Source organism: Saccharolobus solfataricus, from assembly GCF_900079115.1.
Lineage (GTDB): Archaea > Thermoproteota > Thermoprotei_A > Sulfolobales > Sulfolobaceae > Saccharolobus > Saccharolobus solfataricus.
Window position 1 is genome coordinate 742,275 of sequence record NZ_LT549890.1, and the last position, 56,466, is coordinate 798,740.

At 35.3% G+C, this 56,466-nt stretch carries 63 protein-coding genes, 1 tRNA gene and 3 pseudogenes (2 of these 67 running past the window's edge); 39 read left to right on the forward strand and 28 right to left on the reverse strand.

Features of this window, described 5'->3' with window-relative positions; translation table 11 throughout:
• Window positions 1-1,082, forward strand: partial view of an RNA-guided endonuclease InsQ/TnpB family protein gene (locus tag SSOP1_RS04395; protein ID WP_010923129.1) — the 3' portion only. 301 nt of this gene lie to the left of the window's left edge; the window shows 1,082 of its 1,383 coding nt (coding positions 302-1,383); the start codon falls outside the window, past its left edge; it ends in the stop codon at window positions 1,080-1,082.
• Window positions 1,083-1,189: 107 nt separating this feature from the next.
• On the opposite strand, the pseudogene SSOP1_RS04400 reads toward SSOP1_RS04395, so the two are convergent.
• From SSOP1_RS04400 to SSOP1_RS04410, 4 genes and pseudogenes are all read right to left on the reverse strand, one after another.
• Window positions 1,190-2,051 (reverse strand): annotated as a pseudogene (locus SSOP1_RS04400) (IS110 family transposase).
• 199 nt (window positions 2,052-2,250) lie between these two features.
• Entirely contained in the window at window positions 2,251-2,481 is a 231-nt protein-coding gene (locus SSOP1_RS04405; RefSeq protein WP_010923132.1) for a hypothetical protein, read from the reverse strand.
• Between the two features lie 12 nt (window positions 2,482-2,493).
• Window positions 2,494-2,652 (reverse strand): type II toxin-antitoxin system VapC family toxin, encoded by a 159-nt coding sequence (locus tag SSOP1_RS17460; RefSeq protein WP_010923133.1) that lies wholly within the window; start codon window positions 2,650-2,652, stop codon window positions 2,494-2,496.
• A gap of 296 nt (window positions 2,653-2,948) precedes the next feature.
• Window positions 2,949-3,608, reverse strand: coding sequence for a 3'-5' exonuclease family protein (locus tag SSOP1_RS04410; RefSeq protein WP_048054201.1), 660 nt, complete (start codon window positions 3,606-3,608; stop codon window positions 2,949-2,951).
• A 737-nt stretch (window positions 3,609-4,345) separates the two neighbouring features.
• Here SSOP1_RS04410 and SSOP1_RS04415 point away from each other — a divergent pair.
• The 6 genes and pseudogenes from SSOP1_RS04415 to SSOP1_RS16210 all read left to right on the forward strand — a co-directional run.
• Window positions 4,346-4,927 (forward strand): hypothetical protein, encoded by a 582-nt coding sequence (locus SSOP1_RS04415; RefSeq protein ID WP_010923135.1) that lies wholly within the window; start codon window positions 4,346-4,348, stop codon window positions 4,925-4,927.
• Window positions 4,928-4,990: 63 nt separating this feature from the next.
• A complete protein-coding gene (locus SSOP1_RS04420) occupies window positions 4,991-5,359 on the forward strand; it encodes a helix-turn-helix domain-containing protein (RefSeq protein WP_010923136.1) in 369 nt (122 codons plus the stop codon).
• Window positions 5,356-5,904 carry a hypothetical protein gene (locus tag SSOP1_RS04425; protein ID WP_010923137.1) on the forward strand — a complete coding sequence of 183 codons (549 nt, stop codon included), beginning with the start codon at window positions 5,356-5,358 and terminating at the stop codon, window positions 5,902-5,904. The genes SSOP1_RS04420 and SSOP1_RS04425 overlap by 4 nt, the downstream gene beginning before the upstream one ends.
• A 226-nt stretch (window positions 5,905-6,130) precedes the next feature.
• Window positions 6,131-6,535 (forward strand): glycine zipper 2TM domain-containing protein, encoded by a 405-nt coding sequence (locus SSOP1_RS04430; RefSeq protein ID WP_010923138.1) that lies wholly within the window; start codon window positions 6,131-6,133, stop codon window positions 6,533-6,535.
• Between the two features lie 201 nt (window positions 6,536-6,736).
• On the forward strand, window positions 6,737-7,687 hold the full coding sequence (locus tag SSOP1_RS04435) for an IS110 family RNA-guided transposase (protein ID WP_010923139.1): 951 nt from the start codon (window positions 6,737-6,739) through the stop codon (window positions 7,685-7,687).
• 236 nt (window positions 7,688-7,923) lie between these two features.
• Window positions 7,924-8,075 (forward strand): annotated as a pseudogene (locus SSOP1_RS16210) (DUF4322 domain-containing protein); the annotation flags it as partial.
• A 200-nt stretch (window positions 8,076-8,275) separates the two neighbouring features.
• Here SSOP1_RS16210 and SSOP1_RS04440 read toward each other — a convergent pair.
• Window positions 8,276-9,199: an IS5-like element ISC1290 family transposase gene (locus tag SSOP1_RS04440; RefSeq protein ID WP_010923140.1), complete on the reverse strand. Its 924-nt coding sequence runs from the start codon at window positions 9,197-9,199 to the stop codon at window positions 8,276-8,278.
• Window positions 9,200-9,346: 147 nt separating this feature from the next.
• Between SSOP1_RS04440 and SSOP1_RS04445 the strand changes: the two genes are divergently transcribed.
• Both SSOP1_RS04445 and SSOP1_RS16215 read left to right on the forward strand, forming a co-directional pair.
• Window positions 9,347-9,781, forward strand: coding sequence for a nuclease (locus tag SSOP1_RS04445; RefSeq protein WP_052265482.1), 435 nt, complete (start codon window positions 9,347-9,349; stop codon window positions 9,779-9,781).
• Window positions 9,782-9,913: 132 nt separating this feature from the next.
• Window positions 9,914-10,075 (forward strand): annotated as a pseudogene (locus SSOP1_RS16215) (putative integrase); the annotation flags it as partial.
• Between the two features lie 28 nt (window positions 10,076-10,103).
• Here SSOP1_RS16215 and SSOP1_RS04450 read toward each other — a convergent pair.
• Window positions 10,104-10,178 (reverse strand) — tRNA-Arg (locus SSOP1_RS04450).
• 191 nt (window positions 10,179-10,369) lie between these two features.
• Complete coding sequence (locus tag SSOP1_RS04455) at window positions 10,370-12,247, reverse strand: arginine--tRNA ligase (RefSeq protein ID WP_010923143.1); 1,878 nt, start codon at window positions 12,245-12,247, stop codon at window positions 10,370-10,372.
• A gap of 54 nt (window positions 12,248-12,301) precedes the next feature.
• On the opposite strand from SSOP1_RS04455, the gene SSOP1_RS04460 reads away from it, so the two are divergent.
• Both SSOP1_RS04460 and SSOP1_RS17560 read left to right on the forward strand, forming a co-directional pair.
• Entirely contained in the window at window positions 12,302-12,505 is a 204-nt protein-coding gene (locus SSOP1_RS04460; RefSeq protein WP_010923144.1) for a hypothetical protein, read from the forward strand.
• Window positions 12,492-12,884 (forward strand): hypothetical protein, encoded by a 393-nt coding sequence (locus SSOP1_RS17560; RefSeq protein WP_009992280.1) that lies wholly within the window; start codon window positions 12,492-12,494, stop codon window positions 12,882-12,884. The genes SSOP1_RS04460 and SSOP1_RS17560 overlap by 14 nt, the downstream gene beginning before the upstream one ends.
• Here the strand turns inward: SSOP1_RS17560 and SSOP1_RS04465 are convergent.
• Window positions 12,870-13,175 (reverse strand): hypothetical protein, encoded by a 306-nt coding sequence (locus SSOP1_RS04465; RefSeq protein ID WP_009992281.1) that lies wholly within the window; start codon window positions 13,173-13,175, stop codon window positions 12,870-12,872. The two genes, SSOP1_RS17560 and SSOP1_RS04465, sit on opposite strands and share 15 nt — an antisense overlap.
• 253 nt (window positions 13,176-13,428) lie before the next feature.
• Between SSOP1_RS04465 and SSOP1_RS04470 the strand changes: the two genes are divergently transcribed.
• Window positions 13,429-13,800, forward strand: coding sequence for a hypothetical protein (locus tag SSOP1_RS04470; protein WP_009992282.1), 372 nt, complete (start codon window positions 13,429-13,431; stop codon window positions 13,798-13,800).
• Here SSOP1_RS04470 and thsA read toward each other — a convergent pair.
• Window positions 13,789-15,468 (reverse strand): thermosome subunit alpha, encoded by a 1,680-nt coding sequence (gene thsA / locus SSOP1_RS04475; RefSeq protein ID WP_009992283.1) that lies wholly within the window; start codon window positions 15,466-15,468, stop codon window positions 13,789-13,791. The genes SSOP1_RS04470 and thsA overlap by 12 nt on opposite strands.
• A gap of 112 nt (window positions 15,469-15,580) precedes the next feature.
• Here thsA and SSOP1_RS04480 point away from each other — a divergent pair, with 112 nt between their 5' ends.
• The gene (locus SSOP1_RS04480; RefSeq protein WP_009992284.1) at window positions 15,581-16,321 is read left to right on the forward strand and encodes a hypothetical protein; all 741 of its coding nucleotides are present in this window, start codon (window positions 15,581-15,583) and stop codon (window positions 16,319-16,321) included.
• Here SSOP1_RS04480 and SSOP1_RS04485 read toward each other — a convergent pair.
• The 5 genes from SSOP1_RS04485 to SSOP1_RS04505 form a co-directional block, all read right to left on the reverse strand.
• Entirely contained in the window at window positions 16,260-17,090 is an 831-nt protein-coding gene (locus SSOP1_RS04485; protein ID WP_009992285.1) for a hypothetical protein, read from the reverse strand. The two genes, SSOP1_RS04480 and SSOP1_RS04485, sit on opposite strands and share 62 nt — an antisense overlap.
• A 37-nt stretch (window positions 17,091-17,127) precedes the next feature.
• Window positions 17,128-17,454 carry a hypothetical protein gene (locus SSOP1_RS04490; RefSeq protein ID WP_009992286.1) on the reverse strand — a complete coding sequence of 109 codons (327 nt, stop codon included), beginning with the start codon at window positions 17,452-17,454 and terminating at the stop codon, window positions 17,128-17,130.
• 188 nt (window positions 17,455-17,642) lie between these two features.
• Window positions 17,643-18,383: a hypothetical protein gene (locus tag SSOP1_RS04495; protein ID WP_009992287.1), complete on the reverse strand. Its 741-nt coding sequence runs from the start codon at window positions 18,381-18,383 to the stop codon at window positions 17,643-17,645.
• 84 nt (window positions 18,384-18,467) lie between these two features.
• Window positions 18,468-19,538 carry an ATP-NAD kinase family protein gene (locus SSOP1_RS04500; protein ID WP_009992288.1) on the reverse strand — a complete coding sequence of 357 codons (1,071 nt, stop codon included), beginning with the start codon at window positions 19,536-19,538 and terminating at the stop codon, window positions 18,468-18,470.
• Complete coding sequence (locus SSOP1_RS04505; protein ID WP_009992289.1) at window positions 19,532-20,152, reverse strand: DUF4443 domain-containing protein; 621 nt, start codon at window positions 20,150-20,152, stop codon at window positions 19,532-19,534. Before SSOP1_RS04505 ends, SSOP1_RS04500 begins: the two co-directional genes overlap by 7 nt.
• Window positions 20,153-20,183: 31 nt before the next feature.
• Between SSOP1_RS04505 and argF the strand changes: the two genes are divergently transcribed.
• The gene (gene argF, locus SSOP1_RS04510) at window positions 20,184-21,107 is read left to right on the forward strand and encodes an ornithine carbamoyltransferase (protein ID WP_009992290.1); all 924 of its coding nucleotides are present in this window, start codon (window positions 20,184-20,186) and stop codon (window positions 21,105-21,107) included.
• Here the strand turns inward: argF and SSOP1_RS04515 are convergent.
• From SSOP1_RS04515 to thrC, 5 genes are read right to left on the reverse strand one after another with little or no spacing between them, the layout of a single operon-like run.
• Entirely contained in the window at window positions 21,100-22,326 is a 1,227-nt protein-coding gene (locus SSOP1_RS04515) for an Nre family DNA repair protein (protein WP_009992291.1), read from the reverse strand. The two genes, argF and SSOP1_RS04515, sit on opposite strands and share 8 nt — an antisense overlap.
• Window positions 22,289-22,948: a PHP-associated domain-containing protein gene (locus tag SSOP1_RS04520; RefSeq protein WP_009992292.1), complete on the reverse strand. Its 660-nt coding sequence runs from the start codon at window positions 22,946-22,948 to the stop codon at window positions 22,289-22,291. The genes SSOP1_RS04515 and SSOP1_RS04520 overlap by 38 nt, the downstream gene beginning before the upstream one ends.
• A complete protein-coding gene (gene asd / locus SSOP1_RS04525) occupies window positions 22,948-24,000 on the reverse strand; it encodes an aspartate-semialdehyde dehydrogenase (RefSeq protein ID WP_009992293.1) in 1,053 nt (350 codons plus the stop codon). The genes SSOP1_RS04520 and asd overlap by 1 nt, the downstream gene beginning before the upstream one ends.
• Window positions 23,993-25,333, reverse strand: a complete 1,341-nt coding sequence (locus SSOP1_RS04530) for an aspartate kinase (RefSeq protein WP_009992294.1) — start codon at window positions 25,331-25,333, stop codon at window positions 23,993-23,995. Before SSOP1_RS04530 ends, asd begins: the two co-directional genes overlap by 8 nt.
• Entirely contained in the window at window positions 25,317-26,507 is a 1,191-nt protein-coding gene (gene thrC, locus SSOP1_RS04535; protein WP_009992295.1) for a threonine synthase, read from the reverse strand. Before thrC ends, SSOP1_RS04530 begins: the two co-directional genes overlap by 17 nt.
• A 93-nt stretch (window positions 26,508-26,600) precedes the next feature.
• Here thrC and SSOP1_RS04540 point away from each other — a divergent pair, with 93 nt between their 5' ends.
• The gene (locus SSOP1_RS04540; RefSeq protein WP_009992296.1) at window positions 26,601-28,046 is read left to right on the forward strand and encodes a UbiD family decarboxylase; all 1,446 of its coding nucleotides are present in this window, start codon (window positions 26,601-26,603) and stop codon (window positions 28,044-28,046) included.
• Here the strand turns inward: SSOP1_RS04540 and SSOP1_RS04545 are convergent.
• Entirely contained in the window at window positions 28,021-28,302 is a 282-nt protein-coding gene (locus SSOP1_RS04545) for a hypothetical protein (protein WP_009992297.1), read from the reverse strand. The genes SSOP1_RS04540 and SSOP1_RS04545 overlap by 26 nt on opposite strands.
• A gap of 81 nt (window positions 28,303-28,383) precedes the next feature.
• Between SSOP1_RS04545 and cdvB1/B2 the strand changes: the two genes are divergently transcribed.
• Together cdvB1/B2 and ppsA are read left to right on the forward strand one after the other, a co-directional pair.
• Entirely contained in the window at window positions 28,384-29,049 is a 666-nt protein-coding gene (gene cdvB1/B2, locus SSOP1_RS04550) for a cell division protein CdvB1/B2 (protein WP_009992298.1), read from the forward strand.
• A gap of 74 nt (window positions 29,050-29,123) precedes the next feature.
• Window positions 29,124-31,523, forward strand: a complete 2,400-nt coding sequence (gene ppsA / locus SSOP1_RS04555) for a pyruvate, water dikinase (protein WP_009992299.1) — start codon at window positions 29,124-29,126, stop codon at window positions 31,521-31,523.
• 255 nt (window positions 31,524-31,778) lie between these two features.
• Here ppsA and SSOP1_RS04560 read toward each other — a convergent pair whose 3' ends face one another.
• Window positions 31,779-32,858 (reverse strand): inositol-3-phosphate synthase, encoded by a 1,080-nt coding sequence (locus tag SSOP1_RS04560; RefSeq protein ID WP_009992300.1) that lies wholly within the window; start codon window positions 32,856-32,858, stop codon window positions 31,779-31,781.
• A 92-nt stretch (window positions 32,859-32,950) separates the two neighbouring features.
• Here SSOP1_RS04560 and SSOP1_RS04565 point away from each other — a divergent pair, with 92 nt between their 5' ends.
• Genes SSOP1_RS04565 through SSOP1_RS04605 form a run of 9 tightly spaced genes read left to right on the forward strand, consistent with a single transcriptional unit; the run spans window position 32,951 to window position 40,715 of the window.
• Window positions 32,951-33,223, forward strand: coding sequence for an acylphosphatase (locus SSOP1_RS04565; RefSeq protein WP_009992301.1), 273 nt, complete (start codon window positions 32,951-32,953; stop codon window positions 33,221-33,223).
• 51 nt (window positions 33,224-33,274) lie between these two features.
• Entirely contained in the window at window positions 33,275-34,552 is a 1,278-nt protein-coding gene (locus tag SSOP1_RS04570; RefSeq protein ID WP_009992302.1) for a TrpB-like pyridoxal phosphate-dependent enzyme, read from the forward strand.
• The gene (gene trpA, locus SSOP1_RS04575; RefSeq protein WP_009992303.1) at window positions 34,545-35,276 is read left to right on the forward strand and encodes a tryptophan synthase subunit alpha; all 732 of its coding nucleotides are present in this window, start codon (window positions 34,545-34,547) and stop codon (window positions 35,274-35,276) included. Before SSOP1_RS04570 ends, trpA begins: the two co-directional genes overlap by 8 nt.
• Window positions 35,263-36,300: an anthranilate phosphoribosyltransferase gene (trpD, locus tag SSOP1_RS04580; protein WP_009992305.1), complete on the forward strand. Its 1,038-nt coding sequence runs from the start codon at window positions 35,263-35,265 to the stop codon at window positions 36,298-36,300. Before trpA ends, trpD begins: the two co-directional genes overlap by 14 nt.
• Window positions 36,293-36,907 (forward strand): phosphoribosylanthranilate isomerase, encoded by a 615-nt coding sequence (gene trpF, locus SSOP1_RS04585; RefSeq protein WP_009992306.1) that lies wholly within the window; start codon window positions 36,293-36,295, stop codon window positions 36,905-36,907. Before trpD ends, trpF begins: the two co-directional genes overlap by 8 nt.
• Window positions 36,885-38,150: an anthranilate synthase component I gene (locus SSOP1_RS04590; RefSeq protein ID WP_009992309.1), complete on the forward strand. Its 1,266-nt coding sequence runs from the start codon at window positions 36,885-36,887 to the stop codon at window positions 38,148-38,150. Before trpF ends, SSOP1_RS04590 begins: the two co-directional genes overlap by 23 nt.
• Window positions 38,151-38,738 (forward strand): anthranilate synthase component II, encoded by a 588-nt coding sequence (locus tag SSOP1_RS04595; RefSeq protein ID WP_009992310.1) that lies wholly within the window; start codon window positions 38,151-38,153, stop codon window positions 38,736-38,738.
• 3 nt (window positions 38,739-38,741) lie between these two features.
• Window positions 38,742-39,488 (forward strand): indole-3-glycerol phosphate synthase TrpC, encoded by a 747-nt coding sequence (gene trpC / locus SSOP1_RS04600; protein ID WP_009992313.1) that lies wholly within the window; start codon window positions 38,742-38,744, stop codon window positions 39,486-39,488.
• An 18-nt stretch (window positions 39,489-39,506) separates the two neighbouring features.
• Window positions 39,507-40,715 carry a pyridoxal phosphate-dependent aminotransferase gene (locus tag SSOP1_RS04605; protein WP_009992318.1) on the forward strand — a complete coding sequence of 403 codons (1,209 nt, stop codon included), beginning with the start codon at window positions 39,507-39,509 and terminating at the stop codon, window positions 40,713-40,715.
• A gap of 13 nt (window positions 40,716-40,728) precedes the next feature.
• Here the strand turns inward: SSOP1_RS04605 and SSOP1_RS04610 are convergent, their stop codons facing one another.
• Window positions 40,729-43,257, reverse strand: coding sequence for a valine--tRNA ligase (locus SSOP1_RS04610; RefSeq protein WP_009992319.1), 2,529 nt, complete (start codon window positions 43,255-43,257; stop codon window positions 40,729-40,731).
• Between SSOP1_RS04610 and SSOP1_RS04615 the strand changes: the two genes are divergently transcribed.
• From SSOP1_RS04615 to SSOP1_RS04625, 3 genes are read left to right on the forward strand one after another with little or no spacing between them, the layout of a single operon-like run.
• Window positions 43,245-44,240: an NAD(P)/FAD-dependent oxidoreductase gene (locus tag SSOP1_RS04615; RefSeq protein ID WP_009992321.1), complete on the forward strand. Its 996-nt coding sequence runs from the start codon at window positions 43,245-43,247 to the stop codon at window positions 44,238-44,240. The genes SSOP1_RS04610 and SSOP1_RS04615 overlap by 13 nt on opposite strands.
• On the forward strand, window positions 44,200-44,589 hold the full coding sequence (locus tag SSOP1_RS04620) for a hypothetical protein (protein WP_009992322.1): 390 nt from the start codon (window positions 44,200-44,202) through the stop codon (window positions 44,587-44,589). The genes SSOP1_RS04615 and SSOP1_RS04620 overlap by 41 nt, the downstream gene beginning before the upstream one ends.
• Before the next feature lie 5 nt (window positions 44,590-44,594).
• Window positions 44,595-44,909, forward strand: coding sequence for a hypothetical protein (locus SSOP1_RS04625; RefSeq protein WP_009992323.1), 315 nt, complete (start codon window positions 44,595-44,597; stop codon window positions 44,907-44,909).
• Here SSOP1_RS04625 and SSOP1_RS04630 read toward each other — a convergent pair.
• Window positions 44,870-45,184 carry a hypothetical protein gene (locus SSOP1_RS04630; protein WP_009992324.1) on the reverse strand — a complete coding sequence of 105 codons (315 nt, stop codon included), beginning with the start codon at window positions 45,182-45,184 and terminating at the stop codon, window positions 44,870-44,872. The genes SSOP1_RS04625 and SSOP1_RS04630 overlap by 40 nt on opposite strands.
• Window positions 45,181-45,399 (reverse strand): hypothetical protein, encoded by a 219-nt coding sequence (locus SSOP1_RS04635; protein WP_009992325.1) that lies wholly within the window; start codon window positions 45,397-45,399, stop codon window positions 45,181-45,183. Before SSOP1_RS04635 ends, SSOP1_RS04630 begins: the two co-directional genes overlap by 4 nt.
• Window positions 45,400-45,508: 109 nt before the next feature.
• Here SSOP1_RS04635 and SSOP1_RS04640 point away from each other — a divergent pair, with 109 nt between their 5' ends.
• The 6 genes from SSOP1_RS04640 (at window position 45,509) to SSOP1_RS04665 (ending at window position 51,177) form a co-directional block, all read left to right on the forward strand.
• Window positions 45,509-46,030, forward strand: coding sequence for a hypothetical protein (locus SSOP1_RS04640; RefSeq protein WP_009992327.1), 522 nt, complete (start codon window positions 45,509-45,511; stop codon window positions 46,028-46,030).
• The gene (locus SSOP1_RS04645) at window positions 45,972-46,595 is read left to right on the forward strand and encodes an N-glycosylase/DNA lyase (protein ID WP_009992328.1); all 624 of its coding nucleotides are present in this window, start codon (window positions 45,972-45,974) and stop codon (window positions 46,593-46,595) included. The genes SSOP1_RS04640 and SSOP1_RS04645 overlap by 59 nt, the downstream gene beginning before the upstream one ends.
• A 202-nt stretch (window positions 46,596-46,797) precedes the next feature.
• Window positions 46,798-47,769 (forward strand): D-2-hydroxyacid dehydrogenase, encoded by a 972-nt coding sequence (locus SSOP1_RS04650; RefSeq protein ID WP_009992329.1) that lies wholly within the window; start codon window positions 46,798-46,800, stop codon window positions 47,767-47,769.
• Entirely contained in the window at window positions 47,766-48,887 is a 1,122-nt protein-coding gene (locus SSOP1_RS04655; protein WP_009992330.1) for an aminotransferase class V-fold PLP-dependent enzyme, read from the forward strand. The genes SSOP1_RS04650 and SSOP1_RS04655 overlap by 4 nt, the downstream gene beginning before the upstream one ends.
• On the forward strand, window positions 48,878-49,165 hold the full coding sequence (locus SSOP1_RS04660; protein WP_009992332.1) for a DNA-directed RNA polymerase subunit K: 288 nt from the start codon (window positions 48,878-48,880) through the stop codon (window positions 49,163-49,165). The genes SSOP1_RS04655 and SSOP1_RS04660 overlap by 10 nt, the downstream gene beginning before the upstream one ends.
• Before the next feature lie 5 nt (window positions 49,166-49,170).
• Window positions 49,171-51,177, forward strand: a complete 2,007-nt coding sequence (locus SSOP1_RS04665; protein ID WP_009992334.1) for a DNA topoisomerase I — start codon at window positions 49,171-49,173, stop codon at window positions 51,175-51,177.
• Between the two features lie 53 nt (window positions 51,178-51,230).
• Here SSOP1_RS04665 and cdvC read toward each other — a convergent pair whose 3' ends face one another.
• From cdvC to cdvA, 3 genes are read right to left on the reverse strand one after another with little or no spacing between them, the layout of a single operon-like run.
• Entirely contained in the window at window positions 51,231-52,349 is a 1,119-nt protein-coding gene (gene cdvC / locus SSOP1_RS04670; protein ID WP_009992337.1) for a cell division protein CdvC, read from the reverse strand.
• Window positions 52,350-52,364: 15 nt separating this feature from the next.
• Window positions 52,365-53,144 (reverse strand): cell division protein CdvB, encoded by a 780-nt coding sequence (cdvB, locus tag SSOP1_RS04675; RefSeq protein WP_009992338.1) that lies wholly within the window; start codon window positions 53,142-53,144, stop codon window positions 52,365-52,367.
• An 18-nt stretch (window positions 53,145-53,162) separates the two neighbouring features.
• A complete protein-coding gene (gene cdvA, locus SSOP1_RS04680) occupies window positions 53,163-53,879 on the reverse strand; it encodes a cell division protein CdvA (protein WP_009992340.1) in 717 nt (238 codons plus the stop codon).
• Between the two features lie 177 nt (window positions 53,880-54,056).
• Here cdvA and SSOP1_RS04685 point away from each other — a divergent pair, with 177 nt between their 5' ends.
• Complete coding sequence (locus SSOP1_RS04685) at window positions 54,057-54,308, forward strand: hypothetical protein (RefSeq protein ID WP_009992341.1); 252 nt, start codon at window positions 54,057-54,059, stop codon at window positions 54,306-54,308.
• Here the strand turns inward: SSOP1_RS04685 and eno are convergent.
• Entirely contained in the window at window positions 54,305-55,564 is a 1,260-nt protein-coding gene (gene eno / locus SSOP1_RS04690; RefSeq protein ID WP_009992342.1) for a phosphopyruvate hydratase, read from the reverse strand. The genes SSOP1_RS04685 and eno overlap by 4 nt on opposite strands.
• A gap of 30 nt (window positions 55,565-55,594) precedes the next feature.
• On the opposite strand from eno, the gene SSOP1_RS17875 reads away from it, so the two are divergent.
• The 3 genes in view from SSOP1_RS17875 to SSOP1_RS04705 are tightly spaced (at most 5 nt apart) and all read left to right on the forward strand, a layout consistent with a single transcriptional unit that may run on beyond the window.
• Window positions 55,595-55,903 carry a hypothetical protein gene (locus SSOP1_RS17875; RefSeq protein ID WP_009992344.1) on the forward strand — a complete coding sequence of 103 codons (309 nt, stop codon included), beginning with the start codon at window positions 55,595-55,597 and terminating at the stop codon, window positions 55,901-55,903.
• 5 nt (window positions 55,904-55,908) lie between these two features.
• On the forward strand, window positions 55,909-56,238 hold the full coding sequence (locus tag SSOP1_RS04700) for an eL43 family ribosomal protein (protein ID WP_009992346.1): 330 nt from the start codon (window positions 55,909-55,911) through the stop codon (window positions 56,236-56,238).
• Window positions 56,219-56,466: the 5' portion of a signal peptidase I gene (locus SSOP1_RS04705; protein WP_009992347.1), read on the forward strand. Its footprint extends 178 nt past the window's final position; only the first 248 of its 426 coding nucleotides appear in the window; the start codon lies at window positions 56,219-56,221; its stop codon lies beyond the right edge, outside the window. The genes SSOP1_RS04700 and SSOP1_RS04705 overlap by 20 nt, the downstream gene beginning before the upstream one ends.

Consider the following 56,466-nt stretch of genomic DNA (forward strand, 5'->3'; position numbering starts at 1 on the left):
AAGCTGTTCTCAATAAGAATAATGAAGCGTGGTCATCCTTCTTCTCCTTGTTAAAACTGAAGAAGGAGGGAAAACTACCACCACACATGAACCACGTTTCTCCACCCGGATATTGGAAGGACAGAGAAGCAGGGAAAAGAAAGCAAATACTAGTTATTAGACAGGACCGTTACAAGGTAGATGCTGAAAACCACAAATTAATCCTCAAGGATTTCGACATGGAGATAGACTTCATTGGTAGACTAAAATGGTATGGTAAACAAGGTAGACTAGAAATAATTTTTGACGAAACCAGAAACGCTTGGTATGCGCACATACCAATTGAAGTAGGTGTTGAGGAAACAAAGGCTGGAAAGAAGAGTAAGCACGTCGTCAAGGGTGAGAGAAAGTCCATCCAGATTTCCAAACCAAAGGGAAACAAAGTAGCTTCAATCGATCTAGGCATCAACGTAATAGCTAGCGTAGTAGTTAACGATGGCACCTGGTTGTTGTATAAGGGTGTTAGAACAAAGGAGGACTACTTCTACTTCCAAAAGAGAATTGCAGAAGTGCAATCGTTAGCTGACAGAACCAGAAACATTGGTGAATATGATGCGTACCTAGAATTGTTGAGGGAAAAGAGGAGGTTGTTTAAGAAACTAACTAGGAGGCTCACTCATCTATATCGTAACTTAGCTTCCCACCTTATTGAAACACTCTACGAACTAGGAGTGTCAACAATTTATCTAGGTTACCCATTCAATATCGTGCAAGAAAAAGGCAATAAGTTTACAGTGAACATGTGGTCTTATCGTAAGTTAATGGAATCCATTGAATTGAAAGCACAAGAATATGGTATGAAGGTGTTTGAGGTTGTTGAGTATAATACGTCCAAGTACTGTGCTTATCATGATGTGGAAGTAAAGAGGAACCCAAGAGGTGTTATCAACTGTCCTTTAGGTCATAAACTTCACAGCGATTTGAATGGTGCGTTAAACATTCTAAAGAAGGCATTAGGAGTAATCGTTAACGCAGTGAAAAAACCATTATCCTTCATTGTGGATCATAACCGAGTAGCACCCATAAAGGGGTGTAACCCTTAAGACCTCGGGGAACCCTCGCCCTTTAGGCGAGGAGCTTCCGGTATAAAAACTTTTAGCCAAAAATTGAGCATAGTGCACACTACTTATGCAAACAAAAGCCCTCGTCATCACTCGTTAGCATTAAATGGCTTATTATAATACAGCAAGACCCAAGTAATAACAACCTAATACATGCAACAATCAACTTCTTACCCTTTAACCTACCCTTATGCCCCTCATAAAAACACTTAATCACCGGATTAACCTTGATAACAGTCAAAACTGCAAGATAGAAAACCCTCCTCAACCCTCCTTGAGACACCTCAAAATACAACACTCAACAGAATCAAGACCACAATAAGCCACAAACTTCCTCTTATCATCAAAACGCCTAACATCACCTACCCTCGCCAAAATTATCAAACCCAGCACCTTCCTAAAGATCAAACTATCCCTAGGAACAACATCCTCAAGCCTCTTCTCAACCTCCCTCTTCCTAGCCTCAAGCCTCTCCAACTCATCCAAAAGAAACTTAACCTCAGACAAGATAATATTATCCCCACCCTCCAATACTTCACTCAAATTCTTCCTAGACAAGCTATCACTATAACCCAAGAGGATTAAGTCCCCAACCTTTTCTTAACCCTAACAATGACGATAAAATCCCATTGACTCGTCAACTCCCTAGCATCACTTAACGTAAACTCACATATTAACAACTAGTTCAGCGAGTTTTTTAGCATCATTCTTGTCACTCTTCTTACCCCTAAAATCCTTGAACTTCTTGATTACCAAGGGATTAATAACCCTCACCTCATACTTGGCAAGGTTAACGTGGTAAACTCCGGTACTCTTAATACCTACTTTACAACCTCTCGGCATCACTTCTTCAAAACCTTGCTTATCGTTAGGAAACTCGTAGAATTTACCTTGAAAATATACTATTAGTTTATCTTTTGATATATTTATCCCTGCAACTGGGGTCTTCATGTATCCTTATGTTTTATTCGGGCTTTTTGTCCAACTTCCAGTCTGAATTTGGAGGTTGGCTAAGCTTTAAGTCGAGCTTTAAGCTCAAGGATGGACTACACTCCAGTCAGATCTGTATTACTCAGATCTGACCAATATGTTTTATATAAGGAAGTCAGCCAGAAAGCTTTCCTACAAAGTATAGATACAGTGGAGCAAGTTATGGAATGCAGTTAGCTGCTGCAGTTGAGGGAGGTTTAATGCCAATACTACTAGTCGGTCTACTAGGACTGCCTTCACAATATTTAGCAAATTCTTGGATAGTTATTACATTCTTAGCATTATGAGGAATAATATCAGCGTTGGCTACATTAGGTTTAAAGGAAACTAAGGGAACACAGTTAGCTGAAGAGAAAGCTACTAACAAGGTAATATCATAATTTATTAACAACTTTTTTCCTTTTTATCTCATTTTTTCTATCTTTAATCTCTCTTCGACTTTTTTAATTGATTCAAAATCATTATCGTTAGTCACTATTATCATGTCCCTGTTTAGGGCAATAGAAGATAAAATTATATCCACCGCATTAACTGGCTCTCCTATTTTTCTTAGTTTAACCATTATCTTTTATGGCAAGTTCGTAATCACTTCTTGTGGGATAAATTATTATCAATTTCTCCTTTAGATCTATTATTGGAGGGTATTCTATCACATTTAGTATGGACGTTGTTACGTAATTAGTCGTAGATAGGAGAGATTTATTCTTATGAATTTTAATTAAGGCGTTCGTATCGTAGATCTTTTCTTTAATTCTCTCTGAAATTCGTCCTCACCTTGAGGAGGTTCCACATTTATATCTTTTTCATCTACACCGAGTCGTTTAAGTCTCTCCATAAGTTCATTCCCTGTAGTTATGTCTAAGGTGTGGGTTTGAAAAGCCGAGGCCAGTTTAGATCTATTATGCGTGTAATCCTCAAGTCTGCTTCTAAATGCTTAATTATTTCATCATATTTCTTATTCTCGTATAAGCTCTTTACTTCTTCACCCTTGCCATATGGTTTAGGCACATTCACACCTTTTTCCCTGAGCATCTCTGCCAAATATTCAAGCTGCAGCCCCTTAAACCGCATGTTATTAAGGGGCAAGGCCATTTGGAGGTAGTCTCTGGTGAAAGTATTGTGCCATAGACTGTTCAGCTCTTCTAGACTTCCAACCCTGTGTTCTACCCCCTTCTGAATGAGGAGCGGTATGTCGAACCTAAGTATATTGAACCCTACAACCTCGATATACATCTCTTTACGTCTCCACTTCTCTATCAGCTCTTTTAGATACTTGTAGAATTGGGTAACAACACTATACTCGTCATGCTCCCACTCTTCACTACGCTCGTCACGCTTCCACTCTTTAAAGTATTTGAACTCCACCTTAGGAAGATCCCATATGTTTGAGGATTCAGGTTTATAATCCGTCTGATCAGCTATCAATCCTATGGCAATTACCTTCTCGTTTACAAATGCACTCTTAGGCCTATAGGTCTCTATATCGAGATAGAGCCTCATATCCCCTAGCAATCCCATCCTAATACTATGCATCGTTATATAAAATTTTACCGCTATTCAACCGAGTGTGTCCAACTATTTTTGTTTTTAGTAGGGCGGTGAGGTGATAATATAAGAGGATAATATGAGAAGTAAGTTGGAACGCCTCACCTTGCTTTAAACATTTCCCCTCGTATTAGGGATGAGGTTATAAGAGCGTTATCAGCTTGTTGAAGAGGGTCGAGGCATTATTTCACGTAGGCGTACTGTGGAGGAAGTTGGGCGATTACACTTCGCCCCTCACCCTAAGCTGTTGATGAGAATTAGGGTAGTCAATAACTCAGTTTATTGGTTTTGATGGATTTAATCACGGTAGTTGCGGTCTGAGACTAGGATTAGACGTTATACTTCTCTTTGATGGATTAAGTTTGAGGAGAATGGTAAAATACTTCACGACGTGGTATAATGTACTCTAGCTCTTGTGTAAAGCGTTAGACATTCGGTGAACTTGGTAACAAGTATTCAGAAGTCGTTAAGGCTAAACACTTCCCACACAACGCTTTAATAATGAGGTGGATTAAGCTTTCTTCACATTATACAACAAGGTGAATAAAATTGTTGGACACACTCTATAACTCAGTAGCAAATCTAATAAGTTTCTGAGTACTATTCATTAACGTGAGAAATTATAATCTGACCTCCTTATATATTACATAGAACATAACGTAAATTAGCCAACAATCTTATTTACTTAGTTCTGTTTAGAAATTTTTATATTGATTGATCTTTGTGTAGTAAAATGCGATGAAAATGAAGTTAAAAAGAAATCTAAGGAAATAGTTGAAGGTCTTAAGGAAATATATGATAATTTTAATGATTCACTCATAAAAGAGATTAGAGTTGAAGAATCAGTATTTGGTATAAGGGGATCTTACAACTATAATTCCAAGATATTAACATTATATTGTATTAATTGTGTAATATGTGTTGAAACTATTGTCCACGAAATAATTCATTCAAATAGCTATAAGCGGGCAAGAGATATGTATTTTGAAGGTTTAACCGAATTTCTTACATTGTATTATCTAAAGAAGAGAGTTAGAGCTTGCTTAGATCATAGATTTATTGATGAAATTTGTCGAATTAATAAAGAATACGAAATATATGCTACATTTTGGGGTAATCTAGCTTTGATTATAGGAATAAAAGAATTGTGGAAATATTATTCCAAAGGATATAATCATAATAATATAGATAATTTGGTAAAGAACGATATTTACAAAGCTTCTTTTGAGTTAGCAAAGAGATATAATACTAAGTTAATGGATTTAATTGATGTTATAGAGAAATTAGAATAGAATGCTATACTTTGCTAGAGTCTATTAGTAAAGCTTTTATTAGTATGTATAGTATAGTTATACATGAGTTTTGGTTTTTATTATGCTGGAATAATTACCAAGGCAGACGCTATAAGGATTATTGACTTATTAAATAAAAAGGGTCTTTCTAAGTCGGAGATAGCAAACAGGATAGGAATAACTAGGAGTTCTATTTATCAGTGGATTTGGGATATTGTGAAAGATATAGACTATGAAAATAAAGTAAAACTTCTTGATTTATTTTATGAAATAGATAAATTCGAAGCTATAAATTTTATAGAAGAAATACTAAAGGAGCATCTAAAAATTCTAGAAAAGGAAAAAGAGATAAATTTTAAGCCCACGATAAAAGTAGAAAAAATACTAGTTCCTGCTTCAACTACAGTTCAATTAGGAGTTGTAGATTATTGATCATAAAAAGCATAAGAATTTTGTTTAAGTTTTCCTATCCTTATACTTTAGACTTAAGGGACATGATTAGAATCCTCAAGGACTTAAGCTACGTTATCTCTAGTAATTTACCATTAACTCCTCCAGGGTCTATGATATTAGGAAGTGTAACTGCATTAAAAGATGATTTAATAGTAGAATTCAATAACATTACTGGTACTATAAGTTTCTTTATTCAATCCCTAGATAAAATAGACTTAGTTGAGGAAGACTTTAGCAGGATTGTTGGTAATTTAAACTTGGGCAAGATAGATTACATAGAATTATCATTAGAAATGATATTAAATGGAAAATTAAATTTAAATATAAACATGCTAGGAGGAGAAGTTGTAGGTCTGGAGGTATCGTCAGAGAGGAAGAACGTTAGAATCAACTCTTACATGGCAATGGCTAACTCCTATTCCGTGCTAATTACTTATAAATTAAACGAAATTAAAGATCTAGATAAAGTCACTGAAGAAATAAAAAGAGATATTCAAGAACTTGAGAATAAAGGATTAAGATAACTTATAAGATACTACGTCTACTCTTCCTAACGAGATAGTTTATCACAACTGAAGTAAGATCCATTACTTACTTCTTGCCCAAGTCTCGCAAATGACCCGACTGAGCTCTAAAAGAACTGTTACATTAAATCTCTTAGACGCTATACTCCCTGCTACTGCAGTTAAGCTCATAAGTTACTACTAAAAGTCGGCAAAGCTTATTAGCTAGCGATAGAAATCTATCTTTATGAATGAATATATTGCCAGATATGTTGTATCTAAGGATCATAGAATAATCGGGGTGATAAATACTAGGTACACGGCAAATAACGACGATGAGAGTATTAAAATTGCTAAATCCGTTTGTGAGAAGTTAGGTGAAGAAGACATTGAAGAACTAATAATAGGAAAGGTAATAGGTACAGTGAGCGTAGACGTAATAGGTAACTTATTAGGAAAGTCCGATGATGACAAATTGCTCGGAACCATAGCTGGTGCAATAGTAGGCACATTAGTTGGTCACGCTATAGATTCTACAATAACTAAAGTAATATACTCCAAAAAGTATCCTTGTATCAAGCCTAGGCCTTTTGAAGATATTGTTAATTATGTTGACCTCGAAAGATTAGAAGAGATAGTTAATGAACGTTGACGAGCTTATCAATTTATGTAATAGTTACAGTCTGACTTCCTTATATAAAACATATTAGTCAGATCTGAGTAATACAGATCTGACTGGGGTGTAGGCCGTTGACTCCCTTGAGCTTAAAGCTCGACTGGGAGCTTGGCCAACCTCCAAATTCGGACCGGAAGTTGGGCAAAAAGCCCGAATAAAACATAAGGGTGAATACACATGGAGGCCCCAGTTGCAGGGATAGATGTATCAAAAGATAAACTAATAGTATATTTTCAAGGTAAATTCTACGAATTTCCTAACGATAAGCAAGGTTTTGAGGAAGTGAAGAAAGTCCTGCCAAGAGGTTGTAAAGTAGGTATTGAGAGTACCGGAGTTTACCACGTTAACCTTGCCAAGTGCTTGATGAATGAGTATGAGGTGAGGGTTATTAATCCCTTGGTAATCAAGAAGTTCAAGGATTTTAGGGGTAAGAAGAGTGACAAGAATGATGCTAAAAAACTCGCTGAACTAGTTGTTAATATGGGTAGTGAGTTTACGTTAAGTGATGCTAGGGAGTTGACGAGTCAATGGGATTTTATCGTTAAGAGTATTGTTAGGGTTAAGAACAGGTTGAGGAGGGACTTAATCCTCTTGGGTTATAGTGATAGCTTGTCTAGGAAGAATTTGAGTGAAGTATTGGAGGGTGGGGATAATATTATCTTGTCTGAGGTTAAGTTTCTTTTGGATGAGTTGGAGAGGCTTGAGGCTAGGAAGAGGGAGGTTGAGAAGAGGCTTGAGGATGTTGTTCCTAGGGATAGTTTGATCTTTACTATACCGGGTATTGGGAAGACGCTGGGTTTGATAATTTTGGCGAGGGTAGGTGATGTTAGGCGTTTTGATGATAAGAGGAAGTTTGTGGCTTATTGTGGTCTTGATCCTGTTGTTGAGTCCAGTGGGGGGAGTGTTGTGTCGCGAGGTATCTCAAGGAGGGGTGATGCTGTTTTGAGGAGGGCTTTCTATCTTGCAGCTTTGACTGCTATCAAGGTTAATCCGGTGATCAAGCGTTTTTATGAGGAGCATAAGGGTAGGTTAAAGGGTAAGAAGTTGATTGTTGCATGTGCTAGGAAGTTAGCTGTTATTACTTGGGCTGTGCTGTATTATAATAAGCCCTTTGATGCTAGTGAGTAAAGCAGGTTTCATCACTTGCGTAAGTAGTGTGGACTATGCTCGATTTTTCATGGAAAGGTTTTTATACCGGAAGCTCCCCGCCCTAAACGGTAGACCCAAAATCATATTAGAAAAAATATTTCTGGTGGGATAATATCGATTCATGATAGATAAAGCAATTTATATGAGTATTAAGAATTCAGTTGAAGAAAGGTTTAAGGTGAGGGAGATGTGGTATTACCACGTGAGTAAGTGAGATGGTAACACCAGTACTCCCTCACCGAACATTCAACAAATAGGATATAAATTACTTTCCATGCTGAACTTCAAGGGAAAGAAAGGGGAAGAGGTGGCGAGAACCCTCATCTCAGCGTGTTTATGGAACGATTCGGTGGAAAGCAAGTCGAGAGAGTGTCCCAAGCGCAAATAATTGAATAAATATAGTATGATAGAAAAATAATTTTATAATTAATTAAGAATAAAATATAATTATATCTTTCAGTATAACGAGAGATTAAGCTTATATTGTAATGGAAAATAATCAAGTATAGAGAAAAACAGAATTTCCAACATAGTCCACACTACCTTGATCAACTCTCGCGGTACAAGTTAGTGGGCGAGTTGACTCTCCGGAACACGCGATAACACAGAAGTGTAGATGTAGGAGTTGTAAATCAACGCGATAACGTAGACAAAGAACTCGACCATACCCTTTTCAGTAGCGTAAGGCCTCCAATACCTCCTCAAGAAGATCCCAAAGAACTCCACATACCTCCTGAAACTAGAGAAACCTATCAACCAGGTCGAGGACTTCCCCACGAAGCCCCTATCCACTACCTTATAACCGCTGCGAGAGAAGCCAACCTTATTGTCCGGAAAATTGGCCAGTTCCACTTGAATCTCGTGAACTATCATTGTTGGCGACATGAGGTTGAAGACCTTGAAGCCGAAGTAACTCCTGTTCCTCTTCTTTGTAAACTCTCCCTTGAACCTCCTCCTCGCTTTGCACTTAATGTAAAAGAAGAGCGTGTTAGCCGCCTCCCTGTACTTCCTCTGCCTTAGGTCTAGCTCAAACTTCTTCTTCAATGTTTCCTTGTTCCTCTTCCCGAAGGGTACCTCGATTAGGAAGGAATCCACGATCCACAGCTTTCCAACCTTTCCGTATAACGCACTGCTAGGTAAGTAGTCGGCAAGTCTACTCATCTTCCCCTCCAACTCCTTGGCGTACTCCTTGAACAGAGTCTTTACCTCTCCCCTAAATTTCTTTGCCCTCCTATGGATCTCCGACTTAGACTTGTACTCGCCTAGGAACCACCTTACCACCACGTCTGACTCGTAGTAGCTCCGCACGTCCCTGTAGGAGCACGTCCACACAATCATTACTATTAACGCTCTCAATATGAAGAGGTCAGAGAGACGCGACAGCACTTCAGACGTGATCAGCATGTAGTTCATTTTCACAAGTGTTTTATGCCTTGCTGATAAATGTTCATAGGGAACCGGGCCGTTGTAGTATTCTATCCAATGCTTCATGTGAATCGGTACTACATCGTCCCGGTTCCCTTTAAGTATTACGCGACTTTTTGCTTCAAGCGAAAATTCAAAATTTCTCAGTAATTCACGATATCTTTTGAATTATTATCTATAAACCTTTACATAGATTTATTCAATTATTTGCACTTGGGACACTCTCTTGAAAGGACAGATAGAACCTGGGAGGGCGATCCATTCAAAAAGTTCGACTTCTATATTCCTAAATATAATTTATATTTAGACGTTACTGGTACATCATTCACCAAATCAGAGAGTATAAAAAGGGCGCATATGCTGCAATTGAGAGGAGCAATAATCGCTATTCTGGGCATAAAAGTTTCGGTGGCAGAAATACTTGCTGCGAAAGGCTATAGAACTGCTTTTGCTAATGTTGCAGAGAGAGAAGGTGAGATAAGGTTTATGCCATATTCTAGACTGAAGGTCTTAGAAAAGAATGGAAGGGCCATTATCGCCCAACCAGAAGAAATAGAGTTTGCGAAAGGCGAAAGAACGTATATACTCACAAGATGGACAGATTGGTTAAAACCAAATCAATTTTTGCGTTGGCTAAAGCTAAAGTAATACTGCTTTTTTAGTATTACTGATGAGGAATTTTTGCCGTCTTCTTTCAAATATACGCGTTTTGACGGCAAAATTTAACGAGTTGCCAAAGCTTTTAAACAAGTTTTGGCAATCATAATACGTGAGGGAAAAATGACAAAAGAAAAGACGCGTTATAAATACGGCGATATAATTATACGCGAAAGAAAAGGTCGGTATTATGTCTATAAGTTGGAAATGATAAACGGTAAGGTAAGGGAAACTTACGTCGGTCCTTTAATTGATGTTGTCGAATCGTTTATAAAGTTAAAAGAAATTGGGGGTGTGGGGATATCCCCCACAACGGACCCGCCGGGATTTGAACCCGGGACCACCGGCTCCGAAGGCCGGCGCTCCATCCTAGCTGAGCTACGGGTCCCCTTATGATACTCTCTACCATATTTAATTATTAAGATTTTAGAGTTAAATACCAGCCTTCATGGTATAACATATATACTCCATTTTAACTAGACTTCAAAATATTATCAGTGACAAAACTCTAGTGATGTCTATATTAATGATTAATATCTACCAGTTAGAAAAATATCCTCTGTATTTCATTTTAACTAATTACATCCTTTCTAAGCTCCTTATACCTAAGACGCTTAACCCGTTCTTTAATACAACTGACACTCCTTTTACTATATATAATCTTAACATTCTCTTCCTTGGATCTTGTTCTTGTAGTACTCTCTCTTTATCATACCAACTATTGAATATGTCAGATAATTCTCTCAGAAACGCTACTAAATCTTCTAACCTTAAGTTATCTACAGCATTCTTGAATACCTCGGGGAATTTAGCTATCAAGATTAATATGTTCCTCTTATCTCCAACTAAATCACTAAAGTCTACCTTATCCATAGATAAGTTTTCAGTAGATTTAGCTAATATGTTAGCAGCTCTAGCATAAGTATATTGTAAATAAGGTCCACTGTTCTGCTCAAAGCTGGTTATCCTGTTTAAATCAAATGATAAAGGCTTATTTGCAGAAACTGACAAAATTGCGTATCTAAGCGCTGCATTTGCTATATCATCAATATTTTCCATATTACCACCTTTCTCTTTCAGCTTATTTCTAACTATGTTATCTAGTTTTTCATATATCTCGTCAATGGTTATTATCTTTCCTAGTCTTCCACTCATTCTTAGTCCTTGGATGTTAACCATCCCATATGAATAATGCAATAAATTTTCCGCAAATCTCGAATATCCGAGTAACTCTAGAGCACCTCTTAATTGTATTTGCGGAATGTATTGTTCTTCTGCGATCACATTTATAACAAAATCTGCATTAAACTGATTAAATTTGAAAATTGTATACGCAATATCCCTAACGGTATACAATGTAGTTCCATCGGATCTCATCAACACTAAAGGAGGTATCTTGAGCCCTTTTGGAATTCTCAACTTAGATCTAGCTTCATCACCTAAGAAACTATCTAAGTCCAATGCTATTACTCCCTTATATGGTATTTTAGCCGAGGAAGACAATAAGGCCTTTAATACTTCATTAACCATATTCTCCCATAACAAGTCACTCTCATAGTCGAAATTGTCAAATCTTATATTAAGTTTGGATAACGTTTCACTAAAGCCTTCTAGCGCATAACTAATGTACTTTCTAATAATCCCCTTTAGTTCATCATTACCCTCTTCGTATTTCTTTATGATTTCTCCTATCTCCTTCTCCGGCTCCTCCTTAGCATTTATAGCGTCTGCTAACTTATCGAAAAGTACCTCATTTCTATTCCTTAGATCATTCGCTATTACTATTAGCTCATCTAGTTCTCTCACTTTCTCCCTATACTCTGACTCTGAAAGTTTCTTTAACTCCTCTCTCAACTTCCTAATTTCTAAAATTACATTAGTCATGGCATATATTATACCCAACCATAGATCCTTCTTTACATTTGGCTCTGGATCAGGAAAACCTAAAAGTTTTAGGCCGTAAATTAGAACTGCAACTTGCCTCCCAGTATCGTTAACGTAAAACCTAACATTAACTGAGTGACCTCTAGCTTTTAACGCTCTAGCAAGCGCATCTCCAAGTATCGTATTTCTCAAATGGCCTATATGTAACGGATGTATAGGATTAGCGCTCGTGTGTTCAACTACTATTCTTTTTGGCTTTTCGATTTTTTCCAGTCCATAACTATCGTCTAGTTTGCTAAAGATACTCACGAAAATATTTCTTAGATTAAGCCTCGCATTAAGATATATTCCGGCTACTTCTATCCTCTCTATTAACTCACCTTTATATTCTTGTAATAATTTCGCTTTCTCATTTATATTTCCCTTTATTAATGATGGTAACGCTAATGATAAGTCGCCAAGTTCTTCCCTAGGAGGATATGTAATATTTTTAAAGACTTCCTCCTCGCTTATACCTAATTGTGCAGCGACATATTCCGCCAATTCTTTCTTAGCTCTTCCTATTATATCCACATCACGTTTTATGCCTTATAACTTTTAATATTTACTCACTAGAATCATATAACCATGAAGAAAAGGGTGGAAATCCTAATAGTAGAGGATTATAGTGGAAATCCCAAAATTAATGAGCAAGAAATTAAAAAATCATTAAGTCATATAGGGGATGACATTGTAATAACTAGGTTACATTTGCCACAGTGGACTGAAAATAAAGATGAAAGTGATCTAGTTGGAGTACATGTAATTGTGAGAGAAGTTGCAGAAACATAACGTATGTCCCTATTACAAGAATGGCTACTGCACATCACCTGCATTAGATAAGCCTTCTGATATAGTAACTTCTAGTAATAGATGCTTCGGTCAATTTAAAACGTGCAGATATTTCTTAAACGACGGGAGTGACAGCAAAATAGGATTAGATAAATTCAATGAAGAAAAAACAATAGAACAAGAAATTAGATTTTACCCAAAAATAAACGAATTAGAAAATATTGTAGACAGTGGTTGTGAACATTATCGACTCATAAAAAGTGAAAAAGGGTTCATAGCATATTGTAATGCGATTAAAAGAGTTTTAGTAACAAGACAAACCCTATTATGTAATAAAGAGTTCCAAAGATGCCCTTATAGAACCTTACTCAGTGCCTAACTTAACATATCTACCGTCTTCTGATAAGTTAATTTTGCCTTTTTCAACTAGATCCGCTAATGCTCTTCTTATCTTGTCCTCGCTTGCAATTCCAGATAACATACTATGTAATTCCTTTAGGTTCATTGGTTTTTCATTTAATAAGTCAAGTAGTATTTGTTTTAATTCGTCCTCATTTGGCGCAGTCATTACTATGACATCTTTATCAGAGTAGACTACCTTTAGTTTGTTTTCCACGTTACCAGAATTGGAAGCAGATTTCTTACCTCTCTTCTTAGTCTCATTACTCATACTAATACACACTCACGTTCTTTTCTCATTTCTAACTTTTAAACATTATGCGAATTTTTAAAATCAATTTCACTCTTCATTATACTAACGCGTTATAGCATAGAGCAGTAAATATTTCTAATATTAAATAATTAATATCTCTTCACTACAAGGTAATATAAAGAACGAGAGCAAAAGCTTTTAAGGCGGAGAAGAGTCAGAGCATGAATGTATACTTATATTATTGTGTTCAGATTAACATTATTAGGCGACAATGTTGAATCAACCTGACTTCCTTAGACATATAGCCAGTAAGATCCTATCACCACTAACAATAGATTCGAAAAGATTAGACGAAGCAAGAAGAATTTTAGGAGAAGCAGAAGTTAAATACAACTTCTCCTCATATGGAGGAAATCCAAAAAAACTAATAGATTTCCTACTAAGCCCGGACTTCACAGAACTTAGCTTAATTTTAGGCCCAGATATGACAAAAAAACTATTAGAAGCTATAAAAGATAATTATACAGACGAAGACATAAAAAAAGTAGTAGATAAGATATTAGAGGAAATAAACGGATATACGGAAAACACTGAGGAGACAAACGTTAAAGTTTCGGTTAATAAAAAATATTTAGTCTCCTAAAGATGGAGTAGATCCTCCCTCTCCACCACTTTCTTCTTTACTTCCTTCTCCTCCTTTCTTCTCACTCTTTAGTGGGGCAGCCGCTATTAGATCATCAATCTTTAATATTGCTGTGGCTGCCTCTGTAGCACTCTTTAACACTTGAGACTTTACTCTAATAGGCTCGATAATGTTTAACGCATATACATCATCTACAATCTTCCCGCCTATGACATCTACACCAGTATTACTCAAGCCCTTAGCGTGCCTAGCTCTTAAGTCCATCAATGAAGATATAGCCTCTAGCCCTGCAGTTTCAGCTAAAATTAAAGGTATCTCCTCTAATGCGTCTGCAAATGCTTCTATAGCTAATTGCTCCTTACCTCCCACACTTCTAGCATACTCTCTTAATTTCATCGCTAACTCTAACTCGATAGCACCACCGCCTGGTAATATTACTGGCTCTAATAATATGTTCCTTAGAGCATGCAATGCATCATTTATACTCCTCTCAGCCTCATCTAATGCCATATCATTTGAACCTCTTAACAAGATATTCACAGCTTTCAAGTTCTTAGCACCCTCTATAAATACCATTTTATCGTTCCCAACTCTCCTTTCCTCAACTAATTCAGCATATCCTAAGTCTTCGGGAGTAGCATCTTTAATGCTACTTATTATTCTTGCACCTAATGCCTTCTCTAATTTTTCTATATCGCTCCTCTTAACTCTTCTTACAGCCAATATCCCTTTCTTGGCTAAGAAATGCTGTGCTATATCATCAATACCCTTCTGGCATATTACAACATTAGCACCTATTGATGCTAACTTATCAACCATATCCTTAAGGTATTTAGACTCCTCATCCAAGAAAGCCTTAATTTGCTCAGGTGATGTGATGCTTATCTTGGCTGAAATTTCAGGCTTCTCTACCTCTAATGCTGCATCCAAAACAGCTATCTTAGCCTTGGTGACTCTTCTAGGCATTCCAGGATGTACTACCTCCTTATCTAACACTAGTCCTTTAACTAGTACACTATCCTCTATACTTCCGCCTTTCTTCTTATCTATCTTTATTAAGTCTAAACTCACATTATATCCACCATTAGGTAAAGGTTCTGCTACATTAACTATTGCATCTATTACCATGTCAATTATTTTATTTAATTCAGCACCTTCTGCAATAAACTTACTTGCTAAAGTAGTAAATGCTATCTTTCTTAGAGTATCTCTAGCTACTGAAGAATTCAAATCCTTTATATCAATTCTAGTTCCTAACTGCGGAAGTAACTCTAAGGCCTTGTTGTATGCCTTCTTATACCCCTCAATAATTATTGTAGGATGTATATTTTGATCCAATAAACTTTCAGCCTTCTCTAATAGAGCACCAGCCAATACTACAGCACTTGTAGTACCATCACCTACTTCAGCATCTTGAGCTTTAGCTGCTTCTACTAATAATTTCGCAGCTGGATGCTGAATCTCCATATCCTTTACTATTGTAGCACCATCATTAGTTATGGTTACGTCACCGAAGCTATCAATTAGCATTTTATCAAGACCTTTAGGACCTAAACTACTCCTTAACATTTCAGCTAATGTCTTCGCAGCAAGTATATTATTCCTTAGCGCATCTCTTCCAGTAGTTCTGCTTGTTCCCTCTTTAAGCAATAAGACTGGAGCTGCCATACCTCACAACACCGTTCCGTGAGAACATTAGTATCGCTTATATAAAAATTTTTCTCTCAGCTAAACCGAGAAGTAATTTTTTAAATAAATAGGAAATCCATTCTCCTCTAATATGATGTGCGAAAGATGTAACAAAAGAAATGCCATAAACGTAGTAGGAGGAAGAAGATTATGTGAAATATGCAGTAAAGATGAGATAACCAAGAGAATTAAAAGAGAGCTTTATCCGAGAAAGATAATAGTATATAAAGACAAGATCTTATTCGCTTATCCCTCTTACTTAAGCTTTATTCGTGAAATTCTAAAAAATATAATAAACAAAATCTACGCTAAATTTAACTTACAATATTACGAAATCACTCTAGAACCACAACACTCTATCTTAGATGATATGTGGAATTTAATCGTAAAAAGCAAGCGGTTCTCAGAAGAGAACGGAATAAGTAAAATCTTTTTACCATTTACTGCAGATTTCTTGATGGCTTACTTAATATACTCAATAACAAACCAAGATTATACTTATATAAAGATGATAGGATTAGAATATAATGTAAATAATATTTCATTTCTAATTCCATTTTACAACACCTCTTTATATGAATTACAAGGCTTCTTCACTAACGAATCTAATAATATATTTGAAACGAAAGATGAAATTTTCAATGAAATTCTAGCATGGGAAAGAGATACATTAAAAGAAAATTATGAACTATTTCATGCTTTTCATAATTCTAAAAAATTATTTGAAACGAAAGAAAAAGAATATAGATGTGAGGGGTGTGGAGGAGTAATTAACTCCCCGGTAAAATACTGTGCGAGATGCTCTCTAATTTACTCTTCTCCTCCTTATTGAGGATAACTTCAAAATATATTTGTCCTTGAGTAGGTTTAAATCTAGACGGCGGAATAGGTCCTTCTGAAGTATAATAGAAAAAACCCGATTTTAAGATCTCATAAAATCCGTCTCGATCCATTTTCAAAAAGTCTTGTAATATATCAATTACGTGTATGGTGTTCTTCAATTCCTTCATACTTAACATGTACCCACAGACCCTACAAGATAAATCTGGCATTACTGAATCGAATTCACATTTAGGACATTTAATAGGAGATCTTAAGATACTTGCGAACATTGACCAAGTTACTCGTAATAGATCTATTAAGTCTTTCCTATTTCTCTTTAAACACTCCTTATACAACTTATCCATTATTGGAATCAGGCCACCTTTACCATAAGTCACTATAAACTCTAGCTGATCTTCACTAAGTTTCTCCACATCATATAAACGTAGTAGTTTATAAGAAATAATTTCCATTAACCTATCTCCCATAGCCTTGAGTCTATTAATTATTGTAGATACTTTAGGCTTCGTTTTTACCTCTCCTACCGCGCTGGCAAAGGGCTCCCTTAATACCTCCTTTAAATCATCTACTGAAAGATTTAAATATGAAATCCCCAATGCGTTGACTATCTCATTTAAATATTCATCCAAAACCTTATCTGGATCTATATACTTCTCTGCTTTTTTACTACTGGAAGATTTTTTCTTTCTAATCTCCTCTTTACTAGTATTCTTTTCACTATCAGCCTTTCCTTCCTCATTTTTCTTACGTCTTGGCACTCCACTTATAATTTAGAAAGCCATTTTATATAAAACTTTAAGTCATTAACGCTAAATCTTGAAAATCCATTGGTAGCATCTTCTTCTTATTAACAATTTCTTGATATTTATTATCTAAGAATGAAATAAATATTGGACAAGTCTCGTATTTACCATCACGCTGACATTTATCACCCAATGTGAGAAAGCACTTAGTGTTCTTCTTATCGTAATAAGGACATAACTTATAGTAAGTTTTAGCGCTTTTTATCATACGTTCTATCCATTGTTTCTTATGGTCCTTTTTTTCTGCCTCCTTTTCGGCCTTTGCTAATGCCTTATTTATCTCGTCTTCAGACATTTTCACTGATTTATTAGTTGACATTAAATTCTCCCTCCTACTTGCTATAACTTTCAGAACAAAGATTAAATAGATTACTACTACTACTCATATGTTTCCGTCTTAGAGCTTTAAAACGAAAGGTTTGTATAATTTTCCCCAATATGCCCATAGAAGTATAACTTAAGCTAACACATAGTAGTAGTAAATAATTATAAAAGGAGAAGAGAAAGTTAACAAGAAGATATCGTTTCTTTTATACTCTTTGATAGGCCTATTCTAACACCCATTCTAGGATCTTGATAGATGTAAAGGAGCCTTTTAATCTGCAAGTTCTTGAGTACTCTAAATAACCAACTAGTATCAGCTTTCATTTCCTCTTGGAGTTGGTCAAGGTAGATATAAGTAGTACCCCATTCCCTATACTTGTTTAATAAGTGACTTAGTATTTCTTTTTCATCATCATCCAACTTATTCAAAATCTCCTTTATACAATCCGTTGGATTAGACTTTTGTTGTTTTTTGTTTTCCTTACTGGTTTTTCCTTCAATAAACCACAAAACTTCTTGTGCTTTTTTGTCATCTTTTTTCTCAACTTTGTTGTTTTTTGTCTGACGAACCTTTTCACTCTCTAGCACTTGCTTAGCAAGTAATAAATATTCTTTGAACTTAGAATTATTTTGGGATTCAATAATATCTCTAGCTATATTCTCTCCTTTTCCGCTTAAGTGCCATCTTCCTCCTTCTTGATAAACTAATCCCTTCTTCTTCCAATAACTGAGATAGCTACTTATGTATTTAGTTTCATAACCTAAATTAGCTGCTATTTCTGCTGTTCTTAGTGGTCTAGCGTAGAGAAGAAGTAGTATTGCCTCAACCAATTTGGATCTGGGAGACTCCTTTCCTGGTTTCTCTTCCTCACTTATCTGCTGCGCTATAGCCTCTATATCATCTTTTCGATAGTCCTCACTCATCTTATTATATTAGGCATTTCAACTTAAAATACAAGCTAAAATCCCGATTGGAATTATTCAGATAATTTTCTATTTCAGTACTACTCATTGGCAAGTCTTAATAGCATAAAATTTGTTGTAGCCCACTATAACGTTATACACGCCAGAAAAGAGCTTATCTAAATTCTCATCTCCAGTGTCGATTCTAAGACAATTAATAGTATAAAGCTTAGAAAAAGTAGAGACTACGATAAGATCATCTTTTTTCACTTTTCTTAAGAATATTGGCCCTAATTCCAGATTTCCTCTTCCTATCAGAAATCCTTGTTTGCCAATTGGGGTAAGCACAATCTTTAACTCCCCGGTTAAATTAATTAAATCGAAATAGTTAACATTTTCCTTAATTAATTTCTTTCCTCTAATTATATCGATACCTAAAAATGGAGTATCGATCTTTAGTTTCCTTTCTATATATTTTACAGTACTTCCAGGGCCCATAATATAGGTTATATTATCATCCATGTTATCTATTATATAGTCTGCGATTTCCCCTAATTCGTCCTCACTATATTGCATTTCCCCTTTGCTTGGAGTTAGTAAATTATTACTGCTTATTGTGAGGACTATATGGTATAATTTGACAAAATATGTTCCTTTTCTATATGCCTCTTCATCAATATCTAGAATTTCCTCCTTCACAGTTTTTGCCTCATCATGTAAAAATTTTGTTAATAATATCGCTGCAGCCTCTGGGGTATTAGCAAAAACTCCACTATGCATTTTTACACCAGCTGGAACTCCTAAAATTGGTATTTCTGCGCCTTGCAGTCCCTCAGCCACATCCCTAGCAGTTCCATCACCGCCAACAAATACAATAATATCTACTCCTCTTTTAACAAACTCTCTTACAGAGTCAATTGTATCATATCTTGTAGTTTTTTTCTTTTCACCTATAGGTATAGTCTCATATTTCAGTTTTGATTTTGTAAAATGTATTTCTCCCATCTTTAGTCTTGGTGTTAGATAGATAGCATCTTCTGGGGCTTTACTCAAAAATCTGGTAACTCTCATCGGTATTTCTGGATTCTCTATATTTAACTCATCACTTCCTTTTTTCCCTATTCTTCCACCTGAGCCAGCATATGGATTCACAAGAAACCCAATCTTTTTTAACATTTCTTTAGCACCTTGAGTATGAAGGTTAAGGTTAGATATCCTAAGTGTTCTTCGTTAGGAACTAGAAATATAATAAGATCGTTAGGTCCACAATTATTACAATTTTCCTTTATCTCGTCTAATAGACCTCTGAGTGACATTTCCTCCGTCTTAGGCGGAATTTCTATTTTTCCTTCTTCTGTATAAACACACACTAATATTTTTTCCGCACCTAATCTTATTATTTCATCCCTTAAATGTAAAACTGAGATCTCTTTTAATAGTTCCGCACCTCCCCTTACGATAAGCATTGATGAGTTCCAACCTAAAGATTTTAAAGTAACGTCTTTTATTGTTGATATATTTTTAATGCATGAAACTATTTTATTTCCTTGCTCTGTGAGAGTGTTTCCTCCTACTAGATCAGTTTGAATTAAATTTAACTCCCTTAATCGTTTTAGTAATGTTTTTATTGAAGCTTCTGACAGTCCAGTTTTTTTCATTAACAATATCCTTCCTACTGGTTGTAATTGACTTATGTAAAATAGACTCATTATAACATGCCCTTCATCGAATTTAGGCTTATTGCCTTGTCTGGTCTCTACAGCTTTGGTAAGCACAATCTGGATATCCATATTTAAATATGTGATTAGATAGATTAAAATTATGTTTAGAGGAAAAAGTTTGTTATGTCTGCTTGATTTTCAAACACATGAAATAGAGAAAATGCTAGAAGTCTCATTCTTGATGAAAAGTTATGTTTATTATAATAAAGTTCCAAATTCATTAAGCGGTAAGAGGGTCGCATTACTTTTCGAGAAACCGAGTACTAGGACTAGGGTTAGTACTGAATTAGCAGTATCGTTATTAGGTGGAATTCCTATTGTCCTTAATAAGCAAGATTTGCAATGGTCTAGGGGAGAGCTTATCGAAGATACTGGAAGGGTTTTAGGCAGAGTCGTTAATGGAATAGGGGCCAGAGTACTAAATCACTTAACCCTAGTTAAACTAAAGGAATCATCCGGAGTTCCAGTATTTAATTTATTAAGCGATCTTTCTCATCCCTTGCAAGCACTAGCTGACTTAATGACAATTAGGGAAAGGTTTGGTAATAATCTTGTGAAGATCGCATTTGTTGGCGATGGGAGTGATAATGTATTATTAAGCTTAATGGCTATTGTGGCTAAATTAGGATTAGAGTTACATGTAGCAACTCCTAAAGAACTTAAGCCTAGGGACGATTTGTATAAGATAATAAGTGAGATTGCAGAAGATACTGGCAGTGTTATAGAATTTCATGAGGATCCCTATGAGGCTGTTAGGGGTGTACATGTAGTCTATACTGACGTTTGGGTTAGCATGGGTCAAGAGAATATTGCTGAACAGAAGAAGAGAATGTTACAAAACTATAGGGTTACCGCAGATCTAATGAAGTATGCGGTTAAAGATGCGATATTTATGCACTGTTTGCCTGCAAATAGGGGAGAGGAAGTAGACCCTGAGGTAATAGATGGATCTAAAAGTGCGGTCTGGGATCAAGCTGAAAATAGATTGTATACAACAATGGCAGTATTTTCATTATTTATTTGAAGAAATCATAAATTGATTTTTGATTGATTAGACTATTTATCGTTCGTAGTTCAAATAAGTTTATTTTGGCTTTTAATTTTTTATTTACTTCTGATATGGCTAAATTTAGATTATCATATTTTCCTAATCTGTTTTTCATAGCATTCCTCACAGTTTCTCTAATGTGCCAATTTCCAACTGGTGCAAAATATTCTTCGGTTATCTCCCTAATGATTATAATCCCTGATTGTCTTTTTATTTGCTCTAAATGTTCTAGCACTGCTAATCTAGCAGCCATGTAACCTCCATCTAAATATTCATACTCTCCCCAGAAGTTCTCTTTCAATTCCGAAATCGTGAGTTCTTGAGACCATAAACTAAGCGGATGCCATATTTCTATCCATGTTGAATTAAACTTCGATGGGTAAAGTATAACATAAAAGTAGTTGCCTAAATACGAGCTGTGGTAAACTTCTATCTCATTTATCTCATTATAGTTTATTATTTTATTATATAGAAATTTGCCAACTATACTGTCAACTGCAGTTATTGCCCATCTAGTTGGTACAAATCGTCTATTCTTTTTCCTGCCTAAAAGTCCAAACGATAATGCGTGAATTATCTTATAATAATCCACATTATATCTATATAGTTCTAAGATTGCTTCAGTAGATTTTGCATCATCAAAGATCAGTTTATCTAATTTAGTTGGGACTTTAGGATTATCCAAAACTTTTATCTGCTCTGCGATTCCACTTGGTCCTCTTGGTAAAATTACTCCATCAAACTTTAATTTTGCCTCTAATGTTTTCAATTTGGCTTCAGTTACTATTGGATTATCTGAAATTATAGCTAGTGGAATTTCCGTATCATAATATTCAGTAGCTTTTTCGACTTTAACTGTAGTTATACTCGAGATTAAAGAGGATCTTAACTTTATTATATCCCCTAAATTTATCCTTCCCCACCACTCCTTAACGTTCTCATATTTTCTGGCATCTTCCCCATATACTGAGGGCGGAATATTTACAATTAGTGAAACTTTAGGATACCCTTTCTCTCCAACTATTCCACTAGGAGGAGTAGAGCCTTCAACCAGTTTAAATGAGGTATCTATTTCAATCTTCTGAAGACTACTAACCATACCTCTAAATCTCTCCATTATTGGGCAATACGGTAATCCACAAAGATTCTTGTGGCTCTTACACTTGATGCATAGTTCTGCTGGAATTTTGTGCATTTCTTATTTTCCTCTCAATATACCATTGTAAAATGGAAAATTTAGCTCTAAATGATAATCCGTTGATTATATTTCTTATTTTCCCTCTCCTTAAATTATCTAGAATATCGTCCAAATTAAACTCTATTATCTCGTATAAATCATTATATGCGGAACCTATAGCTTGAATTACATGAGCATCACTATTTGAGACCCCCGGTAAATTCAACCTTATGGATGCCTCTTTAGCCTTATTATTAGCCATTTTAGGAGCCTTAGAGTTATAAATTTCAATTAAATCGAATTTATAACGAAATGTCTTATCACCTATTCCTTTTCTAAAAATATCGAAAGGATGTGAGGGAAATACCACACAAGAGTTCTCCTTAGCGTAGTCTACTAATTCAGCTATTCTGTTAGGTGGAGATGGTGGAAAATTGCATAATATCACAACATGTCCATATTCAGTAGTGACTTCTTGTCCAGGGATCACTTTCTCTTCTTTAACCGTATTTAAACCTAAAGAAGTATCGTGATCTGTAATTGCTACGTGTATATGTTTAGCCTTGGCATAGGCTATAATATCCTTAGGAAGATACTTTCCATCACTGTATCTAGAATGTACATGAAGATCAAAAAACATTAGAAATAACCTAATTCTTTCATGACCTCTAGGGTTAAAATCGTTATTCCAGCAGCTCCTCTTACTAGATTGTCACCAAGGACAACTAATCGTAACACATTTCCTTCAAATTTTACTCTGCCCACTGTTACTGCCATTCCATCATAATATTGTAAGTCTCTAGCTGGTTGGGGTCTATCCTCATCCTTAAATACAATAATTGGTTTATTTGGTGCAGTAGGTAAGTTCTTATGCTGAGGTAATGACGCAAAACTATCTAACGCTTTTTGAACTTCTTTTTCATCTACATTATCATCAGTTACAATATTAATTACACCCATATGCCCAACTTTTACAGGAACTCTGGTAGTGGTTGGATGAATTTCTAAGCTGGAAGATTTTAGCTTTCCGGCTTCGAATTTTCCTAACATTTTATTTATTTCCTTAGGAATTTTCTCTTCTTCCCCTTTAATCCAAGGTACTACATTCCCATCTATTGCCATAAACGGTAAACCACTATAACCAGCTCCGCTTACTGCTTGTAAAGTTACTATATACGTAGCATTAATTTTGATTAATCTTTCTAAGGGTTTAATTGGCATGGAAAGTATTGCCGCAGTACAGTTAGGATTTTTGACTAATAGACCGTTCCAGTTTTTACTGCTTTTTTGATATTTTAATAACTCTAAATGCTCCCAATTTACTTCTGGATTGATTAGTGGTACATCTGGATCCATTCTAAATGGTGAGGCATTAGATACAACTATTTTTCCCTGTTTTACTAACTTTAATTCAACATCTTCTGCTAATTCATTAGGTAGTGCTGAAAGGACAACATCGACATCCTTATGATCTTCGTACTCGGTGGAGACTATTGGTAATTCAGCCACATTTTCAGGAATATCCCCAGGTTCTATCCATTTTACGGCGTCTTTGTATTTTTTACCAATCTTTTGAGGTGACGCACTTACTTTCACTAATTCTATATAGGGATGTTTTGAAAGCATCCTTACCATTTTTTGCCCTACCATTCCGGTAGAGCCTAGTAACGAAACTTTTATCTTATCAGCCACTTACGATCACCTTATGCAACTCTTTTGCTAATTTTTCTCCTTCATCCTTATTAACTATAAAGGTCATGCTTACGTTAGATATTCCCCTAGAAATCGCTAACGGATCATAACTTGAGGCTATTGAAAGAACCTTGGTAGAGATCTCCTTCTTCTTTATTCCGCACCCTACTATACCTACGATATTAATATCATTAACCTCAATATCTTTAACTAAAGTCCCCCTTATCTCTTCCAATTTCGATAACAGTCTGTTCGCAGAAAGTGAGTCAACAACGAGTTGTATTGTAGTCTCGCTAGCTGGTTGAGAAATTGATATTATGTTAACTCCAGCTTCCTTTGCTTCATTTGTTATTCTTGCAGCAGATCCTATTTTTCCAACAATTTTCGTACTCTCAACTGTTATTAATTTCGCATTATCTAGGAGTGAAATCCCTTTAAGCCCATCATTATTTTGGCATTCTCCATTAATTATGGTAAATCCGTCTTCATACAGCGACTCAACTATTACCTTCATATCACTTCCAAAGACTGGATCAAAAGTTCTAGGATGCAGCCTTTTAGCTCCTAACTGTGAGAGTTCAATAGCCTCTTCCAACGAGAGTCTAGATATCGTTTTAGCATTTTCGAATTTTTTAGGATCTCCAGTCATTATCCCGGGGACTTCGGTAACTAGTCTAACTTCTCTCACTCCAACTAGTTTACCTAGCAAAGTTGCTGTATAGTCACTACCACCCCTTCCCAAAGTAGTATATCTTCCCTCTCTAGTTCTCCCTATAAATCCTGGAAGGACTATTACATTAGCTTTCGCATTCTCTAATATGTTGGCGATTTCATTTTTAGATAGATCCTCAATTACGTTAGCCTCACCGTAATTCTCATCAGTTAAAAATGGAGGAGTAATTATGCCTTCAGCTTCAATCCCGTTACTTCTTAATATTGCTGAAAGGAGTAGGGTAGCCATTCTCTCTCCAAATGAAAGTATGTAGTCTCTAACTCTAGGGGTCACTTCGTCTAATACCCTTATAGACCAAGCTACTCTGAACAATTCATCGCTAAGCCTAGATATATCTTTAAACGAATTCTCGAATTCCTTACCGTCTGCTAACTTAGATAATAGTTTTATGTGTCTCTCGTAGATTTCAGTCACAATATTTGGAGAATTATCAGTATTCGAAGTTGCGCTTATTAACTCATTAGTAACGTTTTTAATGGCTGATGTTACTACTATAATCTTATCTGATTTCTTTGAAAAATCTTGTATCTTCTTTACGATAAGTTCATAATCTTTTTCATCTTTTTGTATAGATCCGCCTATTTTAACTATTAGAGCCATTTATCTCACCTAGGATAATTTTTTCCATATGTAAAGGATTAACTAATATTCTTTTAGCCTCAGCTTTTGTCATACTATCGGGATCCTTTAACGAATGTCCTGTTAGGATTAAAACTGTTTTTTCATCTTTATCTACCACCTTTTCATTTATTGCCTTAATATAACCAGCTAAGGCAGCTGCTGAAGCAGGCTCAGCTCCTATGCCCTCTTTTCTAGCTAGGGTCTTCTGTGCGTCTAATATCTCGGAATCAGATACAGCTATTGCGGTTCCATTAGATTCCCTTATTGCTTTCATCGCTTTTTGCCAATTAACTGGTTTCCCTATCCTTATTGCTGTTGCTACAGTATCTGGATTTTCTATGAAATCTGGAGAATCTTTTCCTTTTATTATTGCGGTAACTATTGGTGATGCGCCCTCAGCTTGGATTCCAATCATTCTAGGAATAGTATTAATAACTCCAGTTTTAACTAGCTCATTAAATCCTTTCCATATGGCGTAGATATTGCCTGCATTGCCTACCGGGACTATCACGTTGTCAGGAACTCCTAGTTCTTCTGCTATCTCAAATGCGATTGTCTTTTGTCCTTCTAATCTCCATGGATTAAAGGAATTTAATGGATATACTACTTTTAAATCCTTATATAATCTCATTACTGCATCCATAGCAACGTCAAAACTTCCATCAACTTCTAAAATAACTGAGCCATAAAGTATTGATTGAGCTAATTTACCTAATGCTACCTTACCTTTAGGTAAGACGATAAAGCTCTTTATACCAGCTCTTGCAGCATAAGCAGCTGCAGAAGCTGCAGTATTTCCAGTGGATGCGGCTATTACAGTTTTGTAATTCAAGCTTACCGCAGAACTAACTGCCACTGTCATTCCTCTATCCTTAAAACTACCAGTTGGATTAAGCCCTTCAAATTTAAAATAAAGATTATCATTTATATTTGAGGATCTAATTAGTGGGGTATTTCCCTCATTTATGCTTACAATATTTTTGTATCTGCCTGCTATTAATTCTTTATATCTCCAAACTCCTCTTCCTCTCAATTTACTGAAAGAGAAGTCCTTTGGTGGTTCTAGTATAATTTCTAATAGTCCTCCACATCTTGGACATAATATCTGACTTTGATCTATTTCCGTTTCATATCCACAATTCAAGCACTTCATTATTCCGCTTAGGCTGTTTCCAACAACATTTCACCAGCTGTTTAAAGTGGTTTGTTCTGCAAAATATAAGCTTTGTTGAAGTATAGTAATCATATGGCGTTTAAAGATCTCAGAGAATATATCGAATTTATGAAAAAGAAAGGTAAATTAATTGAAGTAGATGATGAAGTAAGCGTTGATTTAGAAATAGCTGAAATAACGAGAAAAGCAACTTATGCTCATTTACCCCCTCTTTTATTCAAGAGAGTTAAAAATTATGAGAATTGGAAAATAGTTTCCAATATTTTTTACTCAATTGAAAGCTTGTACGAGATTTTTGGAACGAATAAACTAGAATCAATATCCGAAGGATTTTTATCAAATTTATCCAATATGCCTATCACATTTTTTGATAAAATAAAATCACTTAGAGAAATTTTGGGATTAGGAAAAGTAATGCCTAAAGCTAAGTCACCTAGTTTTAAAGAGGAAAAGAACTTAGATCTGACTAAGATTCCTGCAATAAAAACTTGGCCTAAAGATGCCGGAAGATACCTTACTTTTTCCATAACAATAACAAAGGACCCAGAGACAGATGTACATAATCTCAGCGTTTATAGGGTTCAAATTCTAAACGAGAAGGAGGCAATAATTCATTGGCAAGCATTTAAAAGGGGTGCGCTTACTGCTAAAAAATATTTAGAAAAAGGTATTAGTAAGATACCTATTGCCGTAGTAACCGGAGTAGATCCTGCCATAGCATTTACAGCGGCTTCTCCAGTCCCTCATGGAATCGATAAGTATATGTTCGCGGGAATCTTGAGAGGTGAGGGTATTGACGTAGCTGAATTAGATAATCAATTACTAGTACCAAGCCATTCAGAAGTAGTTTTAACTGGTTATGTTGACTTGAATGATATGCGTCTAGAGGGTCCCTTTGGAGATCATATGGGTTATTATACACCTGCAGATTACTATCCAGTTTTCAAATTGGAAAGAGTATATATTAGAGAAGATCCTATATTTCATGTAACATCAGTTGGCAAACCACCACTTGAGGATGCTTGGATAGGTAAGGCTGTAGAAAGAATATTCTTACCTTTTGCCAAGATGTTAGTTCCAGAACTTATTGACATGAACCTACCAGAATATGGATTGTTTACCGGGATTGGGATCTTCTCTATAAAGAAGTATTACCCCGGCCAGGCCAAGAGAGTTATGATGGCTTTATGGGGTACCGGCCAACTAAGCCTTTTAAAAATAATAATAGTTGTTGATCAAGATATAGATGTTCATGATATTAATCAAGTTATTTATGCTATTGCAGCTAATGTAGATCCTAAACGCGATGTTTGGGTAATAGAAAATGCACTTACTGACTCATTAGACCCTAGTGTTCCATTTCCACCATTAGGTAGCAAACTAGGTATAGATGCTACTAGGAAATTTAAAGAAGAAATGGGGAAAGAATGGCCAGAAGAGGTTAGATCAGATGAGGTAGTAGCTAAAAAAGCGGACCAAATATTGAATAAAATTATAAAGAGATATCAAACCTCCTAACCATCATTGTGTCTCTATATATTATTGAAATCTCACTTATATCCTCCAGCCTAGTTTCTATTTCTAATGACTCATTTTTCCTTAATTCTTTATTCACCTTTACACTATCTGTAATCGCCTTAAGGCCAACTTTATCGTCTATCATATTTACCGTGACATTATATTTTAGAATTATTTCCAGAACGCGTACCGGGTATTCTAAATTACTAGTTATTTTAAGGATTCTCCCTGTTAATTTCACTACAAAAGGATTCATGATTATGAATATAGTTTTCCGAGTATTATGCCTTATCGTAGTTAAAAAGCGTAGACTAACAAGAACAAGATTAGAGCCGAAATGGCCTCAAGTAAAGTAGAAGATTTCGTAAAGAATTGGGGAGGTAAACAAGAGCCAAGCATTGGTGAAAGAATAAAGAATGCATTCAAGCCACAGCAACCACTAAGGTACAGACTAGTAATGGCAAACTACAGACTAAGGACGATGGTAAGTCGTCTTGACGTTTATATTTCAAGATTACAAGAGAGGGATAGGACTCTATTCGAAAAGGTTGTAGAATCACAAATGTCAAAGGATACAGCTAGAGCAGCTATGTATGCTAATGAGATAGCTGAGATTAGAAAGATTTCCAGGCAGTTAATTACGACACAGATTGCTCTAGAGCAAGTGCAACTCAGACTAGAGACGATAACTGAGCTTGGAGATGTATTTAATAGTCTAATACCAGTACTTGGAGTTATAAAGGAGTTAAGAAATGCAATGAAAGGAGTTATGCCAGAAATAAGTCTAGAGTTGGCAGAACTAGAGGAGGGACTACAAGAGGTAGTAATAGAGGCAGGAGACTTTACTGGTGCACCGGCCAATTATGGTGCTTCAAGCCCAGAGGCAAGGAAGATATTGGAAGAAGCATCTGTTGTTGCTGAACAGAGAATGAAGGAGAAGTTCCCAGAATTGCCAAGCTTCGTCACCTCCACTCAGAAAGTATCTAACCAAGAACAGAAATAATATCTGATTCATAGATTTTTTCCTAAGATTTATACGGTAAAATAGTTTTTTAAGGTTTGGATTGATAATATGTATTGGGGAGTTTCCTTTTGGTTGAGGCAATTAGTAGTGAAGAAGATCTTATTCTCGACGTAAGTCAAGTCACTAAGGATATGGTACAATTAGCTGGAGGCAAAGGTGCAAACCTTGGGGAGTTAACCAGCATTGGAGTTAGAGTACCTCCAGCCTTTATACTTACTTCTAAAGCTTTTAAATATTTTCTTGAATACAACAATCTTTTTGACAAAATTAGAGACACTTTAAGTAGTTCTGAAACCTCAGAGGAAGCTAGTGAAAAAATAAAACAGTTGATAAAGAATGCTAAGATGCCAGATAAATTAAGTAGCATGATTTATCAAGCTTATGATGAATTAAGTAAAAAGGTTGGAAAGGAAATCTTAGTAGCTGTAAGGTCTTCGGCTACTGCAGAGGATATTGAGACAGCAAGTTTCGCTGGACAGCAAGATACTTATCTTAATGTTACTAAGGATGAACTTATTGACAGGATTAAGGATGTATGGGCTAGTCTCTATAACGCAAGGGCTATGGAATATAGAAAGAGTAAAGGTATAGACGACTTATCAATACTTATAGCAGTAGTTGTTCAAAAAATGGTTAATTCGAGATCTGCTGGAGTAATGTTTACTCTCCATCCAGTTACTGGAGATGAAAAGTATATCATGATAGAATCTAATTGGGGTTTAGGAGAAAGTGTAGTCGGTGGTAAGGTTACCCCAGATGAGGTCTTAATAGAAAAATCTACCTTAAGAATTGTGGAAAAAAAGGTTTCTAATAAGAATATTAAAATCGTATATGATAAACAACTTAAGAAGAATGTTACTATTACTTTAGATGAGAAGGAATCCAGATTAATGAGCATAACAGACGAAGAGGCAATAGAACTAGCAAAATTAGCACTTAAGATCGAAGAACATTATAAGAGGCCAATGGACATTGAGTGGGCTATCGATAATGATCTAAGTTTCCCTGAGAATATCTTCATAGTTCAAGCTAGGCCAGAAACTTTCTGGTCTTCTAAAAGGAAAGAAAATAAGAACATTGCGGAAAAGAGTGCTCCTATAGGTGGTAAAGTACTAGTCAGAGGGCTTGCAGCTTCTCCAGGTATCGCCTTTGGTAAGGCAAAAATCATACTTGACATTAAAGATCCTAAAGTTCATGAGTTTCAGAAGGGTGAAATCCTAGTCACGAAAATGACAGATCCAGATTGGGTACCATTAATGAAGATAGCTGGGGCAATAATAACAGATGAGGGAGGAATGACAAGTCACGCGGCTATTGTATCCAGAGAATTGGGAATTCCAGCTATAGTTGGAAGTAGAGAAGCGACTAAGATAATACGAGATAATCAAGAGATCACTGTAGATGCAATTAGGGGTATTGTGTATGAGGGTAAGGTATTACAAACAAGTGAGACTGTATCTCAACAAGCTCAACCATCTATCGGAATTCAAGGAATAAGTAGGGAAGTTCTATTAAGTCTTTATCCGGTTACTGCAACTAAAATTTACATGAATTTAGGTGAACCCGATGTTATAGATAAATATTTGGATCTTCCCTTTGACGGAATAGGGCTCATGAGAATTGAATTTATTGTAAGCGAATGGGTTAGATATCATCCGCTTTACCTAATAAAAATAGGCAATGCTGAATTATTTGTGGATAAGTTAGCGGAGGGAATAGCTAAAGTAGCAAGTGCAATATACCCTAGACCAGTTGTTGTTAGATTTTCAGATTTCAAAACTAACGAATATAAGAAATTGATTGGTGGAGAGGAGTTTGAGCCAGATGAGAGGAATCCAATGATAGGTTGGAGAGGGGTTTCCAGATATGTAAGTAAAGAGTATGAGCCTGCATTTAGGCTAGAGGCTAAAGCTATACGCAAAGTTAGGGAAGAGATGGGACTTAAGAACGTATGGGTAATGTTTCCCTTTGTCAGAACTACATGGGAGCTAGAGAAGGCAATAAAAATAATGGAGGAGGAAGGTTTAAGAAGAGATTCTGATTTCAAGGTCTGGATAATGGCTGAAGTTCCCTCAGTAGTTGTTCTTGCGGAAGAGTTTGCGAAGATAGTTGATGGATTCAGTGTAGGTAGTAACGATTTAGCACAATTAACTTTAGGTGTTGACAGGGATTCCGAGTTACTAGCGAGGATGGGATATTATGATGAGAGGGATCCAGCTGTTTTAGAATCCATAAGAAAGCTAATCAAAGCTGCCCATAAGTATGGCAAAACAGTCTCAATATGTGGACAAGCACCTAGTGTTTATCCAGCAGTTGTTGAATATTTAGTCAAAGCTGGAATAGATAGCATTAGTGTAAATCCAGATGCGGTTATTAATGTTAGGAGGCAAGTAGCTTCGATCGAGCAACAAATTATACTTAGAAACCTTAATGGAAAAAGGAAGAACAAGTAGACAATTTTTTAATTATTTTTTATATTATAACAATTTTTGCATATTCTTCTAGCACCGTCGAAATACGCTGTGCATTCTTCACAAATTGTATTTCCGCAGATCTCACATGATCCTATTGCCAAGTGTTTTTGACAAATTTTGCATAAGCTCATATCACAAATTTTACAGATTCCTTTATCCATAATGTAATCGTTATTACACACTTGTCTTCCGCACAAACTGCACGTGAAAAACGAGATATTCTCTTCGCAGATTTCACATTTCAATGAACTCTTTAAACCACCTATAGGCTTCTTCGTCGTCTTTAGCCTGAATTGGTGGGTGTTTAAAGTAAAATGCAGATACTTTTTCAAGTGGACCACCTATCTTCCTATCCAATGCAACCTTAACTGCCCTTATAACATCTACTAATACTGCTGCACAATTAGCTTTATCATCAACCTCTAAGGAAGCTTCTACTTTAATTGGCATGCCTGCAAATGCACTTCCTTTTACGTAAATGTAAGCTACTTTTGTATTTCCTAAAAATGGAACATAATCGCTAGGTCCTATCCTTATTTTGCCCTCACTTTTTATTACCTCTCCGTTATCTAGTGTACTAGTTACTGCCTCTGTTTTGCTTATTCTTTTAGATATTAACCTTTCTTCTGTCTTCATGTTTAGAAAGTCTGTATTCCCGCCTACATTTAATTGATAAGTTTCCTCAACTTTTACTCCCCGCAGTCTAAAGAGCGAAGTAATTGACCTATGGAATATTGTAGCCCCTAATTGACTCTTTATGTCATCACCGGCTAATGGTAAGTTTTTCTCTTTGAATTTATTAGGAAAGTAGCCTGAAGGATCACTAGCAATAAATACGGGTATTGCGTTTATAAATGCAGTTCCTGCCATTAGTGCTATATTTGCGTACGTTCTCGTAGCGTTTTCACTTCCAACAGGCAATAAATTAACTAGAATTTCTGCTTTACTAGATTTTAATTCATCTAACGCTTTTTCCAATGTGCCATCATAGGTAGGATTAAAAACGTTAGTCATATGTTGCGCTACGCCATCAAGAACGGGTCCTGCACTTACCTTAACGCCTTTCTTTTCCATATTCACTATCTTTGGTGTAATATTTGGAGGTTGAAATACGGCCTCTGCAAGGTCCTTTCCTATTTTATTTTTTGACACGTCGAATGCTGCTACAACTTCTATATCGGTAATTTTATAACCACCAATTACGGGGGTAATTAATCCCTCATAATAATTATCGCCTTTTGATTTATAATATTCTATTCCTTGAATTAACATTGATGCACAATTACCTAAGCCAGCTATTGCTACTCTAATCATCAACTTTAAGTTAAATAACTAGATAAAATATGTTGTGATGAAAGGGAAAGATCAGATCTGTGAAGAAGTGGAGCGACACTGAGGTGTTTGAAATGCTAAAGCGTATGTATGCTCGCGTATATGGGTTAGTTCAAGGTGTAGGTTTTAGAAAATTTGTCCAAATTCATGCTATAAGGTTAGGTATAAAGGGTTATGCTAAGAATTTACCAGATGGTTCAGTAGAAGTAGTCGCAGAGGGTTATGAGGAAGCGTTAAGTAAACTATTGGAACGTATTAAACAAGGCCCACCAGCAGCTGAGGTAGAGAAGGTAGATTACTCATTTAGCGAATATAAGGGAGAATTTGAGGATTTTGAAACATACTAAAAATTTATAAGGTAAAAACATTTATAGTGTATCGGTGCTTTTGATGTACCAATGGTAAAAGAAGACGAGATTTTGCCTAAATATTGGTACAATATAATCCCTGATCTACCTAAACCCTTGCCTCCACCAAGGGATCCACAAGGTGCCTATTTCTCGAGAATCGATTTATTAAGAAGTATACTACCCAAGGAGGTATTAAGACAACAATTCACAATAGAAAGGTATATAAAGATCCCTGAGGAAGTAAGAGATAGATATTTATCGATAGGAAGACCAACTCCATTATTTAGGGCTAAAAGGTTAGAAGAGTACTTAAAGACACCAGCAAGAATTTACTTTAAATATGAAGGTGCTACACCTACTGGATCTCATAAGATAAATACAGCAATTCCTCAAGCGTATTTTGCAAAAGAAGAGGGAATTGAACACGTAGTTACTGAAACTGGAGCTGGTCAATGGGGAACTGCAGTCGCACTTGCAGCTAGTATGTATAATATGAAAAGTACTATATTCATGGTAAAGGTAAGTTATGAACAAAAACCGATGAGAAGGAGTATAATGCAATTATATGGGGCTAATGTTTACGCAAGCCCCACAAACTTAACTGAATACGGTAGGAAGATATTAGAGACAAACCCACAGCATCCAGGATCATTAGGTATAGCAATGAGCGAGGCAATAGAGTATGCTCTTAAGAACGAATTTAGATATTTAGTAGGTAGCGTTTTAGATGTAGTACTTTTGCATCAGAGTGTTATTGGTCAAGAGACTATTACTCAATTGGATTTGTTAGGAGAAGACGCTGATATCCTAATTGGATGTGTAGGAGGTGGGAGCAATTTTGGCGGTTTCACATACCCCTTTATCGGAAATAAGAAAGGCAAGCGTTATATTGCAGTAAGTTCTGCAGAAATTCCAAAGTTTAGTAAAGGTGAATATAAATACGATTTTCCAGACTCTGCTGGATTATTACCTTTAGTGAAAATGATAACTTTAGGTAAAGATTACGTTCCGCCACCAATATACGCAGGCGGGTTAAGATATCATGGTGTAGCACCAACATTAAGTTTGTTAACAAAGGAGGGTATTGTGGAATGGAGAGAATACAATGAAAGGGAGATTTTCGAAGCTGCTAAGATATTTATCGAGAACCAAGGTATTGTACCAGCCCCAGAATCAGCTCATGCAATAAGGGCAGTAGTTGATGAAGCTATAGAGGCAAGAAAGAATAATGAGCGAAAGGTCATCGTCTTTAATCTAAGTGGACATGGATTGTTAGATCTGTCAAATTACGAATCCATGATGAAAAGGTTGAATGGAAATGGGTAAGATGCTTGTAGTCTATATGACGTTAGGTTATCCAAATGTTCAAAGTTTTAAGGATTTTATTATTGGGGCAGTTGAAAATGGAGCTGATATATTAGAGCTTGGAATCCCCCCTAAGTATGCTAAGTATGATGGTCCAGTTATAAGGAAGAGTTATGATAAAGTAAAAGGGCTAGATATTTGGCCCTTAATAGAAGATATTAGGAAAGATGTGGGTGTTCCCATAATTGCACTTACTTATTTAGAAGATTGGGTTGATCAGCTAGAGAATTTTCTAAATATGATAAAAGACGTCAAACTGGACGGAATTCTATTTCCAGATTTACTTATTGATTATATAGATGATTTGGATAAAATTGATGGGATAATAAAAAATAAAGGATTAAAAAACGTTATTTTTACATCTCCTTCAGTACCAGATCTTCTAATCCACAAAGTCTCTAAGATTAGCGATTTATTCTTATATTATGGTGTCAGACCAACTACTGGCGTACCTATACCAGTATCAGTTAAGCAATTGATTAATAGAGTTAGAAATCTAGTTGAGAATAAGCTAATAGTAGGATTTGGCTTATCAAGCGAGTCAGATTTAAGAGATGCTCTAAGTGCTGGTGCTGACGGAATAGCAATTGGAACTGTGTTCATAGAGGAAATTGAGAGGAATGGTGTAAAATCTGCAATAAATTTAGTTAAAAAATTTAGGGCGATATTAGATGAATATAAATGAGATTCTTAAAAAACTCATAAATAAATCAGATTTAGAAATTAATGAGGCTGAAGAATTAGCTAAAGCTATAATTAGAGGAGAAGTTCCAGAGATTTTAGTATCAGCAATTTTAGTAGCATTAAGAATGAAAGGTGAAAGTAAAAATGAAATAGTAGGTTTTGCTAGAGCAATGAGAGAATTAGCGATCAAAATAGACGTGCCCAACGCAATAGACACAGCTGGTACAGGTGGCGACGGATTAGGGACAGTAAACGTTAGTACCGCATCAGCTATCTTATTGAGTTTAGTTAATCCAGTTGCCAAACATGGTAATAGGGCAGTAAGTGGTAAAAGCGGTAGCGCTGATGTTCTTGAGGCTTTAGGCTATAATATTATAGTTCCTCCAGAAAGGGCAAAAGAACTAGTCAATAAAACGAATTTCGTTTTCCTCTTTGCACAATACTATCATCCTGCAATGAAGAACGTTGCCAATGTAAGAAAAACTTTGGGGATCAGGACTATTTTCAATATTCTAGGTCCATTGACTAATCCAGCTAATGCGAAGTATCAGTTAATGGGAGTATTTTCGAAAGATCACTTAGATTTACTGTCAAAAAGTGCATATGAATTAGATTTCAATAAAATAATTTTGGTATATGGAGAGCCGGGTATAGATGAGGTAAGTCCAATAGGAAATACTTTCATGAAAATAGTAAGTAAGCGCGGTATAGAGGAAGTCAAGTTAAATGTAACTGATTTCGGCATATCACCGATTCCAATAGAAAAGTTAATAGTAAATTCTGCGGAGGATTCCGCAATAAAAATAGTTAGAGCATTTCTGGGTAAAGATGAACACGTGGCTGAATTCATTAAAATTAACACAGCAGTTGCGCTTTTTGCATTAGATAGAGTAGGCGATTTTAGAGAAGGTTATGAGTATGCTGATCATTTGATAGAAAAATCCTTGGATAAATTAAATGAGATAATCTCAATGAATGGTGATGTAACTAAACTGAAAACGATAGTGGTGAAAAGTAGTGGTTAAACTAAAAATTTGTGGTAACGCAACGTTATCAGATATTATAGAGTTCTCAAAACTTGATGTAGATTATCTAGGAATAATAACCGATGTCGTAAGTCAAAGATTCGTAAAAAGCGAGTTCCTAACTTTTGTTAAAAGATATGTTGAAAAACCAATAGTTAATGTGAAAGTCAATGTCCAAATTAGTGAAATAGAGAGAGAATTATTAGTATCAGATTATTTTCAGATACATAGAGTATTAGACGATTCAGAATTAGAATTGCTTAAATCATATGATTTTAGAAAAAGAATTATATTATATGTGCCAGCCTCCTTCGAGTATAAGAAATACCTAGAAAGGGCCATAGATACTGTAGATATGGTGTTAGTAGACTCTGTAAAGAAAGGGGTAGGCGTCGATTATAATGTTGTATCGAGTTTCCTTAAGGATTACCCTTACCTAGGTGTAGGTGGAAAAATAAGTATAGATAATATTTCTAACTTTATTGACTTAAATCCTGCATGGCTTGATATTTCCAGTAGTATAGAGATCTATCCTGGTAAAAAAGATATTAACATGGTGAAAAAAATAGTCGAGGTGGTAAAATATGGAAGTTCATCCAATAAGTGAATTTGCCTCACCATTCGAAGTATTTAAGTGTATAGAGAGAGACTTTAAAGTAGCTGGATTACTAGAGAGCATAGGTGGCCCTCAATATAAGGCGAGATATAGTGTGATAGCTTGGTCAACTAATGGGTATCTGAAAATTCATGACGACCCTGTAAATATTCTTAATGGTTATTTGAAAGATTTGAAATTAGCAGATATACCGGGGTTATTCAAAGGAGGTATGATAGGATACATAAGTTACGATGCAGTAAGATTTTGGGAGAAAATAAGAGACTTAAAGCCAGCAGCTGAAGATTGGCCTTATGCGGAATTCTTTACTCCAGATAACATCATAATCTATGATCATAATGAGGGCAAAGTATACGTTAATGCTGATTTAAGCTCTGTAGGGGGATGTGGTGATATAGGGGAGTTTAAAGTAAGCTTTTACGATGAGTCTCTTAATAAGAACAGTTATGAGAGGATTGTTTCCGAATCATTAGAGTATATAAGATCTGGTTACATATTTCAAGTTGTATTGTCTAGATTTTACAGATATATATTTAGTGGAGATCCATTAAGAATATATTATAATCTAAGGAGAATAAATCCATCCCCTTACATGTTTTATCTCAAATTTGATGAAAAATACTTAATAGGATCTAGTCCGGAATTACTGTTCAGAGTTCAAGATAATATAGTTGAAACCTATCCCATAGCTGGCACTAGACCTAGGGGCGCTGATCAAGAGGAAGATCTTAAATTGGAATTGGAATTAATGAACTCAGAAAAGGATAAAGCTGAGCACTTAATGCTGGTTGATTTGGCTAGAAATGATCTAGGTAAAGTATGCGTTCCAGGGACTGTAAAAGTACCAGAATTAATGTATGTCGAGAAGTATAGCCATGTCCAACACATAGTATCAAAAGTGATTGGGACCTTAAAGAAGAAGTATAACGCGTTAAACGTTTTATCGGCTACATTCCCAGCAGGTACAGTAAGCGGAGCACCTAAACCAATGGCAATGAATATAATTGAAACGTTAGAGGAGTATAAAAGGGGTCCTTATGCAGGTGCTGTAGGTTTTATCTCAGCTGATGGTAACGCAGAGTTCGCAATAGCGATAAGAACTGCATTTCTAAACAAAGAGTTATTACGAATACATGCCGGTGCTGGTATAGTATATGACTCTAATCCAGAATCTGAATATTTCGAAACTGAACATAAACTAAAAGCACTAAAAACAGCAATAGGGGTGAGGTAAATGGATCTGACCTTGATAATAGACAACTACGATAGTTTTGTTTACAATATAGCCCAAATAGTAGGAGAACTAGGGAGTTATCCAATAGTTATCAGAAATGACGAAATAAGCATAAAGGGAATAGAGAGAATAGACCCAGATAGGATTATAATCTCACCAGGACCAGGGACACCAGAAAAACGAGAAGACATAGGAGTATCATTGGATGTGATTAAATACCTAGGCAAAAGGACTCCAATATTAGGAGTTTGTCTAGGTCACCAAGCTATAGGTTATGCATTTGGAGCTAAGATAAGAAGAGCTAGGAAAGTATTTCATGGAAAAATAAGTAACATAATTCTAGTAAACAACTCTCCGCTTTCACTATATTACGGCATTGCTAAGGAGTTTAAAGCTACCAGATATCATAGTCTTGTTGTAGATGAGGTTCATAGACCTCTAATTGTCGACGCAATATCCGCTGAAGATAATGAAATAATGGCTATACATCATGAAGAATATCCAATATATGGTGTCCAATTTCATCCAGAGAGTGTTGGAACCTCATTGGGCTATAAGATACTTTATAATTTCTTGAATAGAGTATAACATATGCCACGTTATCTTAAAGGATGGCTTAAAGACGTCGTACAATTATCTTTAAGGAGGCCCTCATTTAGGGCTTCAAGACAAAGGCCAATTATTTCCTTAAACGAAAGAATTTTAGAATTTAATAAGCGCAATATCACAGCTATAATAGCCGAATATAAACGCAAATCTCCCTCTGGATTAGATGTTGAAAGGGATCCAATAGAATATTCAAAATTCATGGAAAGGTATGCAGTAGGTCTTAGCATATTAACTGAGGAGAAGTACTTTAATGGTTCATATGAAACTTTGAGAAAGATAGCCAGTTCAGTTTCAATTCCCATACTAATGAAGGATTTTATCGTTAAGGAATCGCAAATTGATGATGCATATAACCTAGGTGCTGATACTGTATTGCTAATAGTCAAAATACTAACTGAAAGAGAATTAGAGAGTTTATTGGAATATGCCAGAAGTTATGGTATGGAACCATTGATAGAAATTAATGACGAAAATGATTTAGATATAGCCCTAAGGATAGGGGCTAGATTTATAGGAATTAATTCAAGAGATCTAGAAACCCTTGAGATAAATAAGGAGAATCAGAGAAAGCTTATATCCATGATACCATCCAATGTGGTAAAGGTGGCAGAAAGTGGAATTTCTGAGAGGAATGAAATAGAAGAATTAAGGAAATTAGGTGTTAACGCTTTCCTAATCGGATCATCACTGATGCGAAACCCAGAAAAGATTAAAGAATTTATACTATAGCGTTCTTCATATACACTTGTGGTCTCGCTACTAGACTTTAACGGAAATATGTCACAAGTTACTGGAGAGACTACCTTATTGTATAAGGAAATTGCTAGAAACGTAGAAAAGACTAAGAAGATTAAAATTATCGACTTTGGGATAGGACAACCAGATTTACCTACATTTAAACGTATAAGAGATGCCGCAAAGGAGGCGCTAGATCAAGGTTTTACTTTCTACACTTCGGCATTCGGTATTGATGAATTAAGGGAAAAAATAGCTCAATACCTAAATACTAGATACGGTACTGACGTAAAGAAGGAGGAAGTGATAGTAACACCTGGTGCTAAGCCTGCGCTTTTCTTAGTCTTTATATTATATATTAATCCAAGTGACGAGGTAATACTCCCAGATCCCTCCTTCTATTCTTACGCTGAGGTTGTTAAGTTACTAGGAGGAAAGCCAATATATGCCAATTTAAAGTGGAGCAGAGAAGAAGGGTTCTCAATAGATGTAGACGACCTACAATCTAAAATATCGAAAAGAACCAAAATGATAGTATTCAATAATCCTCATAATCCGACTGGTACTCTATTCTCTCCTAATGATGTTAAGAAAATTGTGGATATAAGTAGGGATAATAAAATTATCTTACTATCTGACGAGATTTATGATAATTTTGTATATGAAGGTAAGATGAGAAGTACTCTTGAAGACTCAGATTGGAGAGATTTCTTAATTTACGTTAATGGATTTAGTAAAACTTTCTCGATGACTGGATGGAGATTAGGTTATATTGTAGCGAAGCGTGAAATTATCCAGAAAATGGGAATTTTGGCTGCTAACGTATACACTGCTCCTACAAGTTTTGTACAAAAAGCCGCAGTAAAGGCCTTTGATACTTTCGACGAAGTTAACCAAATGGTCAGCCTATTTAAGAAGAGGAGAGACGTAATGTATGATGAACTTACTAAGGTCAAAGGAGTTGAAGTATCTAAACCAAATGGAGCATTCTATATGTTCCCAAATGTTAGTAAGATACTTAAAACAAGTGGATTTGACGTCAAGTCACTTGCCATAAAGCTAATTGAAGAAAAAGGCGTAGTTACAATACCTGGTGAAGTTTTCCCATTAAATATAGGTAAGGAGTTTTTAAGATTAAGTTTTGCTGTGAACGAAGAAGTTATTAAAGAGGGCATACAAAAAATTAGAGAGTTCGCGGAACAGATGATGAATTCCCGATAGTACGATTGATGAGCTAAACTCCCATGGACTGATTAGCAGTTTTAATTTCCACTTTTTCTTCATTCGATTCTATTAGTTCAAGATTAGTTACCTTTAATGTCTTCATTACGTCATCTTTCACTTCATTAATTAATTCAATAACTTGCTTAGAAGCGTACAATTTTACACTAACTGGAGTATTCATTGATAATCTATTCTTTATCTTCTCTGATCTTATGAGCGAGTTCGTTTTCTTTATTACTTCTCCAAGTTCATCTATTCTTTTATTCTCCTCAATATCATCTACTTTTGGTAATTCTTCTAGGAGAACACTCTTCTTGTGGCCAAATAGCCTTGAGTAAATTTCCTCTGTTATATGAGGTGCGATAGGATGAAGCAATATGATTATATCTCTTATTATTCTCTGTATAGTATATTTTGCAGAGTTATCGTCATCAAATAACCTATGCTTTATCATTTCCAAATACTCGTCAGCTACGATCTCCCAGAAATAGTTATATAGCTCTTGAAGTACTAAATAAAAGTCGTAATTCTCATATGCATTTATTGCTTTAGTTACGAATTTCTTATGTTCTTGTAAGATCCATTTGTCTACTATATGTAGGCTTTTAGGTTTATCAAGTCTTTGTTTTGCTATGAAAGGGTAGACTAGTCTACTTGCATTCCATAATTTTTGCAATAACATCTTCTTTCCTTTCACTATATCCCATTTAAATGGAAAATCGTCACCAATACTTGCGTCTAGAAGAGCCATTCTAATCGCATCTGCTCCAAAATCATTAACTCTATCTAATGGTGATACTACATTTCCCTTACTTTTACTCATTCTAGTTCCATCTGGTCCAAGGACTTGACCATTAACAAGAACTGTAGTAAAAGGTACATTATTAGCTAACATTAAAGTCCTAAAGAAGGTATAGAATAACCAAGTTCTAATTATATCAGTACCTTGAAGTCTAAGTGATGCTGGGAAAGTCCTATTGAAAACGTTTTTATCTTCATAGAACTTGGTTAGGTAAAGGACTGTTACGCTAGAGTCTATCCACACGTCTGCAACATCGGTAACTGGTTTAAGTTCTGATCCGCATAATGGACATTTCTCTAATGGCGGGCTAGTTTTGATAGGATCTATTGGCAAGTCCTCTTCTTTAGCTGGTACTAAATGCCCATTTTCGCAGTACCAAAACGGTAATGGCGTACCATAAATCCTTTGCCTAGTTATATTCCAATCCCACTCTATACTCTTTATCCAATCCTCGAGATAATAGGACATTCTAGCCGGTTTAAATTTCATCTTTTTATATTCTTCTAATAATTTTTGCTTCTTATCTAAAACTTTAATGTATATTTGCTTTTTAACTAAGAATTCTACTGGAGATAGACAATCACTTCTCTCAACGTGTGATAGTACATTGTGCTTTATCTTCTCTACTTTAACAAGGTATCCTTTAGTCTTTAGGAGTTCTATCATTTTATTTCTAGCTTGTTCAATTTTCAATCCATCAAGTATTCCATTTGTATTTATTATCCTTCCTTTTTCGTCAACTATAACCTTAATCGGTAAGTTGTATTTCAATTGCCACTTTATATCTTGGGGATCGCCATAAGTACTTATCATTACTGCTCCGGTTCCGAATTCCTTTTCCACATCCGCGTCAGATATTATTTTGACCTCGATATTAAATATTGGTACCAATGCTATTTTTCCTACTAAATTCTTATATCTTTCATCCATTGGATTTACGGCGATAGCTTGTGTAGCAGCTAGTAATTCAGGTCTGGTAGTCGCTATTACTATTTCTCCTCCTTCTTTTAATGGAAATTTTATATAGGCAAGAATTCCCTCCTTCTCTAAGTAACCTACTTCACTTTGTGCTAATGCAGTCTCACACTTAGGGCACCAAATTACTGGGCCTTCTCTCATCTCAATTAAATTCATTTTATACATGTCAATAAGACTTTTCTGGATAATTTTTCTATATTTTGGCTCATATGTCTTATATTCAAATCTTTCCCATTCTGGCCTATAACCTAGTCTAATCATTGCCTCCTTCATTTTCTTAATCATTTCTTCTGTCCATTCTATACATTTCTGGAGAAATAGTTGCCTATTATCTTTCGGGATTCCTAACTTATATTGCACTTTTAGTTCAGTAGGTAAACCTTGTGTGTCCCATCCTTGAGGTAATAGTACATTATATCCTTCTAATCTCTTAAACCTACCTATAGTATCAGCTATTGTAACCCAATACGCGTGCCCCATATGAAGTTCTCCGCTAGTAAAAGGGGGAGGAGTATCAATAACAAATCTTGGTGCTTTATCGTCCTCATCTCTGAATCTAAATACGTCTCTCCAATATTCCTCACTTAGCCATATCTTTTGCCATTTTTCCTCAATTTCCTTAGGGTTATAGTGTTTTGGCCACTCTTCCATCTTCTTTAAAATTTCATCTTGGTTTAACAATAATTGACCACCTATACAGACGTTTTTATATAAATATAAATTCGAATAGCTTATAAAATTTCGTAATGAGAATAGCAATTCTGGGAGGGGGAGTCGCAGGTTCTACGTTAGCGTACTTACTCTCAAGGATTAACTATGAAGTCACAATCTTTGATATTAATCAACATTACGTTAAACCGTGTGGAGATATAGTCCCAAACATCTATACTCCTCCCTTTAATTGGAAGGAAACTTTTGGTATAAGGAGATTCTCCTTTTATATAGATGGCGAAAAAATTTATGACGTTGAATATAGACATACTAAGTGGCTAGTTATTGATAAATGGAAGTGGATAAACGATATGCGAAAAAGTTCAAAAGTAATAGTAACCCATGATAATAACGCTAAAGAATTTGATTACGTAATAGATAGTAGAGGGCCTTATCCAATGGATAGAGAGGTAGTTTATACTACTAGAGCTATAATAGAAACTGAGGAGTTTGACGATGAGGCTATATTGGAATTTAATACCCGTTATACCGGTTTTTATTGGATATTTCCTAGCAAAGAAAACGAATATAATATCGGAGCTGGTTTTTTGGAATACAAGAATTCGAAAGAATTGCTTAATTATTATTTAAGGAAGAGGTTTAAGAATTTCGAAGTTAAGGATATCAGAGGAGCCCCTATTAGTATTGGGAGTGTTAAAAATAAGAAGTTAAGGATAGGGGAGGCAAGAGGACTTGTCTTCCCACTGAGCGGTGAGGGAATAAGGCCATCAGCTATCTCAGCTGAGTATGCCTTTGAGGCTATACATAAAGAAAAAGATCTGGATGGGTTTCTTAACGAGAAGCTCAGTATTATAGAGAAAAGAATTAAAATTCAAAAAATGCTACTAGATTTATACAGATATTCTAGTTTAAATTTAAGAAAGACTTTTATGAGAATATTCTTTAAGAATGAAGTTCTCATAGATACATACTTAGAGGATAAGATGGATTTGAATGGAATAATTGAGTCCTTAAAGAGTGTGAGAGCGAATGGAGGTATTATTAGAAAATTCGAAGAGCAAGAAAGGTAAGCACGTAGTAAGAACCTTTTTATTCAAGGTAGACTCAAATGGATCAATACAACAGATAGAATTGCCAGGGAAACCAGTAAGACCCACATATAAGGTAGGTGAGGCAAAGATTGTAAACATCCCAAATAAAGGTGTCTACGTTTATCTTTTTCTTTTAAGGAATATATATGGACGTGTAATGGGTAGGATAATTGTAATTAATGATGGGAAAACGGTACTAGTAATGAAGTATAGAAAGTTAAAGTTAAAGCTAATAGATGGTGATGATAAACACGTAGTAATTGTAAAAAGAATTTTCGAACAACTTAAAATTCCGGTTAAGAAAATAAATATTAACAAGAAGAAGTGAGAAAAATGTTTGAAGTAGGATTTAAGGTTTTAGCTGAAGATCCTTTTAGAATAAAATACTTGTCACAATCTATTAATGACGTATTTAAGGATTTGTGTGAGCCGGTAAAAATAGGAGCGTCATACATTTGCGCTCCCAATCAAGATACTCTACTCTTGATCTACTTCAGTTCTCAGCTTTCAAAAGATATGAATGCGTCACTTAAGATAATGTCGAACAATGCAACATATGTTGTTGAGATTATGAGAGAAGTTAATAGTAGATTAAGGTCACAAGGTTTTTATATAACCATCTCGGAAACCTCTAGTACTTCATTATAAAGGTTTAGAAGCAAATCCTCATATATATTCTTAGTAGTAATTTCAACTATCGCATTACAAATATAGGATGAAATTTTAGTGTTACATATTATTAATTTTCTCAATATTCCATTCTTTATCTCCTTATTTACATCCATATATATTACTCTTTCTTCATCTTTTGCACGTTTATTTACCTTTATCTCCTTATTTACATCCATATATATAATTACTCTTTCATTCTCATAAATTACAGAAAAATTTAGACCATTTATGTTGTAATTTGTTACTATCATAAAATTGGTACCAACTCAGTTCCACAGTATGGGCATTTCCCCTTTAATCCTCTCTTATCTGCTTCGCAGAAATAAGCTGAATACTTCTTTTCACATTTTGGACATTTGTAGAGGATGTCTGTGCCTATTATTAGTTTCCTATTGCATATTCTGCAATATACTGTTAGCCATCCTAAATGTCCATACGCGTTTGAGCCTCTATTTTTAATACTCATCTTACATCCATTACCACTTCATACAAATTAACTTAAATTTTTATTCTCGACGTTATACCTTTGTCTACTTTAAAAGACTTTATAGTCTAAGAAGAGGTGTATTTATTAGATGAACTTAGCATCGTATTATAAGCTAGAACCTTTAAAAATAAACGATATAGTTGTACTTTATACTTTACGGAAGACCAAGGAAGCTGAGATTATAGACGGTATTCGTGATTTAGAATCAATAATTCCCGATGAGTCTAACGACGTTGTAATAATTGAGGGTGATAATGAGAAATATATCAATGGTAAATTCAAGTTAGACTTTCAATTCTCTCGCCCCTTAAATGTAATTTCTATAGGCGTTCCTCAAGTTGTAAATGGAGATCAGATTCAGATTACTTCAATAGACGTAAATATGGGCAATATCATTGGTGGAGTTCTGGTTAAAAGAGATTTAGCGTTCCTGATGTTCTATACCTATGATGGTACTAAGATAATATCGATGTCAGATATTAATCCACCTATTCCTGAAAAGAAGGAAAGTGTAAAGAGGGTTAAAAAGAAGAGAAAGAGGAGTAAAAAGCGTGCTAAGAAGTCTAGTTCAAAATCCAAAAGTAAGAGCAAGAGTTCTGGAAAGAGTTGATGAATTTAGGTTAAATAATCTATCAAATGAGGAAGTATGGTTTAGAGAACTCACGCTATGCTTGTTAACTGCCAACTCGTCTTTCATTTCGGCCTATCAAGCCCTAAACTGTTTGGGGCAAAAAATCTATTATGCCAATGAGGAGGAAATCAGAAACATTCTTAAATCGTGTAAGTATAGATTTTATAATTTAAAAGCAAAATATATTATTATGGCTAGAGAGAAGGTTTATGGAAGGTTAAAAGAGGAGATAAAGCCTTTAGCGGATGAAGACCAACAATTGGCTAGGGAAAGGCTGCTAAATATAAAAGGAATAGGAATGAAAGAAGCCAGTCATTTTCTTAGAAATGTTGGATATTTCGATCTTGCAATTATTGATAGACATATAATAGATTTTATGAGGAGAATAGGCGCAATAGGAGAAACTAACGTTAAACAATTATCAAAAAGCCTCTATATATCTTTTGAGAATATTTTGAAAAGTATCGCTTCTAATTTAAATATGAGCGTCGGTATATTGGATTTGTTTATATGGTACAAGGAGACCAATACTATAGTTAAGTAGCAATAAAAAATATAAACCAGTAATTAGACTTTGATATGACTCATCATGCAAAATACTGGTACACTGAAAGGGGAGTCTGAATTTACTCAATTTTTAAGTAAATTTTATCTTATTATTATTTTATTCTTTTCATCTTTCTCAAGCTCATTCTCATCATCATGTTAAACTAGAATCACATTCTTGAAAGTTCTGGGTGATAAGTATGGAGACTATACAAGGTGTAAACTCTATAGGCAAATTAGATTTCAAAGTATTAATAACTGATCCAGTAGATCAATATATGATAAGAACTTTACAAAATAATGGACTAATTGTCGATTATAAGCCCGAAATCACAAGAGAGGAATTACTAAAGATAATAGACCAGTACCAAGTTTTAATAGTAAGAAGCAGAACTAAGGTAGACAAGGAGATAATCCGTTATGGTGTTAATCTTAAGATTATAGCCAGAGCTGGGATAGGACTAGACAATATAGATACAGAGGAGGCGTCTAAGAGAAATATAAAAATTGTGTATGCGCCCGGGGCTTCTACAGATTCTGCAGCAGAACTTACTATAGGATTACTTATCGCCGCAGCTAGAAAACTATATGATTCCATGAATATGGCAAAGGGTGGCATATTCAAGAAGATAGAGGGAATTGAATTAGCAGGGAAGACAATAGGTATTGTTGGATTCGGTAGAATAGGTACCAAAGTAGCTAAGGTATGTAAGGCATTAGATATGAACGTAATTGCATATGACGTTATTAATATAAAGGAAAAGGCGAATATAGTTGGAGTCAGAGTAGCTGAAAGTTTAGAAGAATTACTAAAGAACTCAGATGTGATAACCTTTCATGTTACAGTAGGTAAAGATGCTAAGCCAATCCTTAACAAAGATACATTTAATTACATTAAAGATAATGCAATCATAATCAACACCAGTAGAGCTGTAGTGATAGATGGGAAAGCATTACTAGAATATATTGATAAAAAACACTTAACTTACGCTACAGATGTTTTGTGGAATGAACCACCTAAAGAAGATTGGGAGATTAAATTATTAAGACACGAGAGAGTGATAGTAACTACTCACATTGGTGCCCAAACTAAAGAAGCACAGCATAGAGTTGCGGTAGTTACAACAGATAATCTCATTACTGCTTTAAAGGAAATCGGTGTTCTCAAATGATGTTAATTCCCGGTCCAGTTAATGTGCCGTATAGTGTTTTACAAGCCTCTCTTAATTTAGTGAATCATAGATCGGAGAAATTTAGAGAAACAGTAAAAACATTGGAGTTTTTAATGAATAAACACTTTGGATCTACTCGTGTAGCGCTACTAAGCGGCTCCGGCACTTTAGCAGTAGAGTCTATGGTCTATTCGTTAGTGAAAAGAGAGGAGAAAGTAATAACATTTCCTTATGGTGAATTTGGACATAGATTAGAAGAATCGCTAATTAGACGTGGAGCAAAAGTAATTAGTTATCAGAAAAAATTGGGAGAATCCTTCACTGTTGAGGAAATAAAAAAGGCTATTGAGGAAAATAAAGATGCTACCACAGTAGCGTTAGTTCACAATGAAACTAGTACTGGTATAGCATTTAGAGACCTTAAAAAGATAGCTGATGTTGTAAAAGGCGTAGGGTTAAAGCTTCTTGTCGATTCAGTATCAGGGTTTGCAGCTTATCCGCTTTATGTTAATCAATGGAAAATTGATTGTGTAGTAACTGGCAGCCAGAAGGCTTTAGCAAGTATACCCGGGGTCGGATTTGCTGCGTTGTCTGAGGAGGGTGTGAATGAACTGGTAGAGTCAGATTTACCTAGTTATCTCGATTTATCATTTCACTTGAAGTTTCAGGATAAGGGAGAAACGCCATTTACTCCTACTGTGGGTGCGTTTTTTGCTTCTCGAAGGGCTGCTGAATTGCTGGATAAGGAAGGAATAGAAAATAGATGGAAGAGACATGAAGCTTGTGCAAGGTATTTAAGGGAAGTGATGTTGGAGATGGGATTTAAACTGTTAGGAAATGATACTAACTTTTCTAATACGGTAGTTGCGGCGTTTCCTCCTATCCCTCTAGATACATTTATGTCAGAGTTAAAAAAGAGAAACATAGAGATTTCTAAGGGTATGGGGGAGTTAAGGGATAAAATAGTAAGAATAGGAATTTTAGGTGTAGTTGACGATAGGGCAATTAGAAGATTAGTTGGTAGTATGGGTGAAATACTTAAAAAGAATGTTGAATTTGAGGTTCCAAGAGAATGTAAGTTGCCGGAAGAGTTAAAAGTTGAAGTTTTATGGGATTAGAGAGGGATGAAATTTTGTCCCAAGATTTACATTTTAATGAAGTTTTTATTTCCTTATGGCAGAATAGACTAACTAGATACGAGATTGCCAGAGTAATAAGTGCTAGAGCATTACAATTAGCCATGGGTGCACCAGCATTAATTGATATAAATAACTTAAGTTCGACTGATGTTATAAGTATAGCTGAGGAGGAGTTTAGGAGAGGAGTTCTTCCAATAACTATTAGAAGAAGATTACCAAATGGAAAAATAATTTTATTATCTCTTAGAAAGAGTTAAATAAGATGAATTTATGTAATGTAAACAACTATTACCTTATAATTGCAGAAAAATCAAAAGCTGCTAAAAAAATCGCAGAAGCTCTTTCAGAGAAGCCTATTTTGTGTAGAAAATATAACGTTAGTTATTGGATAATAAAAGATCACAATAGCAGCAAATATGTTATAGTTCCTGCAGCAGGACATCTTTTTGGGTTAAAAGGCGAGAGCGGTTTTCCGGTATATGATGCGGACTGGAAACCTCTATGGGAAATTGATAAGAATAGTTACTATACAAAAAGGTACTATCAACTTATCTCATCTCTTAGCAAGTATGCTTTAGGTTTTATCAATGCTTGTGATTACGATATAGAAGGTTCTGTAATCGGCTATTTAATAATCAAAAATCTAGGCGATATTAAGAAGGCTAAACGAATGAAATTTTCAGCACTGACTAAAAGTGATATATTATCTGCATTTAGAAACATTTCTGCATTAGATTACGATATGATAAACGCTGGAATAGCCAGACATAAAATTGACTGGCTATGGGGAATTAACGTTAGTAGGGCTCTTATGATCTCTCTACAAGATTTCGCAAAGAAAAGAGTGATATTAAGTGCGGGTAGGGTTCAAAGTCCAACTCTAGTTCAAGTTGTCAACTCGGAAATTGAAAGAAACCTATTTATTCCCCTACCTAAATTTACCGTTTCAATTATCGTGAAAATTAAAGATTATTCATTAAACATTAAGGTAAATAAGGAATTCGAAAAAATTACCGAAGCAAAGGAATTCTTAAACAAACTAATAAATAAAACAGTAAAAGTTGTTGAAGTTGAAAATAGGGTTAGGTTATTAGAAAGACCCTCTCCATTTAATCTTACTGATCTCCAAATAGAAGCTGGCAGAATATATGGTATATCCCCATATAACGTAGAACGTATAGCAGAAGATCTTTATTTGGACGGTCTAATAAGTTACCCAAGAACTAACAGTCAAAAAATTCCATCAACTATCAGCATTTATAATATAATCAAAGGCTTAGAGAACAGTTCGTATAGGAAACTAGTTGATTTAGTAAGGAAAATCACTGGGGGGAAATATGTAGTTAAGCAGGGCATTAAGGATGATCCTGCACACCCCGCAATCCACCCTACTGGTGAAGCTCCCAAAAACTTACCTAATAGCAAATTCAAGATATATGACTTAATAGCAAGAAGATTTTTGGGGTCAGTATCTGCTGATGCTAAATTATCTAATACTATTTACACCTTGAAAGTTAGTGATTTCCCATTAGAGTTTACGGTCTCATATACAAAAATACTAGAAAGAAATTGGCTAGATATATATCACTTTCATAATGTAAAAGAAGATAAACCAATATTTCTCTCAAAAGGTGATGAGGGTAAAATAGTAGATGGAAAAGTAAATATTAGTTTAAGCAAGCCCACTTCTAGGTATACAAAGGTTTCATTACTCAAATGGATGGAGTCTTCTAATTTGGGTACAGAAGCCACTAGAGGAAGAATAATCGAGATCTTAGTAAAGAGAAAATATTTAACTAACAATGGGCGATACATAATTCCTACAAAATTGGGATTCTATATTGCTGAAATATTAAACAAATTTTTCCCAGATATAGTTGATGTTAGGATGACTGCAGATATGGAAAGTAAATTAGAAATGATAAAGACTGGCAAAGTTTTGGAAAGCAAAGTGATTAAAGAAAACATAGAAAAATTAAATAAATTCATAGAGGAATACAAGGTAAATAAGGATAAAGTAGGAGAGTCATTAGCTAAAGCGTTAGGTCTTATAAAAATTGTTAAGTGTAAGTATTGTGATCTGGAGCAGTATAAGGATGGATTATGTAAATATCACTATGAAGCCAAAGTAAGGCTTTTAGATGCTGTGGAAATTTGGAAAGAAAGGACAAAATATGATCATAAAAAGATTTTAAAGAGAATTAGTAGTAGTAAATCAACGGGTAAATACGTAAAAGATATAGTAACTTATATGCTAAGCAGTGAATGATGAAAGTCATGCCAATCCGAAAAGATGAGGTAAACTCTGGGGTAACTGAGTTTCTATAATGCCTTAAATTTCTCTGTCCAAGCCTCATAAGCTTTTATTAATTCTGGATTAACGCTTGGCATTCTTACTTTTAATATATCCTTAAAGTCTTGGAGCGTAATTGTTCTTGGTTCACCTAAATTATTCTTAAACATTTCTTTAACGACTTTTATATGTGCAGCCTGAACTATATCCCTAATATCACTGGCGGTATATCCTTCAGTTAATTTAGCCAACTCTTCAAGGCTTACTTCAGTATCTAATTTAATCTTCGAGGTATAATATTTGAATAATGATAGTCTTTGTTCGTAATCTGGTAATGGTACATATATTCTCTTCTGGAATCTTCTTAAGAAGGCTTCGTCTAACCTCCAAGGCTTATTCGTGGCACCTATAACATATACTTTATAGTTTTCAGATTTGTCCAAAAGTCCATCCATTTCCTTTAGAAATTGGTTTCTTACTCTTGCTTCTCCTCCTACCTCCGTAGAGTAAACTCCTAGCAATGCGTCTAACTCATCTATAAATATTATTGCGGGCTTGTTTTGCTTTTTAGATTCTTCCCTAGCCATTTTGAATACGTTTGCTACATTCTTCTCTGCTTCTCCTAACCACTTTGACATCACTGAGGCAGCATCTAATTGCATGAAAATTGAGTCTATCTCGTTTGCTACAGCTGCAGCTATCATAGTTTTACCACAACCGGGAGGACCATACAATAAGATTCCTCTTGGCCAGCCTAATGGGAATAGGTCTGGTCTCTTAGTTGGATATATTATTGCTTCTCTTAATGCCTCTTTTACATCATCTAAACCCACTATGTCCTTAAATGAGACCTTTGGCTTCTCTGTAATTACTACTTCCTCTGGCGGACTTGTATTGTCTCCACTACCATCACTAGATGCTGGCAAGACCTTTTCCAAGTAACTTATTCTTTTCTTATATTCATTAATCATCTGCTCATACGCAGTTCTTGCCACTGATTCTGGATAGAGGACTATGATTTGACTTAAAACTTCTATAGCCTTCTTATAATACGTTATTGCATCCTCTACCTTACCCTCCTTATCAGCCTTTACTGCAAGAATAGCATATTTTCTAGCCATATCTTCTAACATTACTTGTGCACTCATCTATGTACCCTCTTATTAACTCTCCACCGCTATTAGTCCCTTATTCTTTAATGCTTCAAGAAGCTTTACTACTTCTTGTTTTTCAACACCATATACTTTGCTAAAGTGTTCTATATCTAGGAAGCCACCATTATTTACTATGTAATCCAATAGTTCTCTTTCAGTGATCTTCCTTATTGTGGGTTTAGCTTGTGACGCCCTTGACGATTGCTCTACTGGTGGATGTGGTAGATCTGGTAATAATTCCCTAACTTTAACTTCAGCCATTTTTTGTGCTTCGTCTAAAATTTGCCTAGCTTGTTCATCTACTACTGCAGGAACTACTCCTCTATCGTTTATTGCACCCGTTTCTACTGCTATTCCGTTTACGCTACTTATAATAGAGTCTAAGGCTATTGCCACTTCTGGAGCGATCCCTTTTATTTGATCCTTCAAATCGCCTAATATTTTAGCAACGGGATATAATACCAAAGAAACACCTTGCAGTTCTTGCACGGTATCTAGTTTTAGTCTAACTTTCTCGATAGCGAGGAATGCTGTGTAAATTACTTTTATTATTCTTCTGATGTCAGCTATTTCTTGTGCATATATTTTCGCTTTTGCATCATCTCCTTCTACTTGGGCTCTTACTACTTTCTCGAACAATTCCTTATCTCTATCCTTTAATCTTCTTATGGCCTCTTCTAATCTAGTCTGTTGATCTTTTAATTTTAATGATATTTCAGTGAGTATCTTACCTAGTTGAGCCTTTCGCCTCTTCTCGTTGTTAAAAATAAATGGTAACTTATCAAACATCCTAACTCACTAATTTAGCTAAAGAGTATTTATTACCTTTACCGGTATTGGCAATGGTATTTCCGATTTGGATTGATCACTCTTTACCTCACCTTGTTGTGATGTAGACAATGAGCCTAAAGGCTTAAGTTCTATAGATTCCTTATCCAACGAGTCTAATCTATCTAAAGTTTTCCTAATATCGTCTCTTTCCAGAGTGTAACTATCCTTTGATTGTCTTAGAACTTCTATTGAACCTTTGTACGCATTTTCCGGAATCTCAGATGAGATATAACTCATTTTTAATGAGATTACTGCTTTATCTATATGAGCTAATTGATCTTCTATGTCGTTAAGTCTAGATTTTAATTTTCCTTTTAGCTTATTCTGATCATCCTTTAGCTTTAACATCTCTGTATCCAGTTTCCTTTTCATCTCATCATAATCACTTTTAGGAATCTCTTGCTTATTGTATAATTCCTCTAATGCCCTCTGCCTTTTTCTAATCTTTTCCATTAAACTTAATATTCTTAGCGCTTCTGCTTTCCAATCTGGAAGAATTAGTATACTATCCCCATCTACCTTTATCCTTTCTGGTCCCATGGTCATGATAGAAGAACCTTGTGCTACCTCAATCCCAGTTATACTTCCATCTATCTCACTGTATACATGGATGAGATATCCGAACTCCCTTCCATAAATGTCTTTAACCTTTTGTCCAATAAATTTCGTTAGTACTTCGTACGATACGGGCATGGTAATACTCCTCAAAAATATTTGGTCTTTTAAGTAATACTTATAAAGATTGGGGCTCTTCAGATAGCGGAGATTCGTCATCTAATAGGAGCTTTTAACCTTCATCATTAGCAGGAAATATTATGTGACCAAGCTTAAAAAGCATAGTGAACATTAATTAATATTTCGAGTAGAGTTATGTCAATTCAAGCTCTTAGTAATGTATCTTCGCAGTTTTCTCATCTACTGAGCAACATAAACATAGAACCAATAAGCTATATATTAGTTATTATAGGCTTTGCTCTTTTGTTAATTATTATAATAGGTAGTGTAATTTACGGCTTAACGAAGGCAGCTAGAGCTGTTCCATCAATGTCAACGAAGGAGTTCATATTGTTCTTACTGGGGATAGCAATTTTCCTCGTGATCTTAGGCATATTATTACCTTAAAGATAAAAATATTTTCCTTCGTATTCTAATCCAAATTTATTTTCTATTTCTAATAGCTTATTATATTTGCTAGTTCTCTCTCCTCTCGCCGGTGCACCAACCTTTATGAAATCTGACTCAATTCCCACCGCAAAGTCTGCTATGAAATTGTCCTCAGTCTCTCCACTTCTATGACTTGTTATTAACTTCATTGAGTTTCTCCTAGCCAAATTAGTAAATTCAAACGTCTCAGATATTGTACCGACTTGATTAGGCTTAACTATAACACCCTTAGTCGATCTCTTTTCTATACCTATTTTTAGATATTTTATATTTGTAGTATATAGGTCATCTCCAGTAATTATTGTTGAACTCAGCTTATTTTGTAGTTGGCTAAACATATCAAAAGAGTTCTCTTCAAACGGATCTTCCAAGTACACTATGGGATATTGTTTAACTAAGTCAAGATAAAATTCAAGTAATTGATTAGGATCCAATTCTCTACCATCAATTATATATTTCTCTTTTTTACTATCGTAGAAATCGCTCCCTGCAGCATCCATTCCCATATATATTTTTCCTTCATAACCTGCATTATTTATGGAAGTATATATTAGATCCAAGGCCTCTCTAGTATCTTCTAAAGGTGGAGAGAATCCCCCTTCATCTCCAACTGCTGTGTAAATTTTACCATACCTCTCCGTTATTAACCCTTTTAGGGTTCTATAAACGTCTATCGCAGCGAAAAGAGCTTCTTTAAAAGTATTGAACTTAATTGGCACTATAATGAATTCTTGTATTTTTAGCTTATTTCCAGCATGTAAACCGCCATTTATTATATTAAGTAAAGGTATTGGGATTTTAGGTAATCTAGGCCCAGATATGTATTTAAAAACCTCTAGACCTAAGGCCTTAGAAGCAGTCTTTAATGCAGCTATTGATGTTGCAATTATTGTGTTTCCTCCTAATTTAGACTTATTCTCAGTGGAGTCTATATCTTTTAGTAATTTGTCGATTATCCCTTGTTCTCTTACATCAATTCCATGTAATGCAGGATCTATTATGTAATTTACAATGTCTACTGCCCTCTTTACTGTAAGCCCATTTTCATCCCTAACTTCTACCGCCTCTCTTGTCCCTTTAGAAGCCCCTGCTGGTGCGTCTCCAAAGGATTCGACACCATCACTAGTTCTTATGAAAACTCTTATAGTGGGATTACCTCTAGAATCTACGATTTCTAATCCCTTAACCTTCTCTATGGAAAAACGGTTAATCATATTTACTGTTGATGAACTACCAATAATTAAATGTTAGCCCCTAGTATGGCCTCAATAGTATTTTTAGCATATGGTTTACTTTCTCCTATTTACTCTAGATTTTTCAAAGATAAGATAAGTAATGAAAGGCTATTTCTAGTTGCATGGTCTTTGGCTCCTCATCTGGTGGGTTTAATATACTCACCTTCTTTTTTTATTGCACTATTAGTCTTGATATCTTTATGCGTTACTTTATTTATTGTTTATAAAGGGAAGTTTAGAATTATATACTCAGGAATTATATTCTTATTTATGGCAGTAATTATACAGATATTTATTAATCCTTTAACGAGATTATAGAACTGATGCCAAAAAAGAAACAAATTGATCCATACGTTTGTCCAAATTGTGGGACAAAGGCAGAGAAAGCACAGAAAACATGGCAGCTAGTTTCACCTCTTCCAGATTCTTACGGCAGAATTACAATAACAGTTATGGGTTCTTTTGTTTGTCCGAATTGCGGTCATAAATGGAAATCTGTGGTATCTAAGATAAAGGCGGGAGGTTCCTCGGTAGAGATTGAAGGTAAGAAGGGCGTTAAGAAAATAGAATCTAAGGACTCTGAGGAAAAAGCTAATGAAGGGGAGGTTATAGAATTAGACTTAAGTGATTTAGATGAAGATGAAGAAGAGTGATATAATCATTATCTTATTTATTGCATTAATTTACATTCTAATGTTTTCTAACATTGTGCAAAGTGCGAGTGTAGAAGGAGTTTCAATGTATCCAATATTTCAAAACGGTGCGCTGACTTTTTACGTTAAGCCAATATCCATTAATGAAGGTAACGTGATAATATATAAATCTCCGTATTTCAACAATTACGTAATTCATAGAGTTATAGCTACAGATAACGGTTATTA

Bases quoted from the DNA above. Each gene is read 5' to 3' on its own strand.
- SSOP1_RS17460 (WP_010923133.1), bottom strand. From the start codon at position 2,652: ATGGTTAAACTAAGAAAAATAGGAGAGCCAGTTAATGCGGTGGATATA.
- SSOP1_RS04410 (WP_048054201.1), bottom strand. From the start codon at position 3,608: ATGGGATTGCTAGGGGATATGAGGCTCTATCTCGATATAGAGACCTAT.
- SSOP1_RS04420 (WP_010923136.1), top strand. From the start codon at position 4,991: ATGAGTTTTGGTTTTTATTATGCTGGAATAATTACCAAGGCAGACGCT.
- SSOP1_RS04430 (WP_010923138.1), top strand. From the start codon at position 6,131: ATGAATGAATATATTGCCAGATATGTTGTATCTAAGGATCATAGAATA.
- SSOP1_RS04435 (WP_010923139.1), top strand. From the start codon at position 6,737: ATGGAGGCCCCAGTTGCAGGGATAGATGTATCAAAAGATAAACTAATA.
- SSOP1_RS04440 (WP_010923140.1), bottom strand. From the start codon at position 9,199: ATGAAGCATTGGATAGAATACTACAACGGCCCGGTTCCCTATGAACAT.
- SSOP1_RS04460 (WP_010923144.1), top strand. From the start codon at position 12,302: ATGAAGAAAAGGGTGGAAATCCTAATAGTAGAGGATTATAGTGGAAAT.
- SSOP1_RS04465 (WP_009992281.1), bottom strand. From the start codon at position 13,175: ATGAGTAATGAGACTAAGAAGAGAGGTAAGAAATCTGCTTCCAATTCT.
- SSOP1_RS04470 (WP_009992282.1), top strand. From the start codon at position 13,429: ATGTTGAATCAACCTGACTTCCTTAGACATATAGCCAGTAAGATCCTA.
- thsA (WP_009992283.1), bottom strand. From the start codon at position 15,468: ATGGCAGCTCCAGTCTTATTGCTTAAAGAGGGAACAAGCAGAACTACT.
- SSOP1_RS04480 (WP_009992284.1), top strand. From the start codon at position 15,581: ATGATGTGCGAAAGATGTAACAAAAGAAATGCCATAAACGTAGTAGGA.
- SSOP1_RS04490 (WP_009992286.1), bottom strand. From the start codon at position 17,454: ATGTCAACTAATAAATCAGTGAAAATGTCTGAAGACGAGATAAATAAG.
- SSOP1_RS04495 (WP_009992287.1), bottom strand. From the start codon at position 18,383: ATGAGTGAGGACTATCGAAAAGATGATATAGAGGCTATAGCGCAGCAG.
- SSOP1_RS04500 (WP_009992288.1), bottom strand. From the start codon at position 19,538: ATGTTAAAAAAGATTGGGTTTCTTGTGAATCCATATGCTGGCTCAGGT.
- SSOP1_RS04505 (WP_009992289.1), bottom strand. From the start codon at position 20,152: ATGGATATCCAGATTGTGCTTACCAAAGCTGTAGAGACCAGACAAGGC.
- argF (WP_009992290.1), top strand. From the start codon at position 20,184: ATGTTTAGAGGAAAAAGTTTGTTATGTCTGCTTGATTTTCAAACACAT.
- SSOP1_RS04515 (WP_009992291.1), bottom strand. From the start codon at position 22,326: ATGCACAAAATTCCAGCAGAACTATGCATCAAGTGTAAGAGCCACAAG.
- SSOP1_RS04520 (WP_009992292.1), bottom strand. From the start codon at position 22,948: ATGTTTTTTGATCTTCATGTACATTCTAGATACAGTGATGGAAAGTAT.
- SSOP1_RS04530 (WP_009992294.1), bottom strand. From the start codon at position 25,333: ATGGCTCTAATAGTTAAAATAGGCGGATCTATACAAAAAGATGAAAAA.
- thrC (WP_009992295.1), bottom strand. From the start codon at position 26,507: ATGAAGTGCTTGAATTGTGGATATGAAACGGAAATAGATCAAAGTCAG.
- SSOP1_RS04540 (WP_009992296.1), top strand. From the start codon at position 26,601: ATGGCGTTTAAAGATCTCAGAGAATATATCGAATTTATGAAAAAGAAA.
- SSOP1_RS04545 (WP_009992297.1), bottom strand. From the start codon at position 28,302: ATGAATCCTTTTGTAGTGAAATTAACAGGGAGAATCCTTAAAATAACT.
- cdvB1/B2 (WP_009992298.1), top strand. From the start codon at position 28,384: ATGGCCTCAAGTAAAGTAGAAGATTTCGTAAAGAATTGGGGAGGTAAA.
- SSOP1_RS04560 (WP_009992300.1), bottom strand. From the start codon at position 32,858: ATGATTAGAGTAGCAATAGCTGGCTTAGGTAATTGTGCATCAATGTTA.
- SSOP1_RS04565 (WP_009992301.1), top strand. From the start codon at position 32,951: ATGCTAAAGCGTATGTATGCTCGCGTATATGGGTTAGTTCAAGGTGTA.
- SSOP1_RS04570 (WP_009992302.1), top strand. From the start codon at position 33,275: ATGGTAAAAGAAGACGAGATTTTGCCTAAATATTGGTACAATATAATC.
- trpA (WP_009992303.1), top strand. From the start codon at position 34,545: ATGGGTAAGATGCTTGTAGTCTATATGACGTTAGGTTATCCAAATGTT.
- trpD (WP_009992305.1), top strand. From the start codon at position 35,263: ATGAATATAAATGAGATTCTTAAAAAACTCATAAATAAATCAGATTTA.
- SSOP1_RS04590 (WP_009992309.1), top strand. From the start codon at position 36,885: ATGGAAGTTCATCCAATAAGTGAATTTGCCTCACCATTCGAAGTATTT.
- SSOP1_RS04595 (WP_009992310.1), top strand. From the start codon at position 38,151: ATGGATCTGACCTTGATAATAGACAACTACGATAGTTTTGTTTACAAT.
- trpC (WP_009992313.1), top strand. From the start codon at position 38,742: ATGCCACGTTATCTTAAAGGATGGCTTAAAGACGTCGTACAATTATCT.
- SSOP1_RS04615 (WP_009992321.1), top strand. From the start codon at position 43,245: ATGAGAATAGCAATTCTGGGAGGGGGAGTCGCAGGTTCTACGTTAGCG.
- SSOP1_RS04620 (WP_009992322.1), top strand. From the start codon at position 44,200: ATGGAGGTATTATTAGAAAATTCGAAGAGCAAGAAAGGTAAGCACGTA.
- SSOP1_RS04625 (WP_009992323.1), top strand. From the start codon at position 44,595: ATGTTTGAAGTAGGATTTAAGGTTTTAGCTGAAGATCCTTTTAGAATA.
- SSOP1_RS04630 (WP_009992324.1), bottom strand. From the start codon at position 45,184: ATGATAGTAACAAATTACAACATAAATGGTCTAAATTTTTCTGTAATT.
- SSOP1_RS04635 (WP_009992325.1), bottom strand. From the start codon at position 45,399: ATGAGTATTAAAAATAGAGGCTCAAACGCGTATGGACATTTAGGATGG.
- SSOP1_RS04640 (WP_009992327.1), top strand. From the start codon at position 45,509: ATGAACTTAGCATCGTATTATAAGCTAGAACCTTTAAAAATAAACGAT.
- SSOP1_RS04650 (WP_009992329.1), top strand. From the start codon at position 46,798: ATGGAGACTATACAAGGTGTAAACTCTATAGGCAAATTAGATTTCAAA.
- SSOP1_RS04655 (WP_009992330.1), top strand. From the start codon at position 47,766: ATGATGTTAATTCCCGGTCCAGTTAATGTGCCGTATAGTGTTTTACAA.
- SSOP1_RS04660 (WP_009992332.1), top strand. From the start codon at position 48,878: ATGGGATTAGAGAGGGATGAAATTTTGTCCCAAGATTTACATTTTAAT.
- SSOP1_RS04665 (WP_009992334.1), top strand. From the start codon at position 49,171: ATGAATTTATGTAATGTAAACAACTATTACCTTATAATTGCAGAAAAA.
- cdvC (WP_009992337.1), bottom strand. From the start codon at position 52,349: ATGAGTGCACAAGTAATGTTAGAAGATATGGCTAGAAAATATGCTATT.
- cdvB (WP_009992338.1), bottom strand. From the start codon at position 53,144: ATGTTTGATAAGTTACCATTTATTTTTAACAACGAGAAGAGGCGAAAG.
- cdvA (WP_009992340.1), bottom strand. From the start codon at position 53,879: ATGCCCGTATCGTACGAAGTACTAACGAAATTTATTGGACAAAAGGTT.
- SSOP1_RS04685 (WP_009992341.1), top strand. From the start codon at position 54,057: ATGTCAATTCAAGCTCTTAGTAATGTATCTTCGCAGTTTTCTCATCTA.
- eno (WP_009992342.1), bottom strand. From the start codon at position 55,564: ATGATTAACCGTTTTTCCATAGAGAAGGTTAAGGGATTAGAAATCGTA.
- SSOP1_RS17875 (WP_009992344.1), top strand. From the start codon at position 55,595: ATGTTAGCCCCTAGTATGGCCTCAATAGTATTTTTAGCATATGGTTTA.
- SSOP1_RS04700 (WP_009992346.1), top strand. From the start codon at position 55,909: ATGCCAAAAAAGAAACAAATTGATCCATACGTTTGTCCAAATTGTGGG.